Origin of the sequence: Paucibacter sp. M5-1, assembly GCF_027498415.2 — a bacterium.
Classification (GTDB): domain Bacteria; phylum Pseudomonadota; class Gammaproteobacteria; order Burkholderiales; family Burkholderiaceae_C; genus Roseateles_E.
Window position 1 is genome coordinate 5760348 of the sequence record NZ_JAPZLM020000001.1, and the last position, 57671, is coordinate 5818018.

At 66.7% G+C, this 57671-nt stretch carries 44 protein-coding genes (1 of these 44 only partly in view); 20 read left to right on the forward strand and 24 right to left on the reverse strand.

The features are described 5' to 3' along the window. The first annotated feature begins 41 nt into the window (after window positions 1-41). From O5M90_RS27245 to O5M90_RS27255, 3 genes are all read left to right on the forward strand, one after another. Window positions 42-701, forward strand: coding sequence for a nitroreductase family protein (locus O5M90_RS27245; protein WP_269840834.1), 660 nt, complete (start codon window positions 42-44; stop codon window positions 699-701). Window positions 702-712: 11 nt separating this feature from the next. Continuing rightward, a complete protein-coding gene (locus tag O5M90_RS27250; RefSeq protein ID WP_269840833.1) occupies window positions 713-1102 on the forward strand; it encodes a glutaredoxin family protein in 390 nt (129 codons plus the stop codon). Window positions 1103-1216: 114 nt separating this feature from the next. Continuing rightward, window positions 1217-1381, forward strand: a complete 165-nt coding sequence (locus tag O5M90_RS27255; protein ID WP_269840832.1) for a hypothetical protein — start codon at window positions 1217-1219, stop codon at window positions 1379-1381. Between the two features lie 107 nt (window positions 1382-1488). Here O5M90_RS27255 and O5M90_RS27260 read toward each other — a convergent pair whose 3' ends face one another. From O5M90_RS27260 to O5M90_RS27325, 14 genes are all read right to left on the reverse strand, one after another. Then, window positions 1489-2025 (reverse strand): GNAT family N-acetyltransferase, encoded by a 537-nt coding sequence (locus O5M90_RS27260; RefSeq protein ID WP_269840831.1) that lies wholly within the window; start codon window positions 2023-2025, stop codon window positions 1489-1491. Window positions 2026-2094: 69 nt separating this feature from the next. Next, window positions 2095-2364 (reverse strand): hypothetical protein, encoded by a 270-nt coding sequence (locus O5M90_RS27265; RefSeq protein WP_269840830.1) that lies wholly within the window; start codon window positions 2362-2364, stop codon window positions 2095-2097. A 23-nt stretch (window positions 2365-2387) separates the two neighbouring features. Then, complete coding sequence (locus tag O5M90_RS27270) at window positions 2388-2687, reverse strand: hypothetical protein (RefSeq protein WP_269840829.1); 300 nt, start codon at window positions 2685-2687, stop codon at window positions 2388-2390. A gap of 43 nt (window positions 2688-2730) precedes the next feature. Next, on the reverse strand, window positions 2731-3126 hold the full coding sequence (locus tag O5M90_RS27275; protein WP_269840828.1) for a hypothetical protein: 396 nt from the start codon (window positions 3124-3126) through the stop codon (window positions 2731-2733). Window positions 3127-3358: 232 nt separating this feature from the next. After that, window positions 3359-3595 carry a DUF3303 domain-containing protein gene (locus O5M90_RS27280; protein ID WP_269840827.1) on the reverse strand — a complete coding sequence of 79 codons (237 nt, stop codon included), beginning with the start codon at window positions 3593-3595 and terminating at the stop codon, window positions 3359-3361. A 135-nt stretch (window positions 3596-3730) separates the two neighbouring features. Next, window positions 3731-4018: a hypothetical protein gene (locus tag O5M90_RS27285; protein ID WP_440402485.1), complete on the reverse strand. Its 288-nt coding sequence runs from the start codon at window positions 4016-4018 to the stop codon at window positions 3731-3733. A 69-nt stretch (window positions 4019-4087) separates the two neighbouring features. Then, window positions 4088-4327: a hypothetical protein gene (locus O5M90_RS27290; protein ID WP_269840825.1), complete on the reverse strand. Its 240-nt coding sequence runs from the start codon at window positions 4325-4327 to the stop codon at window positions 4088-4090. Window positions 4328-4535: 208 nt separating this feature from the next. Then, window positions 4536-5072: a hypothetical protein gene (locus O5M90_RS27295; RefSeq protein WP_269840824.1), complete on the reverse strand. Its 537-nt coding sequence runs from the start codon at window positions 5070-5072 to the stop codon at window positions 4536-4538. 157 nt (window positions 5073-5229) lie between these two features. Continuing rightward, window positions 5230-5454, reverse strand: a complete 225-nt coding sequence (locus O5M90_RS27300) for a DUF350 domain-containing protein (RefSeq protein ID WP_269840823.1) — start codon at window positions 5452-5454, stop codon at window positions 5230-5232. Window positions 5455-5525: 71 nt separating this feature from the next. Then, window positions 5526-7181 (reverse strand): DUF4178 domain-containing protein, encoded by a 1656-nt coding sequence (locus O5M90_RS27305; RefSeq protein ID WP_440402486.1) that lies wholly within the window; start codon window positions 7179-7181, stop codon window positions 5526-5528. 1 nt (window position 7182) lies between these two features. Beyond that, window positions 7183-8223: an SPFH domain-containing protein gene (locus O5M90_RS27310; RefSeq protein ID WP_262968017.1), complete on the reverse strand. Its 1041-nt coding sequence runs from the start codon at window positions 8221-8223 to the stop codon at window positions 7183-7185. 237 nt (window positions 8224-8460) lie between these two features. Further along, window positions 8461-9594, reverse strand: coding sequence for an MFS transporter (locus O5M90_RS27315; RefSeq protein WP_269840821.1), 1134 nt, complete (start codon window positions 9592-9594; stop codon window positions 8461-8463). Between the two features lie 54 nt (window positions 9595-9648). Next, window positions 9649-10221 carry a GGDEF domain-containing protein gene (locus O5M90_RS27320; protein ID WP_269840820.1) on the reverse strand — a complete coding sequence of 191 codons (573 nt, stop codon included), beginning with the start codon at window positions 10219-10221 and terminating at the stop codon, window positions 9649-9651. A 106-nt stretch (window positions 10222-10327) separates the two neighbouring features. Then, window positions 10328-11197: a LysR substrate-binding domain-containing protein gene (locus O5M90_RS27325; protein WP_137942324.1), complete on the reverse strand. Its 870-nt coding sequence runs from the start codon at window positions 11195-11197 to the stop codon at window positions 10328-10330. Between the two features lie 183 nt (window positions 11198-11380). Between O5M90_RS27325 and O5M90_RS27330 the strand changes: the two genes are divergently transcribed. Genes O5M90_RS27330 through phnX form a run of 5 tightly spaced genes read left to right on the forward strand, consistent with a single transcriptional unit; the run spans window position 11381 to window position 17194 of the window. Then, the gene (locus O5M90_RS27330) at window positions 11381-12421 is read left to right on the forward strand and encodes a putative 2-aminoethylphosphonate ABC transporter substrate-binding protein (RefSeq protein WP_269840819.1); all 1041 of its coding nucleotides are present in this window, start codon (window positions 11381-11383) and stop codon (window positions 12419-12421) included. A gap of 25 nt (window positions 12422-12446) precedes the next feature. Beyond that, window positions 12447-13526, forward strand: a complete 1080-nt coding sequence (locus O5M90_RS27335; protein WP_269840818.1) for an ABC transporter ATP-binding protein — start codon at window positions 12447-12449, stop codon at window positions 13524-13526. Continuing rightward, window positions 13523-15235 (forward strand): putative 2-aminoethylphosphonate ABC transporter permease subunit, encoded by a 1713-nt coding sequence (locus O5M90_RS27340; RefSeq protein ID WP_440402487.1) that lies wholly within the window; start codon window positions 13523-13525, stop codon window positions 15233-15235. Before O5M90_RS27335 ends, O5M90_RS27340 begins: the two co-directional genes overlap by 4 nt. A 14-nt stretch (window positions 15236-15249) precedes the next feature. Then, entirely contained in the window at window positions 15250-16362 is a 1113-nt protein-coding gene (locus tag O5M90_RS27345; RefSeq protein ID WP_269840817.1) for a TIGR03364 family FAD-dependent oxidoreductase, read from the forward strand. Window positions 16363-16387: 25 nt separating this feature from the next. Beyond that, window positions 16388-17194 (forward strand): phosphonoacetaldehyde hydrolase, encoded by an 807-nt coding sequence (phnX, locus tag O5M90_RS27350; RefSeq protein WP_269840816.1) that lies wholly within the window; start codon window positions 16388-16390, stop codon window positions 17192-17194. Between the two features lie 20 nt (window positions 17195-17214). On the opposite strand, the gene O5M90_RS27355 is transcribed toward phnX, so the two are convergent. Then, entirely contained in the window at window positions 17215-19128 is a 1914-nt protein-coding gene (locus O5M90_RS27355) for a glucokinase (protein ID WP_269840815.1), read from the reverse strand. Between the two features lie 494 nt (window positions 19129-19622). On the opposite strand from O5M90_RS27355, the gene glk reads away from it, so the two are divergent. From glk to O5M90_RS27370, 3 genes are all read left to right on the forward strand, one after another. Further along, complete coding sequence (glk, locus tag O5M90_RS27360) at window positions 19623-20603, forward strand: glucokinase (RefSeq protein WP_269840814.1); 981 nt, start codon at window positions 19623-19625, stop codon at window positions 20601-20603. Window positions 20604-20904: 301 nt separating this feature from the next. Further along, window positions 20905-23691 (forward strand): TonB-dependent receptor, encoded by a 2787-nt coding sequence (locus O5M90_RS27365; protein ID WP_269840813.1) that lies wholly within the window; start codon window positions 20905-20907, stop codon window positions 23689-23691. 60 nt (window positions 23692-23751) lie between these two features. Then, a complete protein-coding gene (locus O5M90_RS27370; protein ID WP_269840812.1) occupies window positions 23752-24513 on the forward strand; it encodes a sugar nucleotide-binding protein in 762 nt (253 codons plus the stop codon). Here O5M90_RS27370 and O5M90_RS27375 read toward each other — a convergent pair. From O5M90_RS27375 to O5M90_RS27395, 5 genes are all read right to left on the reverse strand, one after another. After that, a complete protein-coding gene (locus tag O5M90_RS27375; protein ID WP_269840811.1) occupies window positions 24481-25764 on the reverse strand; it encodes a sterol desaturase family protein in 1284 nt (427 codons plus the stop codon). The genes O5M90_RS27370 and O5M90_RS27375 overlap by 33 nt on opposite strands. 75 nt (window positions 25765-25839) lie before the next feature. Beyond that, on the reverse strand, window positions 25840-26730 hold the full coding sequence (gene malG, locus O5M90_RS27380; RefSeq protein WP_137942335.1) for a maltose ABC transporter permease MalG: 891 nt from the start codon (window positions 26728-26730) through the stop codon (window positions 25840-25842). A gap of 1 nt (window position 26731) precedes the next feature. After that, window positions 26732-28312: a maltose ABC transporter permease MalF gene (gene malF / locus O5M90_RS27385; RefSeq protein ID WP_269840810.1), complete on the reverse strand. Its 1581-nt coding sequence runs from the start codon at window positions 28310-28312 to the stop codon at window positions 26732-26734. A 6-nt stretch (window positions 28313-28318) separates the two neighbouring features. Further along, window positions 28319-29497, reverse strand: a complete 1179-nt coding sequence (malE, locus tag O5M90_RS27390; RefSeq protein ID WP_269840809.1) for a maltose/maltodextrin ABC transporter substrate-binding protein MalE — start codon at window positions 29495-29497, stop codon at window positions 28319-28321. After that, window positions 29494-30612, reverse strand: coding sequence for an ABC transporter ATP-binding protein (locus tag O5M90_RS27395; protein WP_137942338.1), 1119 nt, complete (start codon window positions 30610-30612; stop codon window positions 29494-29496). Before O5M90_RS27395 ends, malE begins: the two co-directional genes overlap by 4 nt. 340 nt (window positions 30613-30952) lie before the next feature. On the opposite strand from O5M90_RS27395, the gene O5M90_RS27400 reads away from it, so the two are divergent. The 6 genes from O5M90_RS27400 (at window position 30953) to O5M90_RS27425 (ending at window position 45285) form a co-directional block, all read left to right on the forward strand. Beyond that, the gene (locus tag O5M90_RS27400; protein ID WP_269840808.1) at window positions 30953-33403 is read left to right on the forward strand and encodes a glycogen/starch/alpha-glucan phosphorylase; all 2451 of its coding nucleotides are present in this window, start codon (window positions 30953-30955) and stop codon (window positions 33401-33403) included. Then, on the forward strand, window positions 33403-35289 hold the full coding sequence (gene glgB, locus O5M90_RS27405) for a 1,4-alpha-glucan branching protein GlgB (RefSeq protein WP_269840807.1): 1887 nt from the start codon (window positions 33403-33405) through the stop codon (window positions 35287-35289). The genes O5M90_RS27400 and glgB overlap by 1 nt, the downstream gene beginning before the upstream one ends. A gap of 2 nt (window positions 35290-35291) precedes the next feature. Beyond that, on the forward strand, window positions 35292-36254 hold the full coding sequence (locus O5M90_RS27410) for an alpha/beta hydrolase (protein WP_262968032.1): 963 nt from the start codon (window positions 35292-35294) through the stop codon (window positions 36252-36254). Beyond that, on the forward strand, window positions 36251-38362 hold the full coding sequence (gene glgX, locus O5M90_RS27415) for a glycogen debranching protein GlgX (RefSeq protein ID WP_269840806.1): 2112 nt from the start codon (window positions 36251-36253) through the stop codon (window positions 38360-38362). The genes O5M90_RS27410 and glgX overlap by 4 nt, the downstream gene beginning before the upstream one ends. Before the next feature lie 18 nt (window positions 38363-38380). Next, a complete protein-coding gene (gene malQ, locus O5M90_RS27420) occupies window positions 38381-39904 on the forward strand; it encodes a 4-alpha-glucanotransferase (RefSeq protein WP_269840805.1) in 1524 nt (507 codons plus the stop codon). A 341-nt stretch (window positions 39905-40245) separates the two neighbouring features. After that, window positions 40246-45285: a hypothetical protein gene (locus tag O5M90_RS27425; RefSeq protein ID WP_440402488.1), complete on the forward strand. Its 5040-nt coding sequence runs from the start codon at window positions 40246-40248 to the stop codon at window positions 45283-45285. A 375-nt stretch (window positions 45286-45660) separates the two neighbouring features. On the opposite strand, the gene O5M90_RS27430 is transcribed toward O5M90_RS27425, so the two are convergent. The 4 genes from O5M90_RS27430 to O5M90_RS27445 all read right to left on the reverse strand — a co-directional run bounded on the left by O5M90_RS27430 (window position 45661) and on the right by O5M90_RS27445 (window position 52419). Next, window positions 45661-46005: a tripartite tricarboxylate transporter substrate-binding protein gene (locus tag O5M90_RS27430; RefSeq protein WP_269840802.1), complete on the reverse strand. Its 345-nt coding sequence runs from the start codon at window positions 46003-46005 to the stop codon at window positions 45661-45663. After that, window positions 45968-48193 carry a SulP family inorganic anion transporter gene (locus O5M90_RS27435; protein WP_440402489.1) on the reverse strand — a complete coding sequence of 742 codons (2226 nt, stop codon included), beginning with the start codon at window positions 48191-48193 and terminating at the stop codon, window positions 45968-45970. Before O5M90_RS27435 ends, O5M90_RS27430 begins: the two co-directional genes overlap by 38 nt. A 49-nt stretch (window positions 48194-48242) precedes the next feature. After that, window positions 48243-51650, reverse strand: coding sequence for an ATP-binding protein (locus tag O5M90_RS27440; RefSeq protein ID WP_269840799.1), 3408 nt, complete (start codon window positions 51648-51650; stop codon window positions 48243-48245). A gap of 118 nt (window positions 51651-51768) precedes the next feature. Beyond that, entirely contained in the window at window positions 51769-52419 is a 651-nt protein-coding gene (locus O5M90_RS27445; protein ID WP_269840798.1) for a TetR/AcrR family transcriptional regulator, read from the reverse strand. 76 nt (window positions 52420-52495) lie between these two features. Between O5M90_RS27445 and O5M90_RS27450 the strand changes: the two genes are divergently transcribed. The 3 genes in view from O5M90_RS27450 to O5M90_RS27460 are tightly spaced (at most 17 nt apart) and all read left to right on the forward strand, a layout consistent with a single transcriptional unit that may run on beyond the window. Then, window positions 52496-53986: an efflux transporter outer membrane subunit gene (locus O5M90_RS27450; protein ID WP_440402490.1), complete on the forward strand. Its 1491-nt coding sequence runs from the start codon at window positions 52496-52498 to the stop codon at window positions 53984-53986. 17 nt (window positions 53987-54003) lie between these two features. Continuing rightward, on the forward strand, window positions 54004-55110 hold the full coding sequence (locus O5M90_RS27455; RefSeq protein WP_269840796.1) for an efflux RND transporter periplasmic adaptor subunit: 1107 nt from the start codon (window positions 54004-54006) through the stop codon (window positions 55108-55110). Next, window positions 55107-57671: the 5' portion of an efflux RND transporter permease subunit gene (locus tag O5M90_RS27460; RefSeq protein ID WP_269840795.1), read on the forward strand. 522 nt of this gene lie beyond the right edge of the window; the window shows 2565 of its 3087 coding nt (coding positions 1-2565); its start codon is at window positions 55107-55109; its stop codon lies off the right edge, out of view. Before O5M90_RS27455 ends, O5M90_RS27460 begins: the two co-directional genes overlap by 4 nt.

Sequence of the window (57671 nt, forward strand, 5' to 3'; positions counted from 1 at the left end):
CTTCCAGCCGCACCGCCATGCACACAATGCCTGCCCCGGTCATGGAGCCCTTGACGGGCTACCGCGAACTGCCCGCCCACACCATGCTGGAGCGCGCCCGCGCCAGCTATCAAAACCTGCTGCGCCGCCGCACCGTGCGCGATTTCGATAGCCGGCCGGTCGACCGGGCCGTGATCGAGCAGTGCCTGCTGGCCGCCGGCACGGCGCCCTCCGGCGCGAATCAGCAGCCCTGGCACTTTGTCGTCATCACCGATCCCCAGCGCAAATCGCAGATCCGCGCAGCGGCCGAGGAAGAGGAGCGCACGTTCTACAACGGCCGCGCACCGGAGGAGTGGTTGCGCGCGCTGGCACCGCTGGGTACCGATGCCAACAAGCCCTTTCTGGACGAGGCCCCGCTGCTGATCGCGATCTTTGCGCAGAAGTACGGCATCGACGCACAGGGCGAGCGCTTCAGCCACTACTACGTGCCCGAGTCGGTAGGCATCGCCACCGGCTTCCTGATCGCCGCCCTGCACGAGGCCGGCCTGGTCACGCTGACCCACACGCCCAGCCCCATGGGTTTCTTGAGCAAGCTCTGCGGCCGGCCCGAGTCCGAGAAGCCTGTCATCCTGCTGGTGGTCGGCCATCCGAAGCCGGGCTGCGAGGTGCCGGTGCATGGCGGCATCAAGAAGCCGCTGGCGCAGATCAGCAGCTGGCTGTGAGGGGCAGGCCAATGATGATCACCACGGGGCCCGTGAAACAGATTGCTGCCGTCATCGCCATACTCGCGGGCGGTTTTTCGATCGGCTGGGGCGCTACGAAACTGCCCTCGCTCTTGCGCCCGGCGTACGAAGTAGGCGATTTTTCATCCCACTTTCCTGATCGTGACGTTCAGGTCGTCGTGTACGGAACTGCCTCTTGCAGTTTCTGCAAAAGCACGCGCCGGTATCTGAGCGAGAGAGGTATCAGGTTTGTTGATCGGGATGTCCAAAAGTCCACAGCGGCTGCGTCCGCCTATGCGTCACTGGGCGGCGGTGGCGTCCCTTTGGTTGTGATCGGCGAACGCCTGATCCGCGGCTACCACCCCGATGCGTTCGAGTCCGCGCTGGCGAGCTTGAAATGAGAAGGGTTGAGATCTGCTCGGGTTGGACTGGACCGAAGAATAAGCTGCGGTTTTTTGGGCGCCGCGAGCTTTGAAGAAGAAGTCAAGCCCAATATCAAAACGGAGGTTTTTCCAATGAATTCAAACGCTAAGAAACTCTCGGCTTTTGTCTTGGCCATCATTTGTGGTGCGGCATATGCCACTCCATTTTGCTTCAAGGTTTGCAAAGAGCAGTTCACGGTTGGCACGCCCGACTATCAGGAGTGCGTGAATGACTGCCGTGCGACGACCGGCGGCTGAACCTTAGAACTCAACTTGCTCCCGGCCGAAGCCTCGACCGGGAGCCCTGTCAAAGCTAATTGCCACCAGGGTGATCAGAGGCAGGGGCATCGATCATGCATTCGGGGTCAGGTCTTGATGTCGCCGGGTATAGCCGAATAAAGCCAGTAGTCGGTCGGCTGGCCACGCACCAGCCTGAAGTTGCGCAGCAGGCCCTCGCGCTGGAAGCCGCAGCGCTCCAGCACCTTTTGCGAGCGGATGTTTGGCAGCACGGTCGTGGCCTGGATGCGATGCCAGCCACGCTGCGCAAAGCCCCACAGCGTCGCCGCCCGGCAGGCGGCGCTGGCGATGCCGTGGCCCCAGCGGGCCGGGGTCACGTCGTAAGTCACTTCGGCGGTCCCGTTGCGCGGGGAGATGGTGTGAAAACCGACGGTCGCGACCAACTCACCCGCACCGCCGGCTTCATCAACAATGGCGAAGCGTATCGGCGCGGCGGCGTCGCCGCTCAGGGCCTTGCCGATCTCGCGCCGGACATCGTCGACGCTGGCGGCCGTCGAGCTGGTGTGCAGCTTGACCTCGGGCAGGCAGGCGTAGGCCGCCCAGGCCTGCGCATCATCAAGCTGGATGGGGCGTAGTGAGAAGCCGGGAAGGCTGGGAGCGTTCATGTCGGGAGCCCCTTGGGTTGTTCCAGGTGATCGGAGCGCTGAGAAACGTCTGGCAGCAGGCGGCAGATGCTAGAGCAGGCCGGCCTTCTTGTACCAGCGCACACAGGCCATCTCCAGCAAGGCAAAGCCAAGCCAGGCCGGGATCAACAGGGCCGGGTGCACCAGCACGGCCGCGACCAGCAACGGCATGACACCCAGCCAGCAGGCGAGCTTGTAGCCGATGGGCAGCGCCGCATAGCGCCGGCCCTTGGCCGGGTGGCGTTTGAACTCGCGCCGGTTGATCAGCGCCAGCGCTGCCAGGGCCAGGGCGTAGATCACAAGGGCGGCAGCGATTTGCATGGGCTGTCGCAAGACCCGAACCCTCAGCCGCGCTGTTGCGAGTCCGCCGGCGAAAGACTCTCGGCGCGCGCCAGCACCAAGACCGTGAGCGCCCGCACACGGCGGATCAGTGCGATGACGGCAACGACAAGAAAGCCCGCAAGACCGCCGAGAAAGGCCATGATGCCGTCCAGCAGCCCGGTCGACATGCCGTCGCTGGAAGCAGCAAGCAGGCCGGGGCCGAATACTCCGGCCAGCACGGTCACGGTGAGCGTCCACCATGGCAGCAGTGGGCGGCTCAGCAGTGTCAGGGCCTGGGCGATGGAAGTGTGGGGCTGAGACATGGCTCGTAGGCGGGGCTGTGGGCGACGCAGGACTTCCGGGCGATCAGCGGCTGCTCTCGACCTGTCGCCAGAACAGGCCGAGCTGGCTGTAGGCCCGTATCACCGCCTCCTTCTCGCTGACCGACTGCACCAGCTTGTTTGCCGTGGACTCTGGGCATGAGATCAACAGGTTCCCCTGGTAGTCGAGTTCCCGGTAGGAGCATTCATACAGGTGCCGGTCTTCGATGAAGTAACCGATGGCTTTGACACCTTTGTGCTCGATGAATCGGTAGACGATCTTGCTGGAAAAATTGTGCAGCTCGACCGGGCTTTCCGAGTAGAAGCTCTTCACATCGATGGTGACTCCGGTGCCGGCCGCCTCGTCCCTGATCTTCCTGAGCGCCGGGGCGTAGGGGAGGCTGTCGCTGATCTCGATGCCGGTGATGTCGCCGATGGACACACGGGATTCCGGGATCACCCGGTGTCCGATGGCCTTCGTGGCGTCGCCTTGCCTCCTCAGGCAGCGGGTCAGGCGGGTTATCCAGCTGGGTCTTTGAATCATGGGTTTGGTGCGCGACGGCGCGTCGCGAGGCTGTCAGGGCACCCGACTCAGGTGCCGAGTTTGACGGGGGCTGTGTGCAGGACTGGCCAGGGCTGTAGCGGGCGTGCTGCTCCGTCGAGCCGTCCATTGATCAGTCAATCGGGTAGAGCTCGAAATCCACGAACTGCTCCCACTTCTTGAACCACTCCTGGAACAAGGCAGGGTCATTGGATTCCATGAGTTGGAAGCAGATGTTCTTCTCGGCATTGACCCATGAATTCAGGTAGTACAAGCCCTCGGGAAATTGCCGGCCCTTGGCGTTGTAGACCTTGTAGTTCTCCTCCATCAAGCCGGGCTTGAAGTTTTCGACGACCATGTATTTCTTCAAAACTCTCTCCTTGCGAGATAAAGCGCCCAACTCAGTCGCCGATGATGGCGGAAACGGTGCTGTCGGCTTGGATCGGCGGGACCGGGGCGGGTGAGGGTATTGGGGGCTGAGTGTGACTTGTTTTAACATCAAAACTCAAAGCCGGACCTCAGTTTTAATTATGTTGACCAGACTGGCGGTAACTGGAAGCCCGGTGCACCACACATTCACTGCACCTTGGATCAGAATTGGTGTGTAACTGTCCGCGTAATTGGCTTCGACTTCGTTCGCAATACGTGATATGCGCTTTTTGCCAAGGTGCAGGATTTCCCCTGGAACAATGCTCCGTGACCATATGAGTAGAGCTTCGTTTTGATTGCTGGCGACGACCTGTCGAATGTAAGTCCCACCTCGGTAGTCGAGGATCACGGTATAGAGGCTCAAGCTGGCAGCCTGTTTCAGCGCGGCACTTGTATGCATCGTTGCGCGGTCAATAGACGGTTGTGGCGTTGACTATGAGAGCAGCAATGAGCAGGCCAGGGCACCCGTCGAGAGGGCCAAGGCCATCATGATGCTTTCAAACGGCAGGATTAGCAGATAGAAGACCGGCCGAACAAGGATCAATATAGGCCTTTGCCAGATCCAATCGCGTACTGCTCGCAGTTCCCGGCGCCCGACTTCGCCAATTGGGGTGGCCGAGAGCGAATAAACGGCGTAGAAAACGGCGAAGTAAAACAAGAATTTTGCGGTCATCTGCGGGTCGGCGTGTCAGCGGTAACCCATTAGCCGACCCCGCTACCTAACTTACACCCGGACGTTGCGTGGACAGGTCTTGATGGAGGAACTTTGATGTTTCGGCTTTTCTACGGGGAAAGTCTGTTCCAGGATGTTTCGTAGCCGAGGCCTATCGTGTCGCCTGCTCGTGCATGGCTTTCATCTTATGGGCATCCTGCATGAACCACTAGATCATCTCCCATCGGTCGAGCTTGCTACTTTGATTCCCCATGCTACGACGAATTTCCAAAAGCAAGTTTGCCATCAAGGCGATCCAATTTGAGGTCTTCTGATCCAGTGGGCGCTGGTCAGTGTCGGTGTGATAAAAGAACTGCATAAGCGAGTTGTATGCGCGAACGACTTCATCATTGGCGACAAGTGAGAGCTTGAAACCAACCTGTCTGTACTCGAACGACAACATGCGGTTGATCGCAATTTCATTTTTATTCTTGTTTTTGAACTTTGGATCCGAAGCCAGCGAAGCGTCGGTTGTGAATAAGAGAAAAAATGGATTGAGCAGGGCGTTGTAGGTGGTAATTCTGTCTTCGCGAAGCTTGTCTTCCAGCTCTCGTATACGAGCTTGCTGCGCGTCATGCTCCGCTCGAGATGCTTCAATTCTTGTCTTCAAAGCCCACCCGATGGCACTAAGAACTGCCAACAACACTGGCGTGGCCAAAGTCGCGATCGCGGTAATTGTGGCGAGGGCGTTATTTTCTGCTGCCATATGATTGCACTGCCGTTTCCATGCACGAACACCGAAAAAATCCCTAGGCCCGAACTGGCGGCAAGTGGATGGTCGGTGTGACCTGCGCGCTTTTTCCGCTAATAGTCATAATATTGCTGGCAGTGCCTTGTGGCCGACCAGTGTGATTTTTTGCCCCTCACCCCTTGATCGCCGCCGCCACGATCATCCCGATCGCGATGCACTTGGCGCCGATCACGATCGCCAGGGCCAGGTTCTTGTGCTCGACGATTTCTTCCCAGAGGTTATAGGGGGTCAGCTTGTCGACGATGATGAAGCTGATCCAGAACACCAGCACGCCGATCACCGCGTAGAGCACCGAGCCCAGCAGCACCACGGGTTTGAGCCATTCGAGTTCCGTCATTGCGTTCTCCTTGTCGTTGCATAGACTGATTGATAAAGGGGCAGGTCTTGCCTGCTCGCTTGCTTGTTCGTCTACTTATGCCCGCCCCCGCCGCTGTAGCCGCCATAGGATCCGCCGCCGGTGCCCAGGCGCACGCCGCTGCCGCTGGCGCGGCGCTGGCATTCGCGGTATTCGTTGCTGGCCTCGCCAAAGCTCTGCTTGTAGCTCTGGCAATCGTCCTGGCTGCAGCCGCGCATCAGCATCACCAGGATGAAGAGGATGAACAGGGTCAGCAAGACCTTGAACACCAGGCCGTGGCCGCTGGTGGGCGCCGCGTCGCGGGTCAACGCGGCGGTGCTGATCGCCAGCTTGAAGGCACGGGCGACCTCGGCGGCATCGAGCTTGCGGCCATGGCTCCAGGTGATCTCCTGGGTGCCGCCCTTGCTGCCGGTCTGCTCGCGCGACAGCAGCTCGACTCGGCCTTCGCCCCTCCACTCGTAATCGGTGACCTGGGCGCGCTCGCCGCGCCGCAGCTGCCAGTAGAACTCGCCCAGCACATAGGTGATCTGGGCCGCATAGGACTCGCCCTCGTACAAGGCCTTGAAGCGCCGGCCCTGCCACTCGACCGTGTTGTTGCCACTGCCCTTGGGCGCGCCGGTCAGCGGCCGCACCAGGCTCCAGCCCTCGTGGGTGTCGACCAGAAACGCAAAGCCCTCGCTGCGGTTGTAGAGCAGGTATTCGCGCCAGAAGCTCTGCTCGTCCTCGCTGTCCGCCGCAGGCAGGTCGCAGCGCTCCAGATAGCCGACCACCTGCCAGGGCAGCGCCGGGCCGCCGGCGGCGAGCGCCAGCGTGCCGCTGCGACCCAGCGGGATCAGCGGTTCCAGCGTGTTGGCCTGCTGGGCGTACCAGGCCAGGTCTTGGCCCAGGCCCTTGGAGATGTCGACCACCGCGTGGCATTGCGCGCAGACGATGCTCTGGCTGCCGTCGAGCTTGGGCGCCAGCGCGGCGCCGCAACTGGGGCATTCGCAGGTCTTGCCGACGAGGGTCTTGCTACTGATGGCCTCGCCCTGCGCGTCCTCGCGCAGCCCGCTCATCGCCAAATCGGCCAGCCGCACCGGCCGGCCCAGCGACCAGCTCGGTGCGCTGCCCGGCGGGCCGCTGTACTCCAGGCTGGCCACCTCGTCGGCGCTGTTGTTGCGCAGCTCGGCCACTAGGAACTGGCGCTGCGCATCGGCCAGCGGCGCATGCGGCAGCTCGCCCTGGGCGGCGGCCTGGCGCGCCAGGGTCAGCGCACTGACGGTCCAGGCCTGGCCGGCGAGCAGCAACTGAGCGCCCAGCACCAGCTCATGGGCTTGTGGCAGGCCGGCCGGCGGTGGCGCCTCGAAGCCCAGCACATAGCTGCCGTTGTCTTCGGACAGCCAGGCACTCTTCTGACCATCGGGGCCGTTGTCGAACAGCGCATGCCACTCGTTCCAGCTGCCCTCGGCATAGCTCAGCTGCAGCCGACCGGCGAGGCTGAAGGCGGCGCCGGCATAGCGGCCGGCCGCCCCCAGCTGCAGCGGCGAATGGTCGTCGAACAGCTCGGCGCTCGCGCCGATCTTGCGCAGGCTCTCGCCTTCGCGCAGCAGGGTGCTGCGGCAAAAGCCGCAGACCGCGCTGGCCGAGGCGGCGCTGGCGAACTCGACCGGCGCGCCGCAGTTGGGGCAGGCCGCCTGCCAGCGGCGTTGGGGTGTGCCTGAAGAGGCCAATTCAGCCGAGCTTCTTCAGCAGCTCGGCCTTCTTCGCGGCGAACTCTTCGTCGGTCAAGATGCCCTTGGCCTTCAGATCGCCGAGCTTCTCCAGCAGGGCCATGATCTCGTCGGCGCTTTGCACGGGGGCGCTCGCTGCTGCTGCCGGCGCGCCGGCACCGGCCAGGCCCTGGCTCAGCTGCTGGGCCAGCACCTGGCCCATCGCAAGACCTGCCCCCAGCCCCATCGCGTCGCCGGCCACGCCACCGCCGCCGCCCGAGGCGGCGCCCTCGGCCATCTTGGGCAGCGATTGCGCGGCCTGGTACTGCATGAACTGGCCCATGTTCTGGCCTATCATGCCCATGCCAATCTTCTGGTCGAGGATCTTCTGCAGCTCCTCGGGCAGCGAGACGTTCTGCAGGGTCACGCTCTCCAGCTTCAGGCCCAGCGCGCTGAACGAGGGCGCGGTGGCCTCCATCAAGGCCTTGGCGAACTCGATCTGGTTGGCCGCTAGGTCCAGGAAGGGGATGCCGCTTTGCGCCACCGCATCGCTGATGTGCTGCAGCATCAGGCCACGCAGCTGTCCGTCCAGGTCCTCGACCGTGTAGCGCTCGCGCGTGCCCGAGATCTCGGTGTGGAAGAGCTTGGGATCGGTGATGCGGTAGGCATAGTTGCCGAAGGCGCGCAGCCGCACCGCGCCGAAGTCCTTGTCGCGGATGGTGACCGGCTGGGTCGTGCCCCAGCGCCGGTCGATGCGCTGGCGGGTGCTGAAGAAATAGACATCGCTCTTGAACGGCGACTCGAACAGCTTGTCCCAGTTCTTCAGATAGGTCAGCACCGGCAGGGTCTGGGTGCTGAGCTTGTACATGCCGGGGCCGAACACATCGGCCACCTTGCCCTCGTTGACGAAGACGGCCATCTGCGACTCGCGCACCGTCAGCGAGGCACCGTACTGGATTTCCATCTCGGCCATCGGAAAGCGCCAGGCCAGCGTGGTTTCGTCATCCTCGGTCCATTGCAGGATGTCGATGAACTGTTTCTTGATGAAATCCATCAGGCCCATGGTCGTGCTCCCCATAACGAACGGGCAAGGTGCCCGCGCCGAGAGTATCCACCAGCGCCAGGCAGGCGTCTGCCCCACCTGCGGGGGAAGGGGCGAGAGCTTGAGAACTTTTGTAGCGAGCCGTCGTCAGGCTAGGCGGGCCGGGCGCAGGAACCGGAACGTACCCCAGGTACGTGAGGATTCCGAGCACCGGGCCAAGGACGCATGGCGGCGGCGCAGCAAAAAGTTTTCAAGCTCTCAGCGCTTGCGGCGCGAGAACAGGCTGCCGCCCAGCATCGCCGCCGCCATGCCCCAGAACAGCGGCGCAATGCCCAGCGCCGCGCCCATCGCGCCGAACACCAGAGGCATCACGGTCTGGCTGGTGTTGATCAGCGTGGTGCGCAGGCCCAGGGCCTCGGCAGCCCGCCCCTCGGGCGCCGACTGGTGCAGCAGGGTCAGCACCATCGGTTGCGGCGCGCCCAGGCCCAGGCCCAGCAGGAAGGTGATGGCCATCAGCACGCCGACGCTGTCGGTGAAGGGCACGGCCAGATAGGCCAGGCCGGCCACCAGCAGAGAGGCCACCAGCAGCGGCCAGGGCTGGATGCGGTTGACGATGAAGGGCATGGCCAGGCGCACCGCGAAGGTGGCGGCCGCGAAGGCGCCCATCACGATACCGATCTGCGAGGGGGTCAGGCCGATCTGCGCGCCGTAGACGGGGATGGCGAAGTTGTAGATATCCCAGCCCACGGTCAGGATGGCCATCGCGATGAAGAGGCGGCGCAGCTCCGGCTCGCGCAGCAGATCGAACACCGGCCCAGGCGGGGTCAGGTCATGCTTCTCGCGCAGTGTGATCTCGGGCAGCAGCCGGCCCCACAGCGCCAGCAGCGGCAGCACCGTGAACAGCGCCAGGATCAGGAAGCAGGCGCGGTAGCCCAGCGCGTCGATCGAGATGCCGGTCAGCATCGGCGCGACAAAGGTCGAGGTCGAGAAGCCTAAAGCGACATAGCTGAAGTTGACCGTGCGCTCCTCGGGCGCGCTCATCTCGCCCACCGCGTGGTAGACCGAGACATTGAGCAGCATGAAGGACAGACCCACCAGCACGCTGGTCAGATAGAGCGTGGCGAGCTGGGGCACCAGAAAGGGCAGCAAGGTGCCCAGGCCCACCCCTATGGTGCCGATCAGCATCGGTCGGGTGATGCCCGAGCGGTCGATCCAGCGGCCGGCCGCCACCGAGGTCAGCGCCGGCAGCAGCGCATACATGGCCATCAGCGTGCCGACCGTCAGCGTCGACGCGCCCTGCTTGATCGCGAACAGTGCCACCGCGATGCGGCTGCCGTTGAAGGCGACATGGTTCAGAACCAGCAGGATGATGATCAGGGGCAGGGGACGCATCGCGGCTTGATTCTAGGCAAGCCGGCTCGTGCCACTGTCCACAGCTCGCACGCTTCAAAGGCTGGGCCAGACCCCCGGTTCCACTTCCAGGCGCAGGCACCAGTCCGAGGGGATGGTGCCGGCCCAGACCAGGTTGTGATGCGGCAGCAGGCGCCGCTTCGCGAAGGTCATGCGCGAATCGGCCAGCGCCAGCAGGGTGCTGGCGTTCCAGTCCTGCTTGGGCGGGCTGGCGGCTACGCCGATGGTGGCGCTCAGCGGCGGCTGGCCGCCCAGCTGGCCCAGCGCGCTGGCGATGCGCTCGCGCAGCTTCTCGGCCAGCGCGGCGGCGGCGGCGATATCGGTATCGGGCAGTATCAGCACGAACTCGTCGGCGCCCAGATAGGCCAGGCTGGCGCCGGCGGGCTGCAACTGCTGCAAGAGCATCGCCAGCTGGGTCAGCACCTGTTCGGCACTGGCCTGGCCCTGCTCATCCTGGTAGCTCTTGAAGTGATCGATATCCAGGGTCAGCACGGCCAGCGAATGGCCCGAGGCCCGCGAGGCCTGGGCCGAGGACTCCAGCGCCTGCATCAGCGCCTTGCGATCCAGCACACCGGGCAGGGCCCGCAGATCGGCATGTACAACAGTCATCAGGTGCTCCGGGGTGGCGATGCACCATGCTAGTGAGCGCTGCGGGCCTGCGGCATGCTCCATTACCCTGGGGGCGGCGCGGCTCGCCCCGCTGTGGTGCGCGGCCTCACAGCCGCGGCGGCAGATCGGCGGTCGACAAAAAGGCCTCGATCAGCCGCATCTGGCGGCGTTCTTTCAGCACATAGAGGTACTCGGCCACCATGGGCGCTGCGCCGCGCAGCGGCAGCACGCGCAGCTCGGGATGGTGGGGCACCTCATGGCGGGCCACCAGGCTGACGCCCATGCCGCGCACGATGGCCTCGCGCAACGCCTCGCGGCTGCCGATCTCCATCACCTGGGCCGGCCGCACGCCGGCCAGCTGCAGCATCTCCTCGCCGAGCTGGCGTGTCATCGAGCCGCCCTCGCGCAGCAGCAGCCGGCAGGGGGCCAGGTCTTGCGCGCTGACCTCGGTCTGGCGCGCCAGCGCATGGTCGCTGCGCAGCACCAGCACCAGCGGATCCTCGCCGAGCTTCCAGCACAGCAGGCGGGCGTCGCGCACCGGATGGGAGGAGGCCGCCAGATCGACGCGGTACTCGCGCAGCGCATCCACCATCTGGCGCGAGTTGCCGATGTGCAGGCTCAGCTCGATGCCCGGGTAGCGGCTCTGGAAGCGCTGCACCAGATCCAGCATGTAGTAGGGCGCGGTGGCGCCGATGCGCAGGCTGCCCTGGCGCAGCTCGGCCTGGTTGCGCAGCGCGAACTCGATCTGGCTCTCCTGCTGCAGCAGGCCCTCGACCATGGGCAGCAGCTCGACGCCGGCATCGCTGATGGTCAGGCGGCCGGAGTTGCGGCGGAACAGCTCCAGCCCGTAGTGCTCCTCAAGCGCGCGGATCTGGGTCGTGACCGTGGGTTGGCTGATGCCCAGCTGCTTGCTGGCCAGCGTGACGCTGCCGAGCCGGGCGACGGTGAAAAAGGCCTTCAGTTGGGCGGTGAGCATGGACGGGCGAGGGTAGTCGCCCTTGATGACGAATTGATGTCGAACCCGCGTCAGAGCCGCGACGCAAATCCGCCAATGCGGGCTTTGCCGCGCTTGGCCCGTATGACATGTTCTTTACATATTTGAAATCTAGAGTGCGGCCCATTGCTTCCCTTCACTCCTTCTTCGCACCCCAGGAACGCTATGAAAAACTCCCTCACCCGTCGTGCCGGCCTGCTGAGCCTGGCCGCCTTGTCGACCCTGCTGGCCGCCGGCGTGGCCCAGGCCCAGGGCAAGACCGAGCTGCTGGTGTACTCGGCGCTGGAGGCCGACCAGATCAAGGCCTACAAGCAGGCCTTCGAGCAGGACCACCCGGCGATCGAGCTGAAGTTTGTGCGCGACAGCACCGGCATCGTCACCGCCCGTCTGCTGGCCGAGAAGGCCAATCCGCAGGCCGATGTGATCTGGGGCCTGGCCGCCACCTCGCTGATGCTGCTGGACAAGGAAGGCATGCTGCAGGGCTATGCGCCCAAGGGCCTGGACAAGGTGCGCGCCAATATGCGCGACCCGCGCGCCCAGCCGACCTGGGTGGGCATGGACCTGTGGTCCTCGGCCGTCTGCTTCAACACCGTCGAGGCCGACAAGCGCAAGCTGCCCAAGCCGGCTTCCTGGGCCGACCTGACCCAGCCGGCCTACAAGGGTACGGTGACGATGCCGCACCCCGCCTCCAGCGGCACCGGCTATCTGATGGTCTCGGCCTGGCTGCAGATGATGGGCGAGGACAAGGGCTGGGCCTTCATGGACGCGCTGCACCAGAACATCGGCGTCTACACCCACAGCGGCTCCAAGCCTTGCCGCCAGGCCGGTGCCGGCGAGTTCCCGGTCGGCCTGTCCTTCGAGTACCGCGCCAACAAGACCAAGAAGGACGGCGCGCCGATCGACATCGTGTTCCCGAAGGAAGGTCTGGGCTGGGATCTGGAGGCCACCGCCATCCTGAAGACCAGCAAGAAGCCCGAGGCCGCCAAGGCCCTGGCCGACTGGGCCGTGACCCGCAAGGCCAACGAGCTCTATGGCGCGAACTTCGCGATCCTGGCCCTGCCCGAGGCGCAGCAGAAGATGGAGCATGTGCCGGCCAATCTGGAGCAGCTGCTGGCCAAGAACGATTTCGGCTGGGCCGCCTCCAACCGCGAGCGCATCCTGACCGAATGGGCGCGCCGCTACGAGGTCAAGGCCGAGAAGAAGTAAGCACAGAGAAGAAAGAGACGCTGCCATGCTGTCGCTGCGCCACCTGAACAAACGCTATGGCACGCAGCCGGTGCTGCGCGGCATAGCTCTGGATGTCGCCGCCGGCGAGTTCATCAGCCTGCTCGGGCCCTCGGGCTGCGGCAAGACCACCTTGCTGCGCCTGATCTGCGGCATCGAGGCGGCGGACAGCGGCAGCATCGCGCTGAACGGCCAGGACATCACCGCCTGGCCGGCCGCGCAGCGGCGCTTCGGCGTGGTGTTCCAGTCCTACGCCTTGTTCCCCAATCTGAGCTTGGCCGACAACGTGGCCTATGGCCTGCAGCAGGCCACGCGCGGCGAGCGCGCGGCCCGTGTGGCCGAGCTGCTGGAACTGGTGGGCCTGGCCGACAAGGCGAACAAATTCCCGGCCCAGCTCAGCGGCGGCCAGCAGCAGCGGGTCGCGCTGGTGCGCGCGCTGGCGCCGCGGCCGCCGCTCTTGCTGCTGGACGAGCCGCTGTCGGCGCTGGACGCTCAGGTGCGCCAGGGCCTGCGCGCCGAGATCCGGCGCCTGCAGCAGCGCCTGGGCATCACGACCATCATGGTCACGCATGACCAGGACGAGGCGCTGTCGATGGCGGACCGCGTCGTCGTGATGCACCAGGGCCAGATCGAGCAGCAGGGCAGCCCGCAGCAGCTCTATGCGGCGCCGGCCACGCCTTTTGTCGCCGGCTTTGTCGGCAAGATGAATCTGCTGCCAGGCCTGGTGACCGGCGCCGGACGGGCCCGCGTCGGCACGGCCGAGCTGGCCTGCGCCAGCGCCAGCTTCGCCCGCTACAAGACCGGCAGTCCGGTGCTCTTGGGCTTGCGGCCCGAGTGCCTGCGACTGCACGGCCAGGCCGGACCGAACCGCCTGCCGGTCAGCCTCGTCGAGGCCATGTTCCTGGGCCATTGCAGCCTGCTGCGCCTGCGCTGCGAGGCGCTGGACGCGCAGCTGGAGCTGCAGCTGGCCACCGAGGGCGATGCCCAGCTGCCGGCCTGGTTGAACGAAGGCCCGCTGTGGGTGGAGCTGCCGCCCGAGGCGGTCAGCGCGCTGGACACGCCGCTGTCGATGCGGGTGGCGGCATGAGCGTGGTGTTGTCAGAGCCCCTGCTGCTGCCCAAGGCGGTCGCGCAGCGGGGCGAGGCCCGTGCGCTGGGTGGCCTGCTGGGCCTGGCGCTGGTCGTGCTGGCCGTGGCGGTGGCGCTGCCGGTGGCGGCCCTGCTGCTGCTGAGTTTCTATGGCGCCGACGGGTCCTTCGTCGGCCTGGCCAATTTCATCGCCTATATGCGCGGCCCGAACGTGCTGGCCTCGCTGGGCAACAGCCTGTGGCTGTCGGCCGCCAGCGCCGCGATCTGCGTCACGCTGGCCTATGGCTATGCCTTTGCGCTGATGCACAGCTGCATGCCGGGCCGGGGCCTGCTGCGCGCGATCGCGCTGGTGCCGCTGCTGGCGCCTTCGCTCTTGATGGCCATCAGCCTGATCTATCTGTTCGGCAACCAGGGCCTGCTGAAGGACTGGCTCGCCGTGCTGGGCCTGGGCCCGGCCTATGGGCCTTTCGGCATCATCGCCGGCTCGGTGCTGTGGACCTTTCCGCATGCGCTGCTGATCCTGTGCACCGCGCTGGCCAGCGGCGATGCGCGGCTGTACGAGGCCGCCGCCAGCCTGGGCGCGAGCCGCTGGCGCATCTTCCGCACCGTGACCCTGCCGGCCAGCCGCTACGGCCTGCTGATCTCCTATGTGGTGGTGTTCGTGCTGGTGGTCACCGATTTCGGCGTGCCCAAGGTCATCGGCGGCAACACCCAGGTGCTGGCCACCGACATCTACAAGCAGGTGATCGGCCAGCAGCAGCTGCAGATGGGGGCGGTCGTGGCCTTGCTGCTGCTCTTGCCGGCCGGGCTGGCCTTCTGGGTCGAGCAGCGCCTGCGCGCGCGCCAGTCGGCGGCCTTGAGCGTGCGCGCGGTGCCTTACCGGCCCAGCCCCTGCAAGCCGCTGGACCGCGCGCTGCTGCTCTATTGCGGCCTGATCGCCGGCGCACTCGTGCTGGTGATGGGCGTGGCGCTGTTCGCCTCGCTGGCGACCTACTGGCCCTACAAGCTGCAGCCTACCCTGGCCAATTACAACTTCGACCTGATGGACGGCGGCGGCTGGGCCAGCTACGGCAACTCGATCAAGCTGGCCTGCGCGACCGCGGTGCTGGGCGCGGGCCTGAGCTTTCTGACCGCCTATCTGGTCGAGAAGCCGCGCCGCTTTGCCGCCGCACGCGGCCTGCTCAATGCGGTCGCCAGCCTGCCGATGGCGGTGCCGGGTCTGGCGCTGGGCCTGGGCTACATCCTGTTCTTCAACGCCGCCTGGAACCCCTTGCACTTCATCTATGGCGGCATGGCCATCCTGGTGCTGTGCACGGTGGCGCACTTCTTCTCGGTCGCCCACATCACCCAGCTGACCGCCTTGCGCCAGCTCGACCGCGAGTACGAGCTGGTGGCCGAGTCGCTGGGCGTGCCCTTCTGGAAGACCCTGTGGCGCGTGCACCTGCCGGTGCTATTGCCGACCCTGATCCAGGTGGCCGGCTACTTCTTCGTGAACGCGCTGACCACGGTCTCGGCCGTCGTCTTTCTCTACTCGCCCGAAACCACGCTGGCCTCGGTGGCCGTGCTGGCGATGGACGATGCCGGCGATATCGCCCCGGCGGCCGCGATGGCCTGCCTGATCTTCCTCAGCGCCGCGAGCGGCCGCCTCTTGCTGGCGGGCCTGGAGCGGCTGCTGATTCAAAAGACGCAGCGCTGGCGCGCTGCATGAAAGACCGAGAAGCAATGACTGTGGATGTGTTGGTGGTGGGTGCGGGCATCGTCGGCCTGGCCCATGCGTATGAGGCGGCCCGGCGCGGGCTCAAGGTGATGGTGCTGGAGCGCGATGCGGCTTGCATAGGCGCGTCGATCCGCAACTTCGGCTTCGTCACCGTGACCGGCCAGCAGGCCGGTGCCAGCTGGGCGCGGGCGCGGCGCTCGCGCGAGGTCTGGGCCGAACTGGCGCCGCAGGCCGGCATCGATCTCGTTCATCGCGGCCTGTGGCTGACGGCTCAGCGACCCGAGGCGCGCTCGGTGCTGGAGGCCTTCATGGCCACCGAGATGGCCCAGGGCTGCGAGCTGCTGAGCCCGGCCGCCGCGGCCGCGCGCTTTGCCGGATTGCGGACCGAGGACTTGCAGGCGGTGCTCTACAGCCCGCATGAGCTGCGGGTCGAGTCGCGCAGCGCGATCCCGCGGCTGGCGGCCTGGCTGGCCGAGGCCCACGGCGTGCGGTTCCGCTTCGGCGAGGCGGTGCTGTCGGTGGCCACGCCCGAGGTGCAGACCTCGCGCGGCGTCTATCGCGCCGAGCGCGTCATCGTCTGTGGCGGCGCCGAGCTCAACGGCCTGTTCGCGCCGCTGTGGCAGCCGCATGAGCTGCGCCTGTGCCAGCTGCAGATGCTGCGCGTGCGACCGCAGGCCGGCTTCCGGTTGGAAGGCTCGGTGATGGGCGATCTGAGCCTGGTGCGCTACGAGGGGTATGCGGCCCTGCCCGAGGCGCAGGCGCTGCGCGAGCGGCTGCAGGCGGAGGAGGGCGCCAGCCTTGCGCACGGCATCCATCTGATCGTCGTGCAAAGTGCCGATGGCTCGCTGGTGGTGGGCGACTCGCACCACTACGGGCCGGTGCTGCCGCCCTTCGCGCTCGAAGAGGTCGATGCGCTGATCCTGCGCCATCTGCGCGCGGCGCTGCGCCTGAGCGAGGCCACGGTGACCGAGCGCTGGGTCGGTACCTATCCCTCGTCGAGCCGCGAGCCCTGCCTGGTGCTGGCACCCGACGACGCCACCCGCGCGGTCACCGTCACCAGCGGCACCGGGGCCAGCACCGCCTTCGGCCTGGCCGAAGAGGTGTTCGCCGCCTGGTGAGCAAAGAAACAGACAAGGAATTGCGATGACTCAACTTCAAGCGCTCGTGTTCGACTGGGCCGGCACCATCATCGACCATGGCAGCCTCGCGCCGATGGGCGCTTTCGTCGAGCTGTTCGCCCGCCACGGCGTCGCGATCAGCATTGACGAGGCCCGGGTGCCCATGGGCCTGGCCAAATGGGACCATATCCATGCGCTGGGCACGGCGCCGCGCATCGCGGCCGAGTGGCTGCGCCAGCATGGCCGGCCGTTCTCCGACGCCGACTGCGACGCGCTCTACGAGGAATTCACGCCGATGAATGCGCAGAGCGTGCGCAACCATGCGGCGCTGATTCCCGGCGCGCTGGAGGTGGTGCAGGACCTGCGCGAGCGCGGTCTGAAGATAGGCTCGACCACCGGCTACAACCGCCCCATCATGGAGGTGGTGCTGCCGCTGGCCGCCGCCCAGGGCTATGTGCCCGACAACCTGGTCTGCGCCGGCGATATGGACAGCGCAAGACCTGGCCCTCTGATGATGGTGCGCACCTTGTCGGACCTGCAGGTCTGGCCGCCGGCTGCGGTCGTGAAGGTGGACGACACGGTGCCGGGCCTGCTGGAGGGCCGCGCGATCGGCGCCTGGGTGGTGGGCCTGGCCGTCAGCGGCAACACCCTGGGCCTGAGCGAGGCACAGTGGCTGGCCCTGCCGGCCGAGGAGCAGCAGCGCCTGCGCGAGCGCGCGACGGCCGAGCTGCGCGCCGGCGGCGCCCACTATGTGATCGACAGCGTGGCCCAGCTGCCCCCGGTCATCGAAGATATCGAGCGCCGCTTGGCTGCCGGCGAGCGGCCAGACTGAGGCCGGGGTGAATCGGCCGCTCAGCGGCTGTGCGAGGTCAGCCGGGCCAGCGGCGTCGCCAGGCTGACACCCGGCGCGGCCGCGCTGGCGCCGCGCTTGGGCGGGGTGCTGCTGAGCACGTCCTCGTCCAGCTCCTCGCGGGCCTTGCCCGGCAGCTGGCCCAGGCCCTCGGGGTTGCGGCGCATCGCGACACCGACGGCCAGGATGTCGATGACCAGCAGATGCAGGATGCGGCTGACCATGGGCAGATGGGTGGAGACATCCTCGACATGGTCGACGATCAGCGTCGCATCGGCCTTGCGGGCCAGTGGTGACTGGCTGGCCGTGATCGCGACGACCGCCGCGCCGCGTTCGTGCGCCTTGTCGGCCACCGCTGCCAGCTCGGGCAGCTTGCCGCTGGCGCTGATGATGACGGCCACATCGCGAGGCCCCAGCACATTGGCGGCCAGCGACTGCAGGCGCGGATCGGTGTAGGCGCTGCTGGGCACGCCGAAGCGCAGGAACTTGAACTGCGCGTCCTGGGCCACGACGCCGTAATGGCCGACGGCATAGAACTCGATGCGGTCGGCGCGCAGCAGCAGCTCGATCGCGCGATCGATCATCTCGCGGTTCAGTGCGCTGCGCACCTGCAGGATGGCCGAGGCGGTATTGCCCAGCACCTTGGCACCCAGCTCCACCATCGAATCGTCATGGGTGACCTGGGTGTGGGTCACCGGCACGGTGCCGGTCAGGCCGGAGGCCAGGCGCAGCTTGAAGTCGGACAGACCCTCGCAGCCCAGCGAACGGCAAAAGCGGATCACGGTGGGCTGGCTGACATTGGCGGCACGGGCGATCTCGGCAATCGGCGCATTCAGCGCATCGCGCGGATGGGCCAGCACATGCTCGGCCACGCGCAGCTCGGCCGGCGAGAGCTGTTCGCGCGCGCGCCGGATCTGGTTCAGGATGGCCGCGCCCGGCGCGGTCTTCAGTGTGCGCAGCTGCGCGTCCAGGATCGCCGAGGCGCCGATGAAGGTGGCGTGCTCGGCGGTGATCACATAGGTCGGTATCGCTGCCACATAGGCCGAGAAGCGGCCCTTGTCCTCGAAGCGCTGGCGGAAGGCCGAGCGGTCGAAATACTCGCCCAGCCGCGGCACGATGCCGCCGCCGATATAGATGCCGCCCAGGGCGCCCAGGGTCACCGCCAGATTGGCCGCGGCCGTGCCCAGCAGCGCGCAGAACAGGGCCAGCGTCTCGACGCAGACCGGGTCGCTGGCATCCAGCGCCCGCTGCGTGATCTCGGGTGCCTGCAGCGCCTCGGCCGGGCGGCCGGCATAGTCGGCCATCGCGCGGTAGATCAGCTCCAGACCCGGGCCTGACAGCAGGCGCTCGAAGGACACATGCTCGAACTCTCGCCAGGCGAAGCGCAAGAGCGCGATCTCGCGCTCGTTGCGCGGCGAGAAACTGGTGTGGCCGCCCTCGGTACCCAGCGCCACCCAGCCCTCGCCGGCCGGGATCAGGCCCGAGACCCCCAGGCCCGAGCCCGAGCCGAGCAGGCCGACGACGCTCTGCTTATTGGCCTCGCCGCCGCCGATCTGGCGCAGATCGCGGCCCGACAGGCGCGGCAGGGCCATGGCCAGCGCGGTGAAGTCGTTGACGACCACCAGGGTGTCCAGCCCCAGGCGCTGGCGCATCTCCTCGATCGAGAACTGCCAGTGGTAGTTGGTCATCCTGACCTGGTCGCCCTCGACCGGGTTGGCGATCGCGACGCCGGCATGCTCGATCTTCAGCGCCGGCAGGGTCACCAGATAGGCGCTGACGGCGGCATGGAAGTCGGCGTGATCGGCGCAGCGCAGCGAGGCGATGTGCTCGAACTGGCCCTGGGCGGTTTCCAGCGCGAAGCGGGCGTAGGTGCCACCGATGTCGGCGATCAGCCGGGGACTGTCGAAGGGAAGCATGGCGATAGTTGGGCGGGGAGAAGGTGATGAGCAGGGCGGCTGAATGCGGTCGCCGGCGTGTCCGGATGCACGGGGCGGGTGCGCGCGATTATGGGGCCGTCGGCCCTCATCTCACCCCCGGCAAAGCGCGCACAGCGGGGCCGGCGCTGCGGCGCTGACACGACCAATCTTGTCTGTGTGTTTGTAGCTAAGCTACATTTCCGTGAGCGTCTTTGCACGGTGAATCGACGAATCTGCCTGCCAGTTGGTCTGGTTTTTACTGGTGAACATGGATTTATGGGTTCTTGCTCTTGTGATGTGAATGTAGTTTTGTTACCTTGTACTCCAGTAGAGCCAACAGCATCGGCGGCCTTCCTCCTGGTTTGAAGCGGGTGGAGGGTGGCCAGCAAGCCTGAGACCATCGTGCATTGCCAACTTCCTGATTCCTTGCGGCCCCTCCTGTGGTCTGTCCTGTCGTGCCCGTCCGCGTGTTCTGCTGTGCCGGGGGTGTGCTCATGACGGCGGCCGCGCCCTATCTGGTGGCCGATATCGGCGGCACCAATGCGCGCTTTGGCTGGGTGGCGGCTGGCGGCTCGGCGGTGACGCAGGTGCGCACGCTGCCGGTGCCGGCCCATGCCGGGCCGGCGGAGGCGGCGCGGGCTTATCTGGTCGGGCTGAAGCGTGATCTGGGTGCGGCCTACCGGGCGCCGCAGCGGGCCGCGTTCGCGGTCGCCACCGCGGTGGCTGGCGACCGGGTGGAGCTGACCAACAGCCACTGGAGCTTTTCGCGCGCGGCGGTGCAGGCGGATCTGGGGCTGGATGTCTTGCTGATGCTCAATGACTTCGAGGCGCTGGCGCTGTCGCTGCCGCGCCTGGACGCGGCGCAGCTGCGCGCGCATGGCGGGGTGTTGCCGCGGCCCAGCGGCACCTTGGCCGTCATCGGCCCCGGCACTGGCCTGGGTGTGGCCGGGGTGGTGCAGACCGCGCAGGGCTGGCTGGCGCTGCCGGGCGAGGGTGGGCACGCGACGCTGGCGCCGGCCGATGAGTTCGAGAGCGAGTTGCTGGCGCGGGTGCGGCGCGACCATGCCCATGTGTCCGCCGAGCGCTTGCTGTCCGGCATCGGTTTGCCGGTGCTGCATGGGGCGGTGGCGGCGGTGCTGGGTCAGCCGGTGTCGGTGCCTATGAGCACCGAGGCGATTGTCGAGGCGGGGGTGGGCGGCGCCGATGCGCTCAGTGCCCGCACGCTCGATGCCTTCTGTGCCCTGCTGGGCAGCTTTGCCGGCAATGTGGCGCTGACCCTGGGGGCGCGTGGTGGTGTCTATATCGGCGGCGGCATCGTGCCGCGCCTGGGCGAGCGCTTCTTTGCCTCGCGCTTTCGGGAGCGCTTCGAGTCCAAGGGGCGCTTCCGTTCCTATCTGGAAGGCATCCCGACCGCCTTGATCACCGACACGCTGGCCGCGCTGGGTGGGGCGGCGCTGGCGATCGAGCAGGCCTGACGGGTTGCTGTTGTCTGGCTTCGGTGTTGTGTTTTTGCAATGTAGTTGAGCTACATAAATGGCGTTTAGCGCCCGGAACAACACCGCTGTGAGGTCTTGGTAGGGGCTTGTTTCATAGGTAAATAGCCGAAAATCTGATTTCATTAAGGGTTTTCGGCTGTGTTGTGAAAAATCTAGTTTTGGTACAAACAAGGCTGTAGCGAGATTCCGGAACAAGAAAAAAAGCGCAGGAATCCGGGCAGGCCTGGGTGGACCGGCCCACCGTTTGTGTTGCGTCGATGACATCGTTTAGGAGACAAAGATGACGAATGCTGTGAACCAGGCCGGCGCCACGCCCGGCGCTTTGTGGAGACTCAGTCCGGTGGCCGGTGCCTGCACCGTGCTGCTGATGGTGGCCACGGTGGCGCAGGCCCAGCAGGCTGCCCAGACCACCTTGGACACCGTCACGGTGACCGGCATCCGCCGCGGCATCGAGGCTGCGATCTCGGTCAAGAAGAACTCGGACTCCATCGTCGAATCGGTCTCGGCCGAGGACATCGGCAAGCTGCCCGACAGCAGCATCGCCGAGTCGATCGCCCGCCTGCCGGGCCTGTCGGCCCAGCGGGTGGCCGGTCGTGCCCAGGTGATCAGCGTGCGCGGCCTGTCGCCCGACTTCGCCACCACCTTGCTCAATGGCCGCGAGCTGGTCAGCACCGGTGACAACCGCAGCGTCGAGTTTGACCAGTACCCCTCCGAGCTGCTCAGCGGCGTGACGGTCTACAAGACGCCCGATGCCGGTCTGGTCGGCCAGGGCCTGTCGGGCACGCTGGACATGCAGACGGTGCGGCCGCTGAACTTCGGCAGCCGTGTGGTCGCGCTGAACGCGCGCGGCCAGCGCAGCTCCCTGGGGGCTGCGGCCAATGCCAAGGCCACCGGCAACCGCTTCAGCGCCAGCTATATCGACCAGTTCGCCGACAAGACCATCGGTGTGGCCATCGGCTACGCGCACCAGGAAACCCCGGTGCAGGAAGAGCAGGTCGGCCTGTACGAGCCCTGGAAGGTCGAGGGCCGCCCCGGTGTGGCCGCAGGCAGCTATGTGATGGACGGCATCAAGGCGCTGCGCCGCACCGGCAAGACCACCCGCGACGGCGTGATGGCCACCGTGGAGTTCCGCCCGTCCAAGCACTGGACCAGCGTCGTCGACGCCTTTGCCGCCGAGGCCAAGCAGGTCGACACGGCCAATCAGTTCGAGCTGAACCTGCAGTACAACGGCAATTTCCCCTGCAACCCGGCCTGCACCTGGACCGATGCGACGGTCAACGGCAACGGCACCCATACCGGCGGCACCATCACCAATGTCTACCCGCTGGTGCGGGGCATGTACAACAAGCGCGATGACAAGATCTCGGCGCTGGGCTGGAACAACAAGTTCCAGTTCGACAACGGCATCAGCGTGGTGGCCGACCTCAACTACTCCAAGGCCAAGCGCAATGAGCTGAGCCTGGAGAACAATGCCCAGCTGAGCCCGGTCGGCGGCGTGCCCTTCGACACGATCAAGCTGAACTTCGCGAGTTCGAACTTCTCGACCATGGTGCCGCAGCTGGACTACTCGGACCCGGCCAAGCTCTTCCTTCGCGGCACGATCTACGGCTCCGGCTACGGCAAGGTGCCCCGCGTCGAGGATGAGCTCAGCGGCTTCAAGCTGACCGGCAACTTCCCGGCGCCGACGATGCTGGCCGGTCTGGTGGCCGATATCGATGTGGGCCTGAACTACGCCGACCGCTCCAAGAAGAAGCGCCAGCCCGAGGGCAATATCAATGTGGGCGCGCAGGGCGACACCACGGTGGCGGCCGATCTGCAATACCGCCCGGTCGATCTCGGCTTTGCCGGTCTGGGCATGATCCCGGCCTGGAATGTGCCCGGCGCGGTCGGTCGCTATATGACCTTCAACCCGACGGACACCGAAGGCTATCTGATCGCCAAGGCCTGGGATGTGGAAGAGAAGACCACGACCGCCTTTGCCCGTGCCAATGTCGACAGCACGATGTTCGGCCTGCCGGTGCGCGGCAACTTCGGTCTGCAGATGGTGCGCGTCGAGCAGCAGTCGACGGCCAATTACTTCGACGGCACCGCGCCGGTCGGCAGCCAGGTCAAGCCGGTCACCGAGGGCAAGACCGTGACCGATTTCCTGCCCAGCTTGAACCTGGCTTTCTCGCTGGGCAATGACCAGACCCTGCGTTTCGCGCTGGCCCGCCAGATGGCACGGCCGCGTGTGGACCAGCTGCGCTCGGCGCTGGACTTCGGCATCGACAAGGCCAATGGCAAGCCCGGCGCCAGCGGCGGCAACTCGCAGCTGGACCCCTGGCGTGCCAATGCGCTGGACGTGTCCTACGAGAAGTACTTCGGCTCCAAGGCCTATGTCGCGGCCGCCGGTTTCTACAAGGATCTGCGCAGCTATATCTACACCCAGGGGCGCGACAACTACGACTTCTCGAAGTTCGTCGCCGGCTACTTGCCGCCGACCAATTGCGGCGCCGGCAACCAGGCCTGCCCGCCGGCTCTGGATACGGGCACCTACACCGCGCCGTTCAATGGCAGCGGCGGCAAGCTCAAGGGCGTGGAGCTGTCGGCCTCGCTGCCGCTGAACCTGGTCAGCCCGATGCTCAACGGCTTCGGTCTGGTCGCCAGCGCCAGCTTCACCAGCAGCAATATCCGTATCAAGGACATTGATCCCGATGTCGTCAAGAGCGTGGGCAATGATCCGATCAGCCTGCCGGGCCTGTCCAAGCGCGTCTACAACCTGACCGCCTATTACGAGCGCGACGGTTTCGAGGCCCGCATCAGCCAGCGCAAGCGTTCCGACTTCATCGGCGAGATCGGCAACTTCAACGGCAGCCGCACGCTGCGCTATGTGGTGGGCGAGAGCATCGTCGACCTGCAGCTGGGCTACAACTTCAACCAGGGCGCGTTCAAGGGCCTGGGCCTGCTGTTCCAGGTCAACAACCTGGGCGACGACGCCTACCGCACCTATGCGGCCAGCAAGGACCGTCCGCTGGAGTACATGAAGTGGGGCCGCACCTATCTGGTCGGTGCGAACTACAAGTTCTGATCGGCTGTCAAAGCCTTCCGGCCCCGGACGCTCTCCGGGGCTTTTTTACTGGAGTTCGACATGCGCTGTCTGATCACCGGATTGAGGGGCACGCTGGCGCCGGTGCTGGCCCGGGAGCTGCGCGAGGCCGGCCACGAGCTGCTGGGCTGGGACCGCGAACAGGTCGATCCCGAGGATGCGGCGGCGGCTTCGGCCTGGCTGGCGGCGCAGCGCCTCGACGCGATCGCCCATCTGGCGATGGGCAGCGCCGACTGGGCCGGCCGGCTGGCCGCCCATGCGGCCGCGCGGGGCCTGCCCATGCTTTTCACCAGCACCGCGATGGTGTTCCATCACGAGCCCGACGGCCCGCATGGGCCGCAGGATGCGCGCACCGCGCAGGACGACTACGGCCGCTACAAGATGGCCTGCGAGGACGCGGTGCGCGCCGCCTGCGCCGAGGCCACGGTGGCACGCATCGGCTGGCAGATCGATGCCGAGCGCCCCGGCAACAATATGCTGATGGCGCTGGACGATTGGCAGCGCCGCGAAGGCCGCGTCGCGGCCAGCGCCGCCTGGCGGCCGGCCTGTTCCTTCATGGACGACACGGCCGCCGCGCTGATGGGCCTGCTGCTGCGGCCTGAGCCGGGCGTCGTGCATCTGGACAGCAATGCCGACGAGGCCCATGGTTTTGATCGCATTGCTGCGGCCCTGCGGGCGCGCTTCGGGCGCGGCGATTGGCGCATCGAGGTGCACCAGGACTATTGCCACGACCAGCGCCTGGCCGGCGGCCAGCGGCTGATGCCGGGCTTGTCAGAGCGGCTGCCCGAGCTCCTCGCTGCCTGAATCGCCAGTCGAAGGCTTTCTTGTTGCTGTCGCGCGCAGCAGCCGGGGCAGCAGGGCCAGGCCGGCCAGCGCGGCCAGCAGGCTCAGCGCCCACAGCGCGTGGCCCGGCGCCAGCAAGACCTGACCCTGCCAGAGCTGGGTGCCGGCGACGCCGCCCAGCGCGAGCAGGCGCAGCCGCTCGCCACCGGCCGCGGCCGGGTCTTCCAGCAGCCGGGCCAGCAGCACCAGGCTCAGCACCAGACCCGCTGCTGCGGCCAGGCCCAGCTGCAGGCTCAAGCGCGGCTCCACCGCCAGGAAGTACACGCCCAGCAGCAGGAGCAGCGCCAGCTGCAGCAGGCCGTACAGCGGCAGGCCCGGCGGCAGCGGCGGCGCGTAGCGGACAAAGCGCGCCAGATCGGGTCTGGGCTTGGGCGCCAGCCGCTCGGCGGCGGCCGGCCGCCAGGCGGGGCGCCGAAACCAGATGGTCAGCTTGTCGCGCCAGTTGTCGGCCAGCCGGGCGTCACGCCACAGCTCGGCATAGTTGCGGGTATTGGCCTGCCAGACGCTCCAGCTGCGCAGCGGCCCCAGCACGCCATAGACGATGGGCTCGCCCTCGCGCTCCTCGACAAAGGTGCCGAACAGCCGGTCCCACAGAATCAGGATGCCGCCGTAGTTGCGGTCCAGGCAGTAGTCGTTCTGGCCGTGGTGGACGCGGTGGTTGGAGGGTGAGACAAAGACCCGGTCGAACCAGCCCAGCTTGCCGACCAGCCGGGTATGGACCCAGAACTGGTAGAGCAGATCGATCAGGCCGACGACGACAAACATCAGCGGCGGCACGCCCAGCAGGGCCATCGGCAGGTAGAAGATCCAGCTGAACAAGAACCCGGTGCTGGTCTGGCGCAAGGCGGTGCTGAGGTTGTATTCCTCGCTGCTGTGGTGCACCACATGGGCGGCCCACAGGATCGCGACCTCATGGCCGAGTCTATGGTTCCAGTAGTACAGGAAGTCGTAGAGCAGGAGGGCCAGCAGCCAGGCCCAGACGGCGTCCAGCGGCCACTCGAGCAGCGCGCCGTGTTGCCAGACCAGGGTGTAGAGGCCCACCGTCATCAGCTTGGTGAACACGCCCGCCAGCTGGCTGCTGATGCCGGCTGACAGGCTGGCGACCGTGTCGGCGGCGCGGTAGACGGCCTCGCCGCGGCGGCGGCTCCACAGGAACTCGGCCGCCATCAGCAGCACAAAGACCGGGACGGCGTAGACGATGGGATTGAGCATGGCCGAAGTCTAGGCCCGCCCCTCGGGCCTGGCGTGCCGGTGCAAACCCCGCTTCACAGGGCTGCGGATGCTTCTCTATCCCTTGACGCCGCCGGCCGTCAGCCCGGAGACGATCCAGCGCTGGGCCAGCAGGAAGACCGCGGTGATAGGCAGGCCGGACAGCACGGCCGCGGCGGCAAAGTCGCCCCATAGAAAGCGCTGGTCGTGCAGATAGTATTTGGAGCCCACGGCCAGGGTCAGATTGCCTTCCTCGCGCAAGAGCACCGAGGCCACCGGGTACTCGATGATGGTGCCGATGAACGCCAGCACGAAGACCACCATCAGGATGGGCACGGCCATCGGCAAGAGCACCAGGCGGAAGGCCTGCCAGTGGCTGGCGCCATCGACCTTGGCGCATTCCTCGATCTCGACCGGGATGGTCTCGAAATAGCCCTTGATGGTCCAGATATGGGTGGCGACGCCGCCCAGATAGGCCAGCACCAGGCCGGCATGGGTCTCGATGCCCAGACCGGGAACGTAGCCGCCTATGGTCTCGAAGATCGCATAGATGGCGACCAGGGCCAGCACCGGCGGGAACATTTGCAAGAGCAGCATCGAGTTCAGGATGCTGGACTGGAAGCGAAACCTCATGCGCGCGAAGGCATAGGCGGCCGTGGTCGAGATCGCGACGATCAACAAGGCCGAGAGCGTCGCGACCTTGACCGAGTTCCACAGCCAGGTCAGCACCGGGAAGGGTGGCTGCACCACGCTGCCATCGGGGGCCTGGTAGGGGATGCCCAGCGCCAGCTGCCAGTGCTCCAGGCTGATCTCGCTCGGGATCAGGCTGCCGGTGGCGAAGTTGCCGGGGCGCAGCGAGATCGAGACCACGGCCAGCAGCGGAAACAGGGTCAGGGCCAGAAAGACCCACAACAGCGCGTGCGCCGCGAAGACGCGCCAGCGGGCTTGTTTGCCTCGAACGATGGCCATATCAGCTCGCCTTCTTCATCAGTCGCAGATTGATCAATGACATCGCCGCCACCAGGATGAAGATCAGCGTCGAGATCGCGGCCGCTAGGCCGAAGTCCGAGCCGGAGTCCTTGAAGGCGATGCGGTAGGTGTAGCTGACCAGGATGTCGGTCTGGCCGGCCGGGATCTTGGTTGACAGATAGTCGGGCCGGCCGTCGGTCAGCAGCGCGATCAGCACGAAGTTGTTGAAATTGAAGGCGAAGGCGCTGACCAACAGCGGCGCCAGCGGCTTGATGATCAGCGGCGCGGTGATCTTGAAGAAATTGGTCAGCGGTCCGGCGCCGGCAATCGCCGAGGCCTCGTAGAGATCGGCCGGGATGGCCTTCAAGAGGCCCGAGCACAGAATCATGATGTAGGGATAGCCCAGCCAGACATTGACGATCACCAGCATCAGCTTGGCCAGCAGCGGGTCGGCGAACCAGGCCGGCTTGACGCCCAGCAGCGCGTCGAGGATGGCGTTGATCTCGCCGAAGTTCTGGTTGAACAAGCCCTTGAATACCAGGATGGAGATGAAGCCCGGCACCGCATAGGGCAGGAAGAGCAGGGTACGGTAGGTGCCGCGGTACTTCAGGTCTTCCCAGTTCAGCACGGTGGCCAGCAGCATGCCGATGGCGGTGGCGCAGATCACGGTCACCAGCGAGAACACGACGGTCCAGCTGAAGATGGACAGGAAGGGGCCGCGGAACTCGGCATCGGTCACCATGCGCGCGTAGTTCTGCCAGCCGACCAGCACCTTGAAGCCCGGCTGCAGGCGCTCGCCGCTGGCGCTCTCGAAATAGCCGGTGTCGCGGTTGGCGCGGAAGACCTGGCCATCGGCGGTGCGCGTCAGGCTCTGGTCCGCGTTGGCCCGCCAGTGTCGCGTGATCGGGCCGAACTCGCGCAGGCCCAGATAGTGCAGCGCGTCCAGGCCGGTGCCGGCGGGCAGTGTCAGCCTGAGCTGCATCAAGGCCTCGCGGTGCCGGATCAGCTCGCGCAGCGGCAGGGCAGGGCCCAGGGTCAGGTCTTGACCGGTGCTCATCGCGACCTCGGTGCCAGGCTCGGTCTTGCCCAGGGCCAGCGGCGGCGAGACCCATTGCGGCGCTGCCTCGTCGGCGCTGCGCAAGGCCAACCGGAAGCGCTGGCCCTCCGCATGCAGGCTGAAATGCTGCACCTGAGCCTGGATGGGCTCGTGCTGGTCCAGCAGGTACTCGCGCACCCGCTCTTCGCTCAGCAGATGGGCCGAGGAGTAGTTGGTGAAGCCGATCTGGGCCGTGTAGACCAGCGGGAAGGCGATGAAGACCAGCATGCCGGCAATGCCGGGGAAGAGATAGCGATAAGCGAAGCCTGCGTTGCTGACATAGACGTAAAAGCCGGCGCAGAACAGGGTCAGCGCGCCCACGGCCCAGGCCATCTGGCCCGAAGCATGGATCATGAAGACCGTGTAGAGCGCGGCCAGCATGGCCAGGCCGGTCAGCGGCCAGCGCAGCAGGCGGGCTGCTTTTTCGAGTGCGCTCGGCGGCAGGGTGGAGTACGCCCCGGACGGAAGTGTGGCGGTCGCGTTCATGAGGTCTTACTTGTTCAGCAGCATGCGGCCCGAGGCGCCGTCGAGCGCGTCCTTCGGGGACTGCAGTCCGTTGGTGATGGCTTCCAGTGCCGCGTCCATCGCGGTCCAGAAGCGGCCGACCTCGGGGATGTTGGGGATGGGCTCGCCCAGGCGGGCGTTCTCCATGCTGGCGCGTATCAAGGGGTTGGCGGCCAGCTCGGCATAGAAGGCCTTGTTGGCCGGCACGCCGATCGGCACATCGGCATCCAGCAGCTTCAGCGCCTCGGGCCGCATCAGATGGTTCTCGACGAACTCGCGGGCGATGTCCTTGAGCTTGCTGGGCGCGGCAATCATGCAGCCGAGCACGCCGACAAATGGTTTCGAGGGCTTGCCCGGCAGCACCCCGGGGATCGGCGCGACGCCGAAATCGATCTTGGCCTTGCGCGCGTTGTCCCAGGCCCAGGCGCCGGAGATCATCATCGCGACCTCGCCGCGGGCGAAGCCGGTCTCCATCTCCGCGTAGCGCGCGCCCTTGGGCATATGGCCTTCTTTGAGCAGGCGCTCGATCATCCGCGCGCCGGCCAGCGCGCCGGCGTTGTTGACGCCCACCTGGGCCGCGTCATAGTCGCCCTGTGCATCGCGGCCGAAGATCTGGCCGCCGGCGCCGGCCAGCAGCGGCCAGCTGAAGAAGCTCTTGTTGTAGTCCCACAGGATGGCGTGCTTGCCCTGGGCCTTCAGTTGCTTGTCCAGCGCGATCAGCTCGTCGAAGGTGGTCGGCGGCGTGGGCACCAGGGCCTTGTTGTAGATCAGCCCGGTGGTCTCGATCGCGATCGGATAGCCCCAGAGCCGGCCCTTGTAGGCAAAGGCCTTCCAGGCCGTCTCCTCGACCTCGTCGTAGAGCTTCTTGCCCGGGCGCAGCGGCGTCAGCAGGCCGGACTTGGCCCATTCGCCGACCCGGTCATGCGGCCAGCAGAAGATGTCCGGCCCCTTGCCGGCGCCAGCCGCCTGCTGGAATTTGTCGGTGGCGTCGACCGGGTGTTCAACCACCACCTTGACCCCCGACAGCTTCTCGAAGGCGTTGCCCACCTTCTGCAGCCCGTTATAGGCCTTGTCGCCATTGATCCAGACCAGCAGCTTGTGGTCCTGGGCCTGGGCCGTGCCCGCCAGCAGCAGGCCCGCCAGCAGCAGTGATGCGGCGGATTTCATGCCGACAGCTCCGGCGCGGCCTGGCGGCGCAGCGCGCGGCCCTGGGCGTCGAACAGATAGAGGGCCTCGGGCGGCAGGTGCAGCTGCAGCGCATCGCCGCTGCGCAGGCGGTCGCAGCCGTTGCGGCCCTCGAACTGGCAGGTCAGCGGCTCCTCCAGACCGGGGTAGGGGCAGTAGGCAAAGGTGGTGCCCCCCAGCGACTCGACGAAGGCGACGGTGCTGTGCAGCAGATTGATGTCGCCACCGATGCGGATGTGCTCGGGTCGGACGCCCAGCGTGAGCTGGTCGCCGGGGCTGGCGCGCGAGGCATCGACGCGGGCCAGCAGCGTGCTGCCGTCAGCCAGCCGAACCTCGGCGTCGGAAGCGCTTCCCCGGACCAGTTCCGCGGCCAGGAAATTCATCTTCGGCGAGCCGATGAAGCCGGCGACAAACAGATTGTCCGGATGCTCGTAGAGTTCCAGCGGTGTGCCGACCTGCTCGATCCTGCCGGCCGAGAGCACGACGATGCGGTCCGCCAGCGTCATCGCTTCCACCTGGTCATGCGTGACATAGACCATGGTGGTCTTCAACTCCTCGTGCAGCTTGGCGAACTCGTAGCGCATGCGCACACGCAGCGCGGCATCGAGATTGGACAGCGGCTCGTCGAACAGAAAGACCTCGGGCTTGCGCACGATGGCGCGGCCGATCGCGACACGCTGGCGCTGGCCGCCGCTCAGGTCTTTGGGCTTGCGGTCCAGCAGATGCTCGATGTGCAGGATCTTCGCGGCGTTGCGCACCGCGCCGTCGATCTCGTGCTTGGGCACCTTGGCCAGTTTCAGGCCGAAGGCCATGTTGTCGTACAGATTCATATGCGGGTACAGCGCATAGCTCTGGAACACCATCGCGATGCCGCGCTCGGCCGGCGGCACATCGTTGACCAGCACCCCGCCGATGCGCAGCTCGCCGCCGGTGATCTCCTCCAGGCCGGCGATGGTGCGCAAGAGCGTGGACTTGCCGCAGCCCGAGGGGCCGACGAAGACCATGAACTCGCCATCGCGAATCTCCAGGTCAACGCCGTGCAGGATCTTGGTCTCGCCGTAGGCCTTGGCCACGCCGGACAGCAATACATCAGCCACAGAACACCTCCGCGCCGGGCCCGGGGCCGGGCACGGCTTGTCTCTCAGGGTTGGATTTGTAGAGAATATACAGGCGAAAATGTAGTCATACAACGGAAGTTGCCCGCAGTTCGAATCATTGACTCAAGTAAAATCAATGGCTTATGCGTGAATTCGGGATTTCCCGATGTAGTCAAACTACACAAACAACGAGGGCTAGACGATACTTTGGCCAACGCCGCCGCTGAGCCTTGCTTTTCTTGCTCATGCGGCATTCTTGCCCCGGCCACCGGGCCCCGCATTGATGAACACCCCTATGACCGCCAGCGCTCAACTTGGCCACCGCCCGGCCGCCTCGCCCATGAAGACAGACGCTCTCCAGACCGCATTCAAGACCGCCGTCCAGCACCAGCTCGACCAATCGTCGGAGGGCAGCTGCCGGCAGGCCTCTTCCGACATGCTCTTGCGCGCCGCCGCCGCGGCATGCCGCGAACTGCTGGCGCAGCGCTGGGCCGCGACCCAGGCGGCCGATGCGCGGCGCGGCGCCGGCGCGCCGGTGCGCCGGATCCACTATCTGTCGATGGAGTTCCTGATGGGCCGGGCCCTGTCCAACGCGCTGGCCGCGCTGGGCCTGGATGACACGGTGCGCGAGGCCTTCCTGACCCAGGGTCAGGCCTTGCCCGATGTGCTGGAGCGCGAGCCCGACGCGGCCCTGGGCAATGGCGGCCTCGGCCGCTTGGCGGCCTGCTTCCTGGATTCCTTCGCTGAAGCAGGCCTGCCGTCCTTCGGCTATGGCCTGCGCTACCAGTACGGCATGTTTGCCCAGGCCATCCAGGGTGGCCGCCAGGTCGAGGCGCCGGACGACTGGATGCGCGCCGGCAACCCTTGGGAGGTCCACCGTCCCGAACTGCGCTATCCGGTGGGCTTCGGCGGCCGGGTCCTCGTGGAGGAGGGGGGCGCACGCCGCTGGCTGCCCGCCGAACGCCTGGTGGCCGAAGGCTATGACTTCATCGTGCCGGCCCACCACAGCGAGCGCGTCTCGACCTTGCGCCAATGGCATGCAGCGGCCGCCGATCCGATCGACTTCGCGGCCTTCTGCCAGGGTGACCATGCCCGCGCGGCCGAACACCGCGTCGCCGCCGACGCGCTGAACTGGGTGCTCTACCCTGACGACAGCACCGAGGCCGGCCGCATCCTGCGCCTGAAGCAGGAGGCCTTCCTGGTCAGCGCCTCGCTGCAGGACCTGATCGCACGCCATCTGCGGGAGTTCGGTGATCTAGGCAGTCTGGGCAAGCTCAATGCCGTCCATCTGAACGACACCCATCCGGCGCTGGCCCCGGCCGAGCTGATGCGCCTGCTGCTGGACGAGCACGGCCTGAGCTGGGACGAAGCCTGGGCCATCACACGCCAGGCGGTCTCCTACACCAACCACACCTTGATGCCCGAGGCGCTGGAGACCTGGGGTGTGCGCATGTTCGAGGCCTTGCTGCCGCGCCATCTCGAGATCATCTACGAGATCAACCATCGCTTCCTGGCCGAGGTCAGGAAGCGCTTTCCGGGCGACGAGGCCCTGCCGGGCCGCGTCTCGCTGATCGACGAAGGCGCCGGCGGCGAGCGCCGCGTGCGCATGGCCGCGCTGGCCATCGTGGCCTCGCACAAGGTCAACGGCGTCGCGGCCCTGCATTCCGAGCTGATGGTGCAGACCATCTTTGCCGACTACGCGAAGATCTTCCCGGGCCGCTTCCACAACGTCACCAATGGCGTGACGCCGCGCCGCTGGCTGCAGCAGGCCAACCCGGCGCTGTCCCGCCTGATCGACGGTCGCATCGGCAAGACCTGGCGCCAGGACCTCGCGCACCTTGCCCAACTCAAGCCCCTGGCCGCCGATGCGGGCCTGGGTCGCGAGCTGATGGCCGTCAAACGGGCCAACAAGGACAGGCTGGCGGCCTTGATCCGCCGCGAGCTGGGCATCACCGTCAATCCGGACAGCCTCTTCGATGTGCAGATCAAGCGCATCCACGAGTACAAGCGCCAGCTGCTCAACATCCTGCATGTGATCAGCCGCTACCAGGCCATCGTCGCGAACCCGGATGCCCCGGATGGAAAGGGATGGGTGCCGCGCACCGTGGTGATCGCCGGCAAGGCCGCCTCCGCCTATGTCGCGGCCAAGTCCATCATCCAGCTGGCCCATGATGTCGGCCGTGTCGTCAACAGCGACCCGCGCGTCGGCGACAAGCTCAAGCTGGTCTTTCTGCCCAATTACAGCGTCAGCCTGGCCGAGACCATCATCCCGGCGGCCGATCTCAGCGAGCAGATCTCCACCGCCGGCACCGAGGCCTCGGGCACCGGCAATATGAAGTTCGCGCTCAATGGCGCGCTGACCATAGGCACCTGGGACGGCGCCAATATCGAGATGGCCGAGGCTTTTGGCGTGGAGAATATGTTCACCTTCGGCCTGCGCACCGAAGGCGTGGCCCAGATCAAGGCGCTGGGCTATGACCCGCGCCTGTACGTCGAGCAGAACCTGCAGCTGAAGAACGTCGTCGATGCGATCGCGCGCGGCGAGTTCGGCGGCGATGCGAGCCGCTACCGTGCCCTGGTCGACAACCTGCTGGGCCGCGACGGCTATCTGCTGATGGCCGACTTTGCCGACTATGTAGCCGCGCAGGCCCGGGTCGATGCGCTGTTCCAGCAGCCCGAGGCCTGGGCCGAGCGGGCGCTGCTGAACATCGCCGGCATGGGCTGGTTCTCGTCGGACCGCACGATTGCCGACTATGTGGAGCGGGTCTGGTCCGTCAAGAGCCTGAGCTGATGTCCGATCCGCTGCTCGCCGCCGAGGACCTGGCCCTGCTGGCCCGGGGCGAGCACCCGCGACCCTACCGGGTGCTGGGCGCCCACGCGCTGAAGCACCGGCGCCAGGCCGGCGTGCGCTTTGCCGTCTGGGCGCCGCAGGCGCGGCGTGTCAGCGTGGTCGGCGACTTCAACCACTGGGATGGGCGCCAGCATCCGCTGGAACTGCACGCCGAATCCGGTGTCTGGGTCGGCTTTGTGCCGGGCGCCAAGCCCGGCGACTTCTACAAATACGAGCTGGAAGGCCCGGACGGCCGCCTGCTGCCGCTGAAGGCCGATCCCTATGCGCGGGCCGCCCAGCTGCGGCCCGAGAGCGCCAGCATCGTTGCCGGGCCGGTACCTGACCGGCAAGATCTGGCCCCGACCTCGACCCGTTTGGCCGCCAACAAGCGCGATGCGGCGATCTCCATCTACGAGGTGCATCCGTCCTCCTGGCGGCGCGGCGCGGGCCAGTTTCCCAGCTGGGACGAGCTGGCCGCGACGCTGCCGGCCTATGCCGCCAATCTGGGCTTCACGCACATCGAGCTGCTGCCCATCACCGAGTTTCCTTTTGACGGCTCCTGGGGCTACCAGACCCTGGGCCTGTATGCGCCGAGCGCGCGCTTCGGTCCGCCCGAGGGCTTTGTGCGTTTTGTCGCGGCCTGTCATGCCCACGGCCTGGGCCTGCTCTTGGACTGGGTGCCGGCGCATTTCCCGGCCGATGCCCATGGCCTGGCGCAGTTCGACGGCACGCCGCTGTATGAGTACGCCGATCCGCGCGAGGGCTTTCATCGCGACTGGAACACGCTGATCCCCGACTTCGGCAAGCCCGGCGTGCGCCAGTTCCTGGCCGGCAGCGCGCTGTACTGGGCCGAGTGCTGGGGCGTCGACGGCTTGCGCGTCGACGCAGTGGCCTCGATGCTTTACCGCGACTACTCGCGGCCCAGCGGCGAATGGACGCCGAACGTACAGGGCGGGCGCGAAAACCTGGAGGCGATCTCGCTGCTAAAGCGCATCAACGAGACCTTGGGCGCCGAGGCGCCCGGCGCCATCAGCGTGGCCGAGGAGTCGACCAGTTTTCCCGGCGTCAGCGCGCCCACGGATGCCGGCGGCCTGGGCTTCCACTACAAATGGAATATGGGCTGGATGAACGACACGCTGGCCTATATGCGCGAGGATCCCATCCATCGCCGCTGGCATCACGACAAGATGACGTTCGGCCTGGTCTACGGCTTCAGCGAGAACTTCGTGCTGCCGCTCTCGCATGACGAGGTCGTGCATGGCAAGGGATCGATGCTGGGCAAGATGCCGGGGGATGACTGGCAACGCTTCGCCAATCTGCGTGCCTACTACGGCTTTATGTGGGGCCACCCGGGCAAGAAACTGATCTTCATGGGCCAGGAGTTCGCCCAGCCGGGCGAATGGAACCATGAGGCCGAGCTGCCCTGGGCCCTGCTGCAGGACGCTCGCCATGCCGGCGTGCAGCGCCTGGTGCGCGACCTGAACACCCTGTACCGCGCCGAGCCGGCCCTGCATAGACTGGACTGCGAGGCGAGCGGCTTCCAGTGGCTGCAGGCCGAGGATCGCGAGCAGTCGGTGCTGGCCTGGGCGCGCCGGGATGGGCAGGGCAGGGCGGTGATCGTCGTCAGCAACTTCACGCCGGTGCCGCGCCCGGGCTACCGCCTGCCGGTGCCGGCCGGCACAGCGTCGACGACCAAGGCCTGGCGCGAGCTGCTCAATACCGATGCCGAGACCTATGGTGGCAGCAACGTCGGTAATCTGGGCCTGGCGCTGGCCGCCGCTGCCGATGGCACCATCTCCCTGAGCCTGCCGCCACTGGGCACGCTCTTTCTTGTTCCGCAGTCATGATGATGAAACACCCACCATCCTCCCTTCCGATTACGCGGCGCCGGGCCTGCCTGGCCCTGCTCGCTGCGGCGGGTAGCGCCGGGGCCGCCAACCCGCCGGCACCACAGGTGGAAGCCTCGGCCCAGCAGGTCCGCTTCGGTCGTCTGGAGCGCTGGGTGGCACAGCCCTCGCGCTTTGTCGATGCGCGCCATGTCGAGGTCTGGCTGCCGCCCGGCTATGACGGCCGCCGCCCCCATGCCGTGCTCTATATGCACGACGGGCAGATGCTGTTCGACGCCGCGACGACCTGGAACCGGCAGGCCTGGCAGGTCGATCAGGTGGCTGCACCGCTGATCGCCTCTGGCGCGCTGCGCGACTTCATCGTGGTCGGCATCTGGAACAACGGCCAGCTGCGCGGCAGCGAGTACTACCCGCAGGGCTTCCTCGATCATCTGCAGCCGGCAGAGTTGCGCGAAGGCTTGGTGCGCGAGGGGCTCGGCGGCCGGCCCCGCGCCGATGACTATCTGCGCTTTCTGGTCGAGGAGCTGAAGCCGGCCATCGACGCCCGCTACGCGACCGAGCCCGGGCGCGATTCGACCTTTCTGATGGGCTCCAGCATGGGCGGCCTGATCAGCCTCTATGGCCTGTGCCGCCACCCGGAGCATTTCGGCGGCGCGGCCTGCCTGAGCACGCACTGGATCGGCGGCTCCGAGCGCCGGGCCGCCTTTCCGGATGCCGCGCTGGCCTGGCTGGAGCGGCATCTGCCGGCGCCGCAACGGGTGCGTCTCTATATGGATCGCGGCACCGTCGAGCTGGACGGCCGCTATGCCGAGGACCAGGCCCGCGTCGACGCCTTGCTGGCGGCCAAGGGCTATCGCGCGCCGGCCTTCCAGAGCCTGGTGTTCGAGGGCGCGCTGCATGACGAGCGCTCCTGGACCGCACGGCTGGACCGGCCACTGCGCCTGCTGCTGGGGAGCACGGCATGACGGCGCTGCGTCTGCCCGCGGCGCTGGAGCCGGGCCGGCACGAGCCGCTGGGGGCCTTGGCGCGCGACGGCGGTGTCAACTTCGCGGTGTTCTCCGAGCATGCCGAGCGCATCGAGCTGTGTCTCTTCGATGCTGGCGGCCAGCGCGAGCTGCGCCGCTATGCCTTGCACGGCCCGCACGACGGCGTGTTCCACGGCTTTCTGCCGGGTCTGGGGACAGGTCTTGTCTACGGCCTGCGCGCGCATGGCCCCTACGAGCCCGAGGCCGGCCACCGCTTCAATGCCCACAAGCTGCTGCTGGACCCCTATGCGCGCGAAATCGTCGGCCAGTTCGGCTGGCGCGCCGAGCACCATGGCTATCCGCTGGGCCATCCGGACGGCGCCCGGGCCTTCGATACGCGGGACAACGCGCTGCATGCGCTGAAGGCGCGCGTGCCGGCGCCCGTCACGGATTCGCCTCGCAAGTCCGCGCCGAGGATTGCTCTCGCCGACGTGGTGCTGTACGAGGTCCATGTCAAAGGCTTCTCCAAGCAGCATCCGGAGATTCCGGCCGGGCTGCAAGGCACGTATGCCGGCCTGGCCCATCCGGCCGCCATTGCCCATTTCAAGGCCCTGGGCGTCACCACGCTGAGCCTGCTGCCGGTGCAGTACGCCATCGACGAACCGCATCTGGCCGACAAGGGTCTGCACAACTACTGGGGCTACAACACCCTGGGCTTCTTCTGCCCCGACCCGCGCCTGGCCCAGGCGGTGCACCGTGACGATCCCGGCGCGGTGGCGGCCGAGTTTCGCGCGATGGTCGCGGCCCTGCATGAGTCCGGACTGGAAGTGGTGCTTGACGTGGTCTACAACCACACGCCCGAGGGCAATGAGTTCGGCCCGACGCTGTCCTTCCGTGGCCTGGACAACAAGAGCTATTACCGCCTGGTGGCCGATGACAAGAGCCGCAGCGAGAACCTGACCGGCTGTGGCAACACGCTCAATGCGCAGCATCCGCGCGTGACCCAGTTCGTGCTGGACTCGCTGCGCTTCTGGGTCGAGGAGATGGGCGTCGATGGTTTTCGCGTCGACCTGGCGCCGGTGCTGGGCCGCGTCGAGCGCGGCGCCTTCGAGCCACAGGCCGCCTTCTTCACCGCGCTGCGCCAGGATCCGGTGCTGAGCGCGGTGCACCTGATCGCTGAACCCTGGGATGCCGCACCCGACGGTTACCAGCTCGGCCGCTTCCCGGGCCGCTTCCTCGAATGGAATGACAAGTTCCGCGATGCGGTGCGCGGCTATTGGCTGCAGAGCGAGTTGCAAGGGGGCAGGGTGGGCCGCGGCGAGTTCGCGCGCCGCTTCACCGGCTCCAGCGACCTGTTCTTCCACCATGGCCAGCGCCGCCCCACCGCCTCGGTGAATTTCGTCGCGGTGCATGACGGCTACACGCTCCATGACGTGGTCAGCTACTCGCACAAGCACAACCAGGCCAATGGCGAAGACAACCGCGACGGCCGCGACGGCGAACTCAGCGCCAATTTCGGCGTCGAGGGGGCGAGCGAGGATGCGGCGATACGCGCCACCCGCGAGCGCGTGCGCCGCGCGATGCTGGCCAGCCTGCTGCTGGCCCAGGGCACGCCGATGCTGAATGCCGGCGACGAGATCGCCAACAGCCAGGGCGGCAATAACAACGCCTACTGCCAGGACAACGCCACCGGCTGGCTGGACTGGGCGGCCGCCGATGCGGACCTGGCTGCCTTTGTGGGCCTGGTCTTGCGCCTGCGTCGCGAACACGCGCTGCTGCACCATGGTCGCTGGTTCGTGCCGCCGCCCGGTGGCCGGGGAGACGCGAGCGTGAGCTGGTACACGCCGGGTGGCGCCGAGATGCAGGTCCATGACTGGCATGAGGGCGGCAGCGCGGCCTTCGCCTGCCAGCTGCGCTGCCCTGATGACCGCGCGCAAGCCCTGGCCCTGGTGTTCAATCCCGAGCCGCAGCCGCTGCCCTTCACGCTGGCCCAGGGGCCCTGGCAACTGCTGCTGGACAGCAGCGGCGAGCTGAGTCCCAACTCGCAGTCGGTGAGCCTGCCCCTGAACGTACCCGCGCGCAGCCTGCTTCTGCTGCGCGCCGTCTGAGAGAGTGAGAGAAAAGAAATGGATCTGAACCAACGCATTGCCGGCGTGCTGCTGCACCCGACCTCCTTGCCCGGCCCGCACGGCGCCGGCGATTTCGGCCCGGCCGCCTACCGCTTTGTCGACTGGCTGGCCAGCGCCGGCCAGCGCCTGTGGCAGCTGCTGCCGACCACGCCGATAGGCCCGGGCGACAGCCCCTACCAAGGCGTCTCGGCCTTTGCCGGCAACCCCTGGCTGGTGGCGCTGGAGCCACTGATCGAGAAGGGCTGGCTGGCGCAGCCTGATGTGCCGGACTTCGATCCCTTGCAGCTGCAGTACGCTCGCGTCTTGCCCTGGCGCGAGCAGCAGCTGCGCGCCGCAGCGGCCGGCTTCGTCGCCCGCGCCAGTGCCGCCGACCGTCGCGACTTCGCGCAATGGTGTGAGGCCGAGCGCAGCTGGCTGGACGACTACGCGCTCTTCATGGCGATACGCTCGCCGCTCAATGGCCAGCCCTGGTGGGCCTGGCCGGCACCGCTGGCCCGGCGCGAGCCGGCCGCGTTGGCGGCGGCGCGCCAGACCCATGCCGAGGAGTTCGTCTTCTGGCAGTTCGTGCAATGGTGCTTCGATACGCAGAGCGCCGCGCTGAAAGCCTATGCCAACACGCGCGGCGTGCACCTGATGGGCGATCTGCCCATCTTCGTCGCGCACGACAGCGCCGACTGCTGGTCGCGCCCCGATCTCTACCATCTGGACGAGCAGTTCCAGACCACGGTGGTGGCCGGCGTGCCGCCCGATGCGATGTCGGCCGAGGGCCAGCGCTGGGGCAATCCGCTGTATCGCTGGGAGCGCATGGCGGCCGAGGACTACGCCTGGTGGACCGCGCGCGTCAAGCGCGCGCTGAGCCAGGCCGATGTGTTCCGCATCGACCATTTCCGCGGTTTCGCCGGCTATTACGAGATCCCGGCCGCCAGCCCCAATGCGCAGCAGGGCCGCTGGGTCACGGGGCCCGGCCGAGCCTTGTTCGAGGCCATCGAGAAATCGCTGGGCAAGCTGCCCATCGTCGCCGAGGACCTGGGCTTCATCACCGACGATGTGCACGAACTGCGCGAGAGCTGCGGCTTCCCCGGCATGAAGATCCTGCAGTTCGGCTTTGGCGGCGACGGCAGCCACGAGTTCCTGCCCCATATGTGGCCGCGCGACAGCGTCGCCTACACCGGCACGCATGACAACGACACGGTGCGCGGCTGGTGGGGCCAGGCCGGCCCGCGCGAGCGCGCCTTCGCCGGCTCCTACCTACCCTGTGGCGACCACGATGTGCACTGGGCCATGATCCGCGCCTGCAGCAACTCGGTCGCGAACATCGCGGTATTCCCGCTGCAGGACGTGCTGGGCCTGGGCAGCGAGCACCGCATGAATGTGCCCGGCGTGCTGGGCGGCAACTGGGGCTGGCGCTTCAGCTGGGCCATGCTGGGCGCCGACTGCGGCAACGAGCCGGCCCGGGTGCTGGGGCTGATCACGGCGGCCAGCGGGCGGGGGAACTTCGAGCTTTTGCGGCTGCCTTGCTGAGGAGGGGGGCTAGGTTGGGGCTTTGGTCAGGCGGAGAGACGGCGGAGCGACCTGGAGCAGGCGTAGCGGGCGGGGGAGGCGGAGGTTCACATTAGAGAAGCGCTGATGCACACGTATTGCGTGAGAACTGTTGGAGAGCGCGTAGCTGTTTACTAACTCGCCCTGCGCCTAGTTCATGTGCTTCACTTTCTCCCTCCCGGCAGTGGACAGATCAATACCTGCTATTGCGATGCTGTGCTTTTGATCGGAGGTTCTGCAAGGCCGGTGGCACGTCTCTCGGTGTGTCGAACCCTTTATGCTTGCCCGCAGGAGGCGCCGCACTGCGGCGACGGCTTTTGCGTATGAGCAAGAAAGACGAAACCTACCGCGACCCCCTCAAGGGCACCCAAGTCATGAGCACTATCGCCACTGGAGGGGGTGGCGGTGTCTTTCAGGCTCGAGTCGGAGCGCTCTACCTGGTCAACATGCTTACCGGCTTGCCTACAGCTTTCAGCTCACACGGCAGTCGCGTCGAATTGTTGCGGTTCGAGGCTCGGTATGTGGGAGCGCATACGGACGACATCTACTGCCAACTCAGGGACGTCAGCGGCACCTGGCTGCAACTCATCCAATGCAAGCGAGGGCTCAATGCAACGGTTGGCAACAGCGAATTTGTCGATGGGTTGCACGGGGCGTGGAGAGACTTCCTTGGGCTGGGGGGGAGCCCGTTCGACCGCTCATGTGACATCTTGGTCCTAGCAACGATTGCGCCTGCGACTGCGGCCAATCAGGCCGCCAAGCGACTCTGCGAACTCTCTCGTGCCTCCCTTGACCTTGAGGACTTCCTGCTCAAGCTTGACTCCAAGCTCTTTGACCGCAAGCACAAAGATACTTGGGAGGCCTTTAGAGAGGTATCGAGAACCGCTCTTGCTGACAAGTACGCCGATGATCTGGTCTTCCAATTGCTTCGCCGCCTGCGCGTTGACGTTCACGACCTTGGTACCGACTCTTCGCAAGAGCTCAGTCTGGTTCAAGCTCTCCTGACTTCCGGTCTATCCGGCGACTCAGGCGAGCTGGTGTGGGATGGCTTGTTCTCCTACGTCTTCGAGCAAGGCATCACGGTCGGCACGGTCACTCGGGAAACGTGGCCTTCCACCGCCAAGGCCGGTTTGCAGGACGCAGTGCGCCGCCTAAGCATCAACAGGGGCCTCAGCAACGTCGCAGACAGATTTTGCGAACGAGCGCGCCTTCAACTCGCGCTCATCTCAACGGAGCTTCCCAACGGATCGCACATCTCGCGTGGCGAGTGTGTCGCCCAGGTGCTGGCAGGCCTCGATGAACGGCAATTAATAATCATCACCGGCGGTCCAGGTGCGGGCAAGTCGGCCGTCATCTCGAAGCTCGCACCGTTGCTGCGTGAGTCCGGCCCGCTGTTCTTCTTCCGAGCCGACGAACTCGATTCGCCGAGCTTGGCGTCAGTTCAGTCGCTCAATGGCTTACCTGACGCAGTTCTTGGAATGGCGAGTTTCTTGCGCTGCGGGAGGACCACTGTCGTCATCGATTCGCTTGAAAAGGCCCTTGAGGCACAGAACCCAGGTGCGCTCATAGAGCTGCTTGCACTCGTTCGCCAGAACAAAGGAGCGCGGCTGTGTGTCACTACCCGTTCTTACGGACTCAACCCGCTCTACTCAAACTTCCTCGCCGGATTCTCCCCCCAGATCGTCGACATTCCTTTGCTCACAGACACGGAGGTTGCTGCTGCGGTGGCTGGGAGCGTTCTTGAACAGATGGGAGTTAAAGATTCGGGTGTGCGAGAAGTTCTCCGGGCGCCTTACTACTTGCAACTTGCCTTCATCTACAGCGCAGGAGGCACAGCTCTACCTCAGGCTTCAGGCAATGACTTGCGCCTGCGGCTGTGGACGGAACGAATTGCTCCTAGCAAAGGCTTGCCCGCAGGGATGGCGGCTCGCCGCCGAGACGCCTTCGATTCGATCTGCTACGCACGAACCGAGCGCTTCTCGCAGTTTGTCGAGGCGCCGGCCGATGTTGAAGCCGTTTCCTCTCTTTTAAGGGACGCCGTGCTGGCAGAGGATCCAGCGCGCCGGGTGGCCCCTACCCACGACGTTCTGGAGGACTGGTCACTCTTCTTCCGGGTCGAGCGAGAGGTGCGCGGTGCCGAGCGCGACTGGGTTTCGCTATTTGCCAAGCTCGGATCACACGCCGGCATGCGAAGGGCATTGCGCTCATGGACAGCGCAACGATCTGCCGAAGGAGATAGTGACGCTTATGCACTGCTCGAAGCTGCACTCAAGCAGGACTCGACCATTCCGCAACTGTGGCGAGATGAGGTGACCATCGGGCTTTTGCGTTCAGAGCGGGTCGAGGATTTGACAGGAAAGCTTGGGGGCAATGTCGGCCTTAGCGATGCGAGCTTACTGCAGAGACTGAGTCACTTGCTGCGGGTTGCTTGCAAGGGGCCAACGTCGATCGACTACTCCGGCTTGGCAGATGACCCTGCAAACAAGGAGTTCGTGGTGCGGCTGGGGATGGCCGCGCCGGTTGGTAAAGCTTGGGACGTTGTCGTTACGCTGGTTGCAAAGAATTTCCCGCACCTGCCACCAGAGAGTCACTCGTGGGTCGTGCAGTTGGCGGAGGATGCAACCTCTCACGACGCCAACTGGCACGAGCCAAGCCAGAGGGTGGCTGACGTCTTTGGTATCGCGGAGCACTTCTGCTGGCGCGACAACGACAACTGGTACCGCGAGCAATCCATCGGCAGGCGCTTCTATGCGCTCCTATGCCGCACCTCAGGAGCGGACCCCGTGCGGTTCAAGGCGTTCATCGATTCGTTGCTGCAACGTCTCGCGCGCGACCATGACGGCCGCGACTTCTGCGCTGAAGAGCGCCTGGAATTCTTAGTCAACTTCAAGACCTGCAGGGAGCCAAGCTTCTTCGCCCCTGACCTTGTGCGAGAAGCGTTCTGGGGGCTTTACACCAAGGACAATTTGGAGACTAAACGCCATTTCCGCGCGGATGGGTGGGAGGCGGACCTTGGACTCAGCGATCGGGCAGATCACGAATTCTTCCCGCCCTCTGTCTTGCAGGGACCATTCCGTTCGCTTTTGCTCTATTCCTTTGCAAAGAGCGTGCGATTCGTCATCGACCTGTGCAACCACGCTGCAGTGTCGTTTGCTAAGGCAAACCCGAAGGAGGTCTCGATCATCCCGTCGGAGCAAAGTCCCAATGGTCGACCGCACATCCACGACTGGCGCCTCTGGGTTGCCTACCGCGCCCACTCGGTCACCAGTTACATCTTGAACTGCGCGCTGATGGCTCTCGAAGAGCGTTTGTTGACTGAAGCGAGAGCGCAGCCCAAACGCATGTCGCAGGTGATCGAGATCATCTTGGGGGCGGGAGAGTCGAGCTTAACGACTGGCCTCGTGGCAGGGGTTCTGATGGCTCAACCGGAACTCGTCACAGAGAAGATGCTCTGTATCCTCAATTGTCCGAGGTTCTTCGCCGACGACATGGCTCGCAGTGTTCATGAGCCTATGTCCCTGGCTATTCACGGCGGCCATGACGGTCTGGACAATGAGAGACAGAAAGAGCGCATAGCCAGCAACCGACTCCCGCATCGGCGGCACAACCTAGAGGGGCTTACGCTCCAGTTGCAGTTCAACCGGCCGGACCTTCGGGATGCAGTTTTTGCGATCTTGGATAAGCACTTAGAAGACCTGAAAGGAGCAGCAGAGGTGCCCGACGGATGGCGCATGGCTCTCAAGCGGATGGATGCGCGCGGGCTGAAGCTTGGCGAGCCTATAGGCGACGGAAAGTTGGTGCCCCTGGAGATTGCCAACCTCGAACCCGACTTGCAGCGGGTAAGCGAGCGGGCTCAGGAAGGTATGCAACGGATGAATCGTCTAAGCGCGGTGCGTCTGTGGGTAGCTGCTGTTACAGGACGGCACTCGACTGCCGAGCCTGATACCGCTGAACGCTTCTCATCGCCCGCAGAGCCTTACGAGGAGTTCCTTCGTCTGCGGCCCGAGTTTGAAGGCCAGGAGAGCGCGATGCTTCTGGGTCTCGAAGACGAACTGGCTTGCGCCTTAATCCAGAAGTGGCCGGTCGACACGTCAGCCCCGCTGCAGTGGGCTAGGACCTCCTTGCTTGAAGTCGCTGCACAACGCGAAGACAAGGACGCATGGTTGCACCGTGACCCATCGGCAGGGGAACTCCGTGCTCGAACGGTTATCCTGCTTGCAGGTGTCGACGCAAACCTGCCCAAGATGCCAGAAGCCTTGGCCAACATCATCACCGAGCCGGTTTGGAAACTGCGCCGGGCTGCTGCCATCGCCATCTCTGAGGTTCTAAGACCAAAACAACCGGTTCTGGCGAACGTGCTGACCACGGCCCTTTCGCAGTATGCAGAAGCACTCGATGCGCGCGGACGAACTCGCGACGTAGTCGATGAAGCTCGGGCGGCCACCACCGAGGCCTTGCTCGAGGCCCTGCGGGAGATGAAGCCCGGTGTGCGCTCCCGGCCCAAGAGCTTGGCGGCCGTCAAGGAATGGACGATTGCCCTTGATGCTGCGCGCAGCGAGAAGCCGGGCATGTGGAGAGTCGAGTCGCTCATGGCGCTGGTGCGGCTCATGGCCGACGTGGAGGGCCGGCCCAGGGCGAGGCGGCACGATCCCGACTACGTCGACTTCGAGGCTCGCTGGGAGACGGGAGACTTGATGGCGGCAGAGCTGATCGCACAAACGACGGACCAATCCCCATTGTTCGAAACGCTTGACTACTGTATGGAACACGCTCCTGACCTCAGTGAAAGAGTGCTGGAGTCCACTCTGAGTGCGTGCATGAAGCAAGAGTTCGCGAACGCCGATGCCCTCTGGCGGGTGTGGGACCGAGCGACCGCAAAGATTCTTCCTGACGAGTCACTGAGGACCCGAACCAGGCGGTCCTACAGCAGATTCGATAAGGCACTTTCAACGCTGCTGTTCTGCTCTGTTTCTTGGCCAGAGACCTGGCACGACTTGCCATTGTTCCGGTCCCGACAGAATTACATCGCCAACTGCCTAACCACTGTGGGCGACAGTAGGCCGGCGCTCGAGAACCTACTGATGCTCATGGCAGGAGTAGGAAGGGTCACTGCGGTTCCAATGGCACTTCCTCAGCTTCGCGATGCTCTTGGAAGGGCGCCCGCCGACTTGTTCGACGACGGGAACAGCTTATGGCACGCAGAAACTATCTGTCGAGTTGCAGTCCACGAACACCGGGAGGTGCTCCTCAAAGACATCAATCTGCGGAGAGCAACGCTGGATGTTCTCGACCGGCTCGTCGATGCTGGGTCTTCGCTCGGCTTTCAGCTTCGAGACTATTTAGCGACCTCGCCTGCGAGTTAAGCCGGCCGGGCCACTTAGCGAAGAAGAATCTGAATGCGCAAGTCAAGGAGCAGATGTATTTGAGACAGACAACGATCCTCTCGGCCGATAAGGTGGCAATGCGGGCTCGGAGCTGTAGAAGATAGGCTGGAACACTCCTCCGCGTTCAGATTGTTCTGCGAAGTTTCGCTCCTGGCCGCGAGTGCTCGATCAAGCCCGTCGTATCCAGTCCGCGCCCGCATCCTCTGCAGTCTCGCCGCTCGGCTACTCGATCCTCAGCATCACCGGCCCTGCGCTCTATTGCCGAGCGAAATTCTTGCGCAAAAGCGGGCACGATAAGAGGGGCCTGCTCCCACCCCGCGCCCTCAAAACCGCACCCGTCGCCGCAGCCGGCGCTCAAGTATCCATCGTCCCCTTGCCGTCCTTGACCACCTTGCTCCATTTGGCGGTTTCGGTCTCGATGAAGCGCTTGAGCTTGTCGGCCGAGCCGCCGCCATCTTCGGCGCCGTACATGTCCAGCTTCTTCTGCACATTGGGCATGGCCAGCGCGGTGTCGACGTCGCGGTTGACCTTGTCGTTCTTGGCCTGCCGGCCCGAGCGCTGGGCCTGATCACGGCGGCCAGCGGGCCTGTCCTGCCCTGCAGGCCCTGAAGCGGTCCTTGAAGCCCTTGCCCGCCGGTTCGCGTGTACCGATCGCGCCCACTCAGCGCGCCAGCGCCGCGACCATGCGATCGGCCACATTGATCCGGTCGGACAGTGTGCGCAGCAGGAAGGTGTCGAACGCGATCGCCACGGCAGGTCGCTCCCGCCGCATGCGTTCGTAGGCTGCGCGCGTGAGCGTGTAGCGGCTCGCCGGACCTTCGGTCGACACGGTGGCCGAACGCGGCACGCCACGGAAGAATCCCATCTCGCCGACCACCGAGCAGGTGGTCACGACCCGGGTGCGCACGGTGCGGCCGGTGTTGGCATCGGTCACATCGACCACGAGCCGGCCGGCTGCCACGAGGTCGATCTCGTCCGAGTCGTCGCCTTGGGCGTACAAGACCTGGGAGCTGGCGACCTCGTGTCGTTCCAGGTAGGCGATGAAGTCTTCCGCAGACACGCTGGTTCCGAGCTGCGATTGCAGCCACGCCTCGAATCCGTCCTCGCCGGCGTCGGGCGCACGGCCCGCGCGCTCCAGCACGCGCTCCTCGCACCAGGCGAGCGCGGTGTTGAGATCGGCGAACGGCGGCGGCCCGCCCTGGGGGGCGGCGACGCTGCCGTTGCGCCCGAGTGCACGCGCGACGGCCGGCGCCATCGCTGCGAGCAGCAGCACCGTGCCTCGCTTGTCGCAGTGATTGCGCAGCTTGCTCAGGCTCACCACGGCCGACGCATCCACGCCGGTCACCAGACCGAAGTCGAGCAGCACGTGGCTGACCGGCAGCGAGGCACGTGCGTCGAGGTCGCGGCGCACGCGCTCGAAGAGCCCCTCGCCGGAACCGAAGAACACATGGCCGGCCAGCCAGTAGATCTGAATGCGCTCGCCATGGTCCGCGAGGTAGCGCTCGTCCGCCGCCGTGCGGCTGACATTGCCGGTGAACTGGGCGCGCGACAGGTGCTGGCGCACGACGCCGGTACGCGCACAACTCGCCGCAAACAGCAGGCAGGCACCCACCACGCCGCCGATCACGCCAGCGAGGTAGCCGTAGCGCACGCAGGCCGCGGCGATGGACACCGACAGCAGCAGATCGAGCCAGGCACGCTGGGCCAGCAGCCGCGCAAGGGCCTCGACCAGCAGATTCCAGCCGAGGTAGAGCATCAGGCCGGCCACGACGGGCAGCGGGACCAGTGCCGGGACGTCCGCGTGCGTCAGCCCCACCAGCAACAGGATCGCTCCGCAGAAGACACCGCTGCGCCTTGCCGCACCGCCCGCCTGTTCGAGCAGGCGGCTCGATCCGAGCTGCACGCAGGCCGCGATACCGCCCAGGGGTGCGGCGGCCAGGGTCGCGACGCCATGTTCACGCAGCTCGCAGTCGAGATCGCCGGTGGTCTTGCGCATCGACTCGAGCGTCGCGGTCTTGGTGACGATGGAGACGAGTGCCACGACGGCCGCGGCCGCGAGTTCCGGCACGAAGCCCGCGAGCAGGGCCCAAGGCACGGCGACCGAGCGCGCGGCGTCAAGCGGCGACCAGGCAACCAGCGCGCCCGGCGAAGGCAGGTACCAGCCGGACCCGGCGCTCGCGAGCCCGTTCCGATGCAAGAGCAGGTGGCCGGCGGCCGTCACAGCGAGCAAGGCAATCGGCATCGCCAGCCCCGAACGGACCCAGCGCCGCAGCGCCAGCATCAGACCCAGCATCGCGGCCGCGCAGGCCAGTCGGGTGAGCTGCCCGCCGCTCCAGGGCGCGAACAGCTCGCTCATCGCATGGCCGCTGCTCATGCGCACACCGCCCGCGAGCAGCAGACAACCGGTGGCCGCAAGAAAACCCGCGACGACAAACGAGGGCACGAAGCGCATGTAGTGCCCCCAGCGCAGCAGCCCAAGCGCGAGCAGCAGGGCGCCGGTCAGCAGGGTGGTCGCCGTGAACAGCAGCAGTACCGCGTTCACAGCCGTCTGCGTGCTGCCGCCGGCCGCCAGCACGGCCGCACCGGCACTGGCCGACAAGAGCACCAGCACCGCGCCGGTGGCGGAGTCGATGACGGCAGCCGTCGGCGGCAGCGAAGTGCGCCACGCGAGCCAGATGCCGGTGATGCCGCCGCCCACGAGCATCGCCCAGACGGCCACCGGCGCGCCTGGAGACAGCGCGCCCGGGAACATCAGGGCCGCGAACGAGACCACGTTCGCAATCAGTGCCACCGAGCCGACCAGACCGGCCAGCAGGTCACGCAGCAGCGCACGAACGTGCTCGCCAAGCGCCGCGGCCCACTGGGTTGCCATCTTCTGTTCCGCCATGCTTTTCCCTTCCCGGCCGTGCACGGCCCGATCGACTGGATGCCGACGCTCAGCCCGCCGGCCCCGCAGGCGCTTCACTCCCCACATCACGCTGGGCCCACGCCGCGACGATCTCGCGGTGGTGCGGGATGTTCTGCAGGAATCCCTGGCGCAGCGCGGCGTCGGTGCTGTTGCGGCTGATCGCGTCGGCCTGGGCCATCAGTGCACCGTGGGCGCGGACCAGCCAGTGGTCCGCGCGCGGGTCGCCGGCGCGGGCCAGGGCCTGGTGGCAGCTCAGTTCGACCTGGCGCTCGTCGATGTGGTCCAGCGAGCCGCCGGCGGCCACATGGTCGAGCACCGGCTGAAGCGCGGCCAGCGCGCCGGCGGTGTCGCCTTCGGCTAGCGCCACCCGCGCCAGGCCGGCACTGGCTTCCTGTTGCAGCGGGTGGTCGATCTCCAGCGCCCGCTGGCGCGCCTGGGCGTAGTAGGCCCGCGCAGCGCTGCCGTGGCCCAGCGCCAGTTTGGCCGCGGCCAGTTGCAGCGTGGCCAGTATTTCCTCGTCGCGCGCCTGCGCTGCCACCGCGATGTCCCGCGCCGCGCCGGCCAGCACCAGCGCCCCCGCCGCGTCGCCCTGCCACAGCGCCACCACGCCCAGCATGCACAGCGTCGTGCCTTCGACCACGCGGTTGCCGTCGGCGCGCAGCAGTTGCAGCGCCGCACTCAGATCACGCTGGGCCTGCGCCAGGTCGCCCAGGTTCAGCCAGCCCACGCCCAGGTTGGACAGGCCGATGGTTTCGTTGACGCGGTCGCCGGTCTCGCGGTAGATCTGCAGGCTCTGCCGTGTTGCGGCGAGGTAGCCCAGCATGTCGCCCTGCGTGGCGGCGGCGATGGCCAATACGTTGAGTATGGGTGCCTCGACATCGCGCAGCCCCAGGCTGCGCGTCTCGGCCAGGCCCTGCAGCGCGAGCGAGCGGCCGCCCTCGAAGTCGAGCTGCTTCACCCGCGCCCAGGCCAGCAGCCGCAGCGCATGCAGTCGCCGGCCGTCGTCGCCGGCCGCCGCCGCGCAGGCCATGGCCTGGCGTGCCGCAGTCTCGCCGGTTGTCCAGTCGGCCATGCGCATCGCGCGCAGGCTGCGGCGCCTGGCCGCATGAGCGCGCCGGCGGTTGTCGTCCAGCGTCTCGGCCAGCTGGGCCAGCGCGTCCAGGTCGGTGGCCTGCTCGGTCCGGCGGGCCTGCAGGCCCAGCGTCTTCTCGCGCACGCTCAGCAGCCGCCAACGCAGTTCGGCACCGGCCGTCGTCGCGGGCGGCACCTGGCCCAGCAATGCCAGCGCCCGGCCCACGTGCGCCAGTACCCGCTCGTGGGCAAAGCGCTGCCCCGCCTGCTCGGCGGCGCGGGCGTGGAACTCGGCGGCCCGGGCCGCGTCGCCCGCCTGCTCGAAGTGCTCGGCCGCGAGGCCCTGCAGGTCGCCGGCGCGCAGGCCGCCCCGTTCGGTCAGCAGCGCTAGCCACTGCGCAACCTTGGCGTGGCCTTCGCGCCTGGCGCGCTTGAGCACGGTGTCGTAGGTCACCTGGTGCAGCAGCTGGTGGCGAAAGGCATATTCACGCAGGTCAGCGCGCAGGCCTTCCAGCACCGCATCGGTGCGCGGCAGGGTCAGCGCGCGCCGCGCCAGCGCCGGCAGTTGCTGCGCGGCCTCCGCCTCCACGGCGGCCAGGGCCTGGTCCCAGAATACCGCGCCCACCACGCTGGCCTGCTGCAGCGCATGCTTCTCGGGCCCTGGCAGACCGTCCAGGCGCGCCTGCAGCACACCCGTCAGCGTCGACGGCACCTGGGTGGACAGCAGGCGCTCGGCGTCGATGGCCCAGGTCTCGCCGGTGCGGATGGCGCTCTGGTCGATCAGCATCCGCAGCAACTCCTCCATGTAGAAGGGATTGCCTTCGGCGCGCCCGACGAGCAACTCCGACAGCCCCGGCGGGATGCCGGGCAGCTTCTTCAGCAGTTCTTCGGCCAGCAGCCGGCTCGTCGGCAGATCGAGCGGACGCAGGTCGATGCGCTGGTGTTGACCATCGCTGCTGCGCCCGCCGGTGCGTCGCTCGAACAGCGTCGGCCGCGTGAAGGCCAGCAGCAGCAGCGGCACGTCGCGGTTCACGTCGGCCAGGTGGTCCAGAAAGTCGAGGGTCTCGTCGTCGGCCCAATGCAGATCGGTCAACTGCAGCACGACAGGGCTGCCGTCGCTGGCGCTCAGCCGCCGGAACACTTGCGCGGCGGCATGAAAGGCGCGGTTGCGGATTTGTTTGGGATCCTCGGCGATGCCCTGGATGTGGCGGCTGTCCTGCCACTCGATGCCGATCAGGTGGCCCAGCAGGTGGGCGTGGGCTTCGGCAAGATCAGCGCCGTCGTCATGCAGAAAGAGCGGCACCACGCCGTCTTCCATCTTTTGGCGCGCGACCTCGACGCTGTCGTCATCGCGGATCTGGAAGCGCCAGGTCAGCAGGTCGCGCAGCAAGCCATAGGCCTGCAGCCCGGTCTGGGGCGTTGCGCGGCCGCGGAACAGATGAAAGCGCTCAGGCTGCTCCTCGCTCCAGGCCTCGAACTCGTGCTGCAGCCGGCTCTTCCCAACGCCCGCCTCAGCCACCACCGTCACCGCAGCCAGCCGGCGGTCGGCAAACAGGCGCTTGAAAGCGGCCTGCAGGGCCTGCAGTTCGGTGTCGCGGCCGACCATCCGGGTCGCCACGCCTTCGATGCCGCGCGTGCCGACGCGGAAGTTGCGTGGCTTGGTGCTCTTGACCAGGTAGCTCGGGATCGGGCGGTCAACGCCCTTGACCATCAGCGGCGCCTGCGCCTGGACATCGAACAGGCCGCGCACCTGCGCGTAGCTGTCGTGGCTGATGCGCAGCGCGCCGGCCGGGGCGGTCTGCTCCATGCGGGCGGCGATGTTGACGGCAATGCCGCGGATGCTGGCGTCGCCGTCGACCCCACCGCCGAGCAGCACGGCGCCGGTGTGCAGACCCACGCGGACGTTGAAGCCGGCGTGGCCGTAGGCGGACTCGACTTCGGCGCCGAGCTGCCTGCCGAGTTCGAGCAAGGCCAGGCCGCAGTGCACGGCGCGTTCGGTGTCATCCTCGTGGGACTCCTCGGCACCGAAGGCCGCCAGGATGCTGTCGCCTGCGTACTGCAGCACCTTGCCGTGGTGTGCCTGGACGACGATCGTGCCGCGCGCAAGAGCATCGTCCATCACGGCGCTGATGGTTTCGGGGTCGAGTCGATGGGAGAGGGTGGTCGAGCCGACCACGTCCAGGAACAGGATGCTGACCTGCCTGAGGGTCTGGGCTGCCTCGGCAGGCGGCACTGGCTCAAGCAGTGCGGCCAACTGGGCCTTGAGCGGCGCCACCGCCATGTCCACCACCGCGTCGCCCAGCAAGCCGCGCTGGGCCTCCAGCGCCTGGATCGCGGATCGAAGCTGTTCGTGCTCGGGCGACATGGGTGCTGAGCATAGCAACGCGAGGTCGAGTGCGCGAGGCCTTGCGCTTGCGGGGGGCTCGAAGGATGGATGACTGCAGCCGCAGCGGTGAGGCTTGCTCAGGCCGGCGCGCAAGCCGTCACGGCGCCTTGGCGTAGGCGGCCATGAACACCCGAACGGCTTCCCGGAGCAGAGCCTTGTTCTCGCGCGCGTCGGGCATGTCGAGGATCAACAGCCCGCGGATGTGGCCATCGCCAAGAAACATCGACAGGAACAGGTCGGCCGCCTGACGCGGGTGCCTGATGTGCAGCGCGCCCTGCGCGTCAGCGCGGCGCAGATAGGCGGCCAGGTCGCCGATCAGTCTGTCGGCCCCTTGCCTGTAGAACGCCAGGCATGCCTCGCGCTGCGTTCCGGCGGCGCCGTATAGCGAGCGAAACTGGCCCAGCGCATCTTCCTCACGCGCCAGTGTGAGGAACTGCGCGCCGATGGCCAGCAGCGCCTTCTCGGGCTGCTCCGGGTCCAGCGCCTCCACACCGGCCAGCCCGCCCATCACGCGATCGGTGCGATCACGGATCACCGCCTCGAACAGACCTTCCTTCGAAGCGAAGTGGCTGTAGATGGTCATCTTCGAGACGCCCGCGTCGCTGGCGATGGCGTCGACGCTGGCCCGCTCGAAACCTTGCGCGTCAAAGTGGCTCCTCGCCGCTTCCATGATGCGCCTCAGGCGTTCGGGGTCGCGCGGTCGGCCGCGACGCGGCGCTGGTGCAAGGTCGTCCTCGATCTTTGGCATTGGCAAATTTCTGTACTTGACAGTCCAGTATAGCTCGCTACACTTAGTGTACTTGTAAGTACATTATATGAAGCCAATGACAACGCCCCCCACGCGCTGCGGCCCTCATGCCGGTTCTCGCTTGATCCGTCTGACGCCGGCCGTCGCGGCACTGGCGTTCCTGTCGGCTTGCTCGGGGGTGCCTCTGCAACCCCTGGTCCCGCCGATGCCGCTGTCCGCCACATTTGCTCAGGCCGGGCCGGCCGCCGCGTCCGCCCAAGGCCTCGATGGCGCATGGTGGGCCGGCTACGGCGATCCGACGCTGACGACGCTGATCGAGGAAGCCTTGACGGCCAACCAGGATGTGGCGATGTCTCTGCAGCGCGTCGCTCAGGCCCGCGCGGGCCACGATGCCCAGGGCTCTCGTCTGTGGCCCACCGTGGGCGTACAGGCGTCCGCCTCGCACAGCGACAGCGGACTGCCCGGGCCGGTGAAGCAAGGCATGCCCGACACCCGCGCGCTGCGTGCCGGTGTCGATCTGGCCTGGGAGATCGACTTGGCCGGTGGCGTGCGCGCCGCGCGCGACGCGGCGCAGGCCGATGCCGCCGCCGCCAGCGCCGCCGTGAATGGCGCGCGGTTGCTGGTGGCCAGCGAAGTCGCACGACAGTACTTCGTGCTGCGCGGTGCCGGGGAGCGGCTGCGCATCGTGCAAGCCCTGGCAGCGGCTCAGCGTGAGACAGCGAGCCGTGTGCAGAGCCGTTTCCGAGAAGGCCAGGCCAGCGCCTTCGACCTGGACCGGGCACGTGCCGAGGCCGATGCGCTCGATGCGCAAGTGCCGGCGCTGCGGATGCTGGCCGGCACTTCGCAGACACGACTGGCCGTGCTGCTGGGCCGCAACCCCTCGGTCCGAGTTGTCGGCGAGACCGATGTCTTTGCATGGCCCGCCGCGCGGCAGATCGGCACCGGCCAGCCCAGCGAACTGCTGAGGCGCCGTCCCGATCTGATCGCCGCCGAGGCGCTTGTCGCAGCCCAGACGCTGCGCGGCACCGAGGCACGCGCGCAATGGTGGCCCAAGCTCTTTCTGAGCGCGCTCGTCGGCCGCCAGGACCTGCGCCTGAACGCGCTGGATCTCGCCCCGGTGCGCTTTTCCAACGTCGCGCTGGCCTTCGCCGCACCGATCTTCGACGCCGGCCGCATCGACGCCGGCATTCGTGGTCAGTCCGCTCGCGCCGAGGAGGCGTTGCTGGTCTGGCAGAAGGCAGTACTGGTGGCCGTGCAGGAGGTGGAGGACAGCCTGCTCATGCGTGCTCAGGAAGCCGAGCGCACCGCCGCGTTGGCCCGCACCGTCGAGCACCGCCGCCGCTCGCTGCAGCGCGCGCAGTCGCTGCAACGCGAAGGACAGATCGATTTGCTGGTGTTGCTGGATGTGCAGCGCTCTGTGCTGTCCAGCGAACTCGCCCTGTCGGACAGCCGCCTTCAGCAGCAGCTGTCCGAGGTGCAGCTCTACAAGGCCCTGGGTGGCGGTCTCGCGCCAACCCAGGTCAGCGCCGCCATACCTTCTTCTCTTGCCGCAAGGATGCCCCAGTGAACAGGACCTTACCCGCCGTGTCGCTCGCGACCGTTGCCGCCGCGCTGCTGGCCGCCTGCAGCGAACCGGCTGCTCCCGTGGCCGTCGTCAAGCCGGTCTTCGTGACCACCGTGACGCAGGCCGCGTCTTCGCAGACGCGCTCGTTCACCGCCGTTGTGCGGGCCCGTGTCGAAACAGACCTTGGATTCCGCGCCGGCGGCAAGGTCGTGGACCGGCTGGTCGAGGTGGGCGACGTTGTGAAGGCCGGCCAGGCGCTGGCGCGGCTGGACCCGGTCGATTACCAGCTTGCCGAAAGAGCCGCCGCCGACCAGGTGCAAGCGGCATCGGTCGATGCGCAGCAGGCCGCGTCCGACGAGGCCCGCTTGCGCCGCCTGCTGACCGATGGCTCGGTGGGCGCTGCCGACCACGAGCGCCAGAAGGCCCGCGCTGACGCGGCCGCAGCCCGGCTGGAGCAGGCCCGCCGCCAACTGGACCTGGCGCGCAATCGGGAAGGCTACACCTCGCTGCTCGCGCCCTATGCCGGCGTGATCACCGCGCTGCGCTTCGAGCGCGGTCAGGTGGTGGCCGAAGGCCAGCCGGTGTTGTCGATTGCGCGAGAAGGCGAGCGCGAGATCGTCGCCGACCTGCCGGAGGAATGGGTCGGCCGGGTACGCGGGCTCGCTGCCTCGGCCGCGCCATGGCATGACACGACGCCTGCGCTGCGGCTGGTCCTGCGCGAGCTCTCTCCTGTGGCCAACGCGCAGGCCCGGACCTTTCGCGTGCGCTACGCCGCAGCCCCGCAGTCGCGTGCCGCCGTCGCCGCCCTGCCGCTGGGAAGCACGCTGCAGCTGAACCTGGCCGGACAGCCCGCCGGCCCGGCGGCCGCGATCTTGCCGGTCACCGCATTGGTGAAGGCCAGCGGGTCGGCAGGCGTCTGGGTGCTGAACGCCAAGGGCTCAGGCCTGGTCTTCAATCCGGTTCAGGTGGTGCGCGTGGATGACGCCTCCGTGCATGTCTCCGGCCTGGCCCCTGGCAGCCGTGTCGTCAGCGTCGGTGCTCAGAAGCTGGATGCCGGCATCGCCGTTCGCGCCATCGAGCGCGCACCCGAGGCCGCCCCGGCCACGATGACAAAGAGCAGCTCATGAAACGCTTCAATCTCTCGGAATGGGCCGTCACTCACCGGCCGATGGTGCTGTTCCTGCTGATTGCGACGCTGATCGTCGGCGGCCTGTCCTTCAGCCGGCTGGGCCGCCTGGAGGACCCGAACTTCGACGTGCCGCAGATGACAGCCATCGTCGTGTGGCCCGGTGCCACCGCGCAGGACGTGCAGGACCAGGTGCTCAACCGCATCGAGCGCAGGCTGCAGGAGCTGGATCATTTCGAGTACGTGCGCAGCTTCGCGCGCCAGGGCTACGGTGGCATCACGCTGTGGATGAAGGGCGGCAGCAGCACGGAGGAGCTGGAAAACGCCTGGTACCAGGTGCGCAAGAAGATCGGCGATGTGCGCCAGGAGTTTCCCGAGGGCGTGCGTGGTCCCTTCTTCAACGACGAGTACAACGACCGCTACAGCGTGCTCTACGCCCTGAGTGCCCCCGACCTCTCGATGGCCGAGTTGCTCGTCATCACCGAAGACGTGAAGCGGCGCATCCAGGGCGTGGCCGGTGCGGCCAAGGTCGATGTGCTGGGCAAGCAGGCCGAGCGTGTGTATGTGGAGCTGTCCACGCGGCGGCTGGCGGCGCTGGGCATCCCGCCCACGGCGGTGTTCGATGCGCTGGCGCGCCAGAACCTGGTCGCCCAGGCGGGTTCTTCCGATGCCACCCACGACCGCGTGCAGGTCCGGGTGGACGGTGGTTTGCGCAGCGCTGCGGACGTGGCCAACGTGACGGTAGAGGTGGGCGGTCAGCTGCTGCGGCTGGCCGACATCGCGACCGTTCGGTCCGGCTACGAGGATCCGCCGAGCATGACCATCCGCCACAACGGCGTGCCGGTGCTGGCCATCGGCGTGACGATGCAAGCCAATGGCAACGTGCTGGACTTCGGGCGCGCGCTTGACGAGCGACTGGCGCAGCTGCGTCAGGAGCTGCCGGTCGGCGTGCACATCGAGCAGTACGCGGATCAGCCCCGTGTGGTGGCGGACTCGGTCTGGGAGTTTGAGCGCGTGTTTCTTGAGGCGCTGGCCATCGTGCTGGCCGTCTCGTTCTTGTTCCTGGGCTGGCGCACCGGCATCGTGGTGGCCGCGTCGGTGCCGCTGGTGCTCGGATTGGTCGCTGCCGTCATGTATGCCGCAGGTTGGAATCTTGACCGCATCTCGCTCGGCGCACTGATCATCGCGCTCGGATTGTTGGTCGACGACGCCATCATCGCGGTGGAGATGATGGTGGTGAAACTGGAGCAGGGCTGGGATCGCATGCGTGCGGCGACCTATGTCTACACGTCCACCGCATTCCCCATGCTCACCGGCACGCTGATCACGGCAGCCGGATTCATGCCGGTGGGGTTTGCGAAGTCGATCGCCGGGCAGTATGCGGGCGGCATCTTCTGGATCGTGGGTGTGGCGCTCATCCTGTCATGGCTTGTCGCCGTGGTCTTCACGCCCTACCTGGGCATGCTGCTGCTGCCGAAGAACCTGGCAGCCGGCAGCCACCATGACGTCTACGATCGGCCCATCTACCACCGGCTGCGCAAGGTCGTGGACTGGGCGGTACAGCGCCGGGCTTGGGTGCTGGCCCTCACGGTGCTGGCCTTCGCTGTCGCGGGCGCCGGCATGCTGAAGGTGCAGCAGCAGTTCTTCCCCACCGCCTCGCGGCCGGAACTTCTGGTGGATCTGCGGCTGCGCGAGGGCGCCTCGTTCGCCGCCACCGAGCACCAGGTGAAGCGGCTCGAGGCACTTCTCGCGAAGGACCCGGACATCGAGTTCTTCACCGCCTACACCGGCGCCGGCACGCCGCGCTTTTATCTGTCGATCCAGCCGGAGTTGCCCAATCCAGGCTTTGCCCAGTTCGTCGTCAAGACGGCCGGTATCGAGCAGCGCGAACGCGTGCGGGCTCGCCTGATGGAGCTCTTCGACAAGGACGAGGCCTTTCCCGATGTCAGGGCGCGTGTGCAGCGCCTGGAGTTCGGCCCGCCGGTGGGTTTTCCGGTCCAGTTCCGCGTCATCGGGCCTGACAAGGCGCAGGTGCGCGAGATCGCCTACCGCGTGCGCGACACAGTGCGCGAAAGCCCCTTGGTGCGCGACACGCAGCTGGACTGGAACGAGCAGGTCCGCTCGGTGCAGGTCCATGTCGACCAGGACAAGGCCAGGCTGCTGGGCCTGAGCAGTGGCGACATTCAGAGCCTGGTACAGACGACGCTGGACGGTGCACCGGTCACGCAGATACGGCGCGGTGAAGAGCTTGTCGACGTGGTGGTGCGGGCGACGCCCGAGGAACGCAAGAACATCGGTGGCCTGGGCGACCTGCAGGTGTTCACGCGCGGTGGTGTCACTGTGCCGCTATCGCAGCTGGCGCGCATCGAGCCGGGCTTCGAGGAGCCGGTGCTGTGGCGGCGCAACCGCGACATGGCGCTCACCGTGCGCAGCGATATTGTCGATGGCGTGCAGGGCCCCCATGCCACGGCGCAGATCCGGCCGTCGCTCCAGCCCATCATCGACAGCCTGCCGCCGGGGTACCGCATCGAAGAGGGCGGTGCCATCGAGGAGAGCGACAAG

What these genes read in the sequence shown, in the direction of transcription:
- O5M90_RS27245 (WP_269840834.1), top strand. Translation starts at nt 42, where the DNA reads ATGGAGCCCTTGACGGGCTACCGCGAACTGCCCGCCCACACCATGCTG.
- O5M90_RS27250 (WP_269840833.1), top strand. Translation starts at nt 713, where the DNA reads ATGATGATCACCACGGGGCCCGTGAAACAGATTGCTGCCGTCATCGCC.
- O5M90_RS27255 (WP_269840832.1), top strand. Translation starts at nt 1,217, where the DNA reads ATGAATTCAAACGCTAAGAAACTCTCGGCTTTTGTCTTGGCCATCATT.
- O5M90_RS27260 (WP_269840831.1), bottom strand. Translation starts at nt 2,025, where the DNA reads ATGAACGCTCCCAGCCTTCCCGGCTTCTCACTACGCCCCATCCAGCTT.
- O5M90_RS27265 (WP_269840830.1), bottom strand. Translation starts at nt 2,364, where the DNA reads ATGCAAATCGCTGCCGCCCTTGTGATCTACGCCCTGGCCCTGGCAGCG.
- O5M90_RS27270 (WP_269840829.1), bottom strand. Translation starts at nt 2,687, where the DNA reads ATGTCTCAGCCCCACACTTCCATCGCCCAGGCCCTGACACTGCTGAGC.
- O5M90_RS27290 (WP_269840825.1), bottom strand. Translation starts at nt 4,327, where the DNA reads ATGACCGCAAAATTCTTGTTTTACTTCGCCGTTTTCTACGCCGTTTAT.
- O5M90_RS27295 (WP_269840824.1), bottom strand. Translation starts at nt 5,072, where the DNA reads ATGGCAGCAGAAAATAACGCCCTCGCCACAATTACCGCGATCGCGACT.
- O5M90_RS27300 (WP_269840823.1), bottom strand. Translation starts at nt 5,454, where the DNA reads ATGACGGAACTCGAATGGCTCAAACCCGTGGTGCTGCTGGGCTCGGTG.
- O5M90_RS27310 (WP_262968017.1), bottom strand. Translation starts at nt 8,223, where the DNA reads ATGGGCCTGATGGATTTCATCAAGAAACAGTTCATCGACATCCTGCAA.
- O5M90_RS27315 (WP_269840821.1), bottom strand. Translation starts at nt 9,594, where the DNA reads ATGCGTCCCCTGCCCCTGATCATCATCCTGCTGGTTCTGAACCATGTC.
- O5M90_RS27320 (WP_269840820.1), bottom strand. Translation starts at nt 10,221, where the DNA reads ATGACTGTTGTACATGCCGATCTGCGGGCCCTGCCCGGTGTGCTGGAT.
- O5M90_RS27325 (WP_137942324.1), bottom strand. Translation starts at nt 11,197, where the DNA reads ATGCTCACCGCCCAACTGAAGGCCTTTTTCACCGTCGCCCGGCTCGGC.
- O5M90_RS27330 (WP_269840819.1), top strand. Translation starts at nt 11,381, where the DNA reads ATGAAAAACTCCCTCACCCGTCGTGCCGGCCTGCTGAGCCTGGCCGCC.
- O5M90_RS27335 (WP_269840818.1), top strand. Translation starts at nt 12,447, where the DNA reads ATGCTGTCGCTGCGCCACCTGAACAAACGCTATGGCACGCAGCCGGTG.
- O5M90_RS27340 (WP_440402487.1), top strand. Translation starts at nt 13,523, where the DNA reads ATGAGCGTGGTGTTGTCAGAGCCCCTGCTGCTGCCCAAGGCGGTCGCG.
- O5M90_RS27345 (WP_269840817.1), top strand. Translation starts at nt 15,250, where the DNA reads ATGACTGTGGATGTGTTGGTGGTGGGTGCGGGCATCGTCGGCCTGGCC.
- phnX (WP_269840816.1), top strand. Translation starts at nt 16,388, where the DNA reads ATGACTCAACTTCAAGCGCTCGTGTTCGACTGGGCCGGCACCATCATC.
- O5M90_RS27355 (WP_269840815.1), bottom strand. Translation starts at nt 19,128, where the DNA reads ATGCTTCCCTTCGACAGTCCCCGGCTGATCGCCGACATCGGTGGCACC.
- glk (WP_269840814.1), top strand. Translation starts at nt 19,623, where the DNA reads ATGACGGCGGCCGCGCCCTATCTGGTGGCCGATATCGGCGGCACCAAT.
- O5M90_RS27365 (WP_269840813.1), top strand. Translation starts at nt 20,905, where the DNA reads ATGACGAATGCTGTGAACCAGGCCGGCGCCACGCCCGGCGCTTTGTGG.
- O5M90_RS27370 (WP_269840812.1), top strand. Translation starts at nt 23,752, where the DNA reads ATGCGCTGTCTGATCACCGGATTGAGGGGCACGCTGGCGCCGGTGCTG.
- O5M90_RS27375 (WP_269840811.1), bottom strand. Translation starts at nt 25,764, where the DNA reads ATGCTCAATCCCATCGTCTACGCCGTCCCGGTCTTTGTGCTGCTGATG.
- malG (WP_137942335.1), bottom strand. Translation starts at nt 26,730, where the DNA reads ATGGCCATCGTTCGAGGCAAACAAGCCCGCTGGCGCGTCTTCGCGGCG.
- malF (WP_269840810.1), bottom strand. Translation starts at nt 28,312, where the DNA reads ATGAACGCGACCGCCACACTTCCGTCCGGGGCGTACTCCACCCTGCCG.
- malE (WP_269840809.1), bottom strand. Translation starts at nt 29,497, where the DNA reads ATGAAATCCGCCGCATCACTGCTGCTGGCGGGCCTGCTGCTGGCGGGC.
- O5M90_RS27400 (WP_269840808.1), top strand. Translation starts at nt 30,953, where the DNA reads ATGAAGACAGACGCTCTCCAGACCGCATTCAAGACCGCCGTCCAGCAC.
- glgB (WP_269840807.1), top strand. Translation starts at nt 33,403, where the DNA reads ATGTCCGATCCGCTGCTCGCCGCCGAGGACCTGGCCCTGCTGGCCCGG.
- O5M90_RS27410 (WP_262968032.1), top strand. Translation starts at nt 35,292, where the DNA reads ATGAAACACCCACCATCCTCCCTTCCGATTACGCGGCGCCGGGCCTGC.
- glgX (WP_269840806.1), top strand. Translation starts at nt 36,251, where the DNA reads ATGACGGCGCTGCGTCTGCCCGCGGCGCTGGAGCCGGGCCGGCACGAG.
- malQ (WP_269840805.1), top strand. Translation starts at nt 38,381, where the DNA reads ATGGATCTGAACCAACGCATTGCCGGCGTGCTGCTGCACCCGACCTCC.
- O5M90_RS27425 (WP_440402488.1), top strand. Translation starts at nt 40,246, where the DNA reads ATGAGCAAGAAAGACGAAACCTACCGCGACCCCCTCAAGGGCACCCAA.
- O5M90_RS27430 (WP_269840802.1), bottom strand. Translation starts at nt 46,005, where the DNA reads ATGTGGCCGATCGCATGGTCGCGGCGCTGGCGCGCTGAGTGGGCGCGA.
- O5M90_RS27435 (WP_440402489.1), bottom strand. Translation starts at nt 48,193, where the DNA reads ATGGCGGAACAGAAGATGGCAACCCAGTGGGCCGCGGCGCTTGGCGAG.
- O5M90_RS27440 (WP_269840799.1), bottom strand. Translation starts at nt 51,650, where the DNA reads ATGTCGCCCGAGCACGAACAGCTTCGATCCGCGATCCAGGCGCTGGAG.
- O5M90_RS27445 (WP_269840798.1), bottom strand. Translation starts at nt 52,419, where the DNA reads ATGCCAAAGATCGAGGACGACCTTGCACCAGCGCCGCGTCGCGGCCGA.
- O5M90_RS27450 (WP_440402490.1), top strand. Translation starts at nt 52,496, where the DNA reads ATGACAACGCCCCCCACGCGCTGCGGCCCTCATGCCGGTTCTCGCTTG.